Below are 57671 nucleotides of genomic sequence, written 5' to 3'. Positions count from 1 at the left end.
CGGCCATATTTAAATGAGCCTACGCCATCAAATGATAGACCTAAATAAGTATCGCGTGCACCAAACTGACCATTGTCAACATGAGTCCATGAAGTGTCTGGACTAAAGCCACCATTGTTAGCATTACCACCTTCAATTTGCCATACAAAATCAGGCCCGAAGTCTTCAAACTCAACCACTCCACGGAAGCCTACTCGTGATTCAATTACCGCATTAACTGAGCTATCACCTTTGTCTGGAGATGAAAATTGCATAAAGCCAGCTGCCTGACCATAAAGCTGTACCGCTTTACCATTTAGATCAATCGCTGCATTTGCGCTACCGGCAGCTGCAACCATTGCAACTGCTGAAGCAAGAAGAGTACGTTTAAACATTTTGTCCATGGATAACTCCTAAAAATGGATATAGCTGTTTTTGAATTTCCCCCTTAAGTTGGCCGCCGAAGGGAGAAGTCATTTCCTTTTCGAGTATCGAGTTCGATGCTCTTAGTGGTTGGCACACTGTTGTGTATCCATGTCTGTAGACTAACGCTCGGCTCAGAAACATCAATCAGAACTTAATTTTTATCTAAAAAAATATGAGCTACGGCAAACTTCTGGCCAGTAAGTGATCGAGATCGACTTATGAGTAGCTCCTACAATCACCAAAGCTAACCATATGAATTAAAATGAATTTTATTTTTTGGTTGTTATTTTTTTTGAATTAGATCGAAGAAAGGTAAAAAGCATCGTGACTTTTTCAAAGCATAAAAAAGTCATCAAATCGGGAAATTAGCCGAGTTGTTTTTGAGCAAAAATAAACCCCAGCACAGGCTGAGGTTTAGATAATTTTAAGCAAATAAGTTCCCATCATCGCGGCACTGACGTGCCAAAAGCGGGCAGAGATCTCAATTTGACGACTTTACGCTAGCAGATAACTCGATGAACCAACCCCATCAGCGATTTAAGTCATCGGCTACGGCCGGTTTATTTTAACCACGCCAGCAATGCGGCCTCATCTTGCACCTCAACCCCAAGCTCGATCGCCTTGCTAAGCTTTGAACCCGCGGCCGCTCCGGCAAACAGAATATCGGTTTTGGCCGAAACACTACCGGTCACTTTTGCGCCTAACGCTTGCAGTGCTGTTTTAGCTTCGCTGCGCGACAGCTCAGTGAACGTGCCAGTGATCACCACCACTTTACCGGCTAACGGTGAATCGTTCGCCTCCGTAGCGATCATATCTGGCCAAGTCACTCCCAGATTTTGCAGATCGACAATCACTTGCTGGTTGCGTGGCTCAGCAAAAAAGGCCAGCAAATGGTCGGCCACCACACTGCCGACATCGGCGACTGCCAGCAGTTGTTCGCGATCGGCGTTGGCAATCGCCTCTAAACTTAAGAAATGCTGCGCAAGGTTAAGCGCGGTGGCTTCCCCCACTTCACGAATGCCGAGCGCATACAAAAATTTGGCTAAGCTGGTGTGTTTGGCTTTATTGAGCGCATCGAGCACATTTTGCGCCGATTTAGGCCCCATACGCTCTAATAATGTAAGTGGGGCTAGGGTTAAGCGAAATAGGTCGGCGGGAGTGTGCACCAGTTCGCGATCCACCAACTGCTCAATCACTTTATCGCCTAAGCCTTCGACATCGAGCGCTTTGCGCGACACAAAATGTTTTAACGCTTGTTTGCGCTGAGCTTGGCAAATTAACCCGCCGCTGCAGCGTGCTACCGCTTCACCGGCCACTCGCTCAATCTCGGATTGACAAACCGGACAACACAGTGGAAAGACGATCGGCTTGGCATCGGCTGGACGGCGCTCAAGCACCACCGAGACAATTTGCGGGATCACATCACCCGCGCGGCGGATCACCACCGTATCGCCGACCATTACACCTAAACGGGCAATTTCATCACCATTGTGCAAGGTGGCATTACTGACGGTCACGCCGCCGACAAACACTGGTTCGAGTTTGGCAACCGGAGTGATGGCACCCGTGCGACCGACTTGAAATTCCACTTCGTTAAGCAGAGTTAACTCTTCTTGAGCGGGAAATTTGTAGGCAATCGCCCAGCGCGGCGCTTTGGCCACAAAACCAAGCCGCTCTTGCAGGGCAATATCATCGACCTTGATCACCACTCCATCAATTTCATAAGCCAGCTCGCTACGGCGCTGCAAAATATCTTGATAGAAGGCTTTCACCTCATCGAGCGAGTTCACCTGCTGAGTGGCGGGGCAAATCGGTAATCCCCACTTTTTCAGCTGTAGAAAACGCTGATAGTGACTGCCCGCTAACTCGCCACCTTCAATAATACCGACGCTGTAAGCATAAAATGCCAATGGACGCTGGGCGGTAATTTTAGAATCTAATTGACGTAAACTGCCAGCCGCCGCATTACGCGGGTTGACAAACTGCTTTTCACCTTTTTTAAGCGCACGTGCGTTAAGTGCTTCAAAACCCGCTTTAGGCATAAATACTTCACCGCGCACTTCAAGGCGAGCAGGAAAATCGCTGCCTTGTAAACGCAGTGGGATCGCTTTAATGGTGCGTACGTTGTCGGTGATATTCTCGCCCGTCGCGCCATCACCACGAGTCGCGGCGCGAGTCAGTACTCCCTCTTCATACAATAAACTGACCGCTAAACCATCGAGTTTAGGCTCGCAGCAAAATGGGCTATCGGCCACTACAGCAATTCGATCCAGCATACGGCGATAGAAGCTATCCAGCTCGCTATCATCAAACGCATTATCCAGCGATAACATCGGGATTTCATGCTCAACCGGCGTAAAGCCCTCTAATGGGCGGCCACCCACGCGCAAACTGGGTGAATCTGGGCTGATTAATTCAGGATGCTCAGCTTCTAAAGCGAGCAGTTCGCGCATTAAGCGATCATATTCGGCATCCGGAATGGTCGGTGCGTCTTCTACATAATAACGCACACCATGTTGATGCAGGGTTTGTCTTAGCTCGGTTAATCGTTGCACGATATTTGACATGGTCATTCTCTCGGATGATAAAAAAAGGCTCCGCAGAGCCTTATTCGTCATTTGGGTATCGGGTTATTTTATGCTCTTCCTACTTCAAATTGTTTGGGTAGAGCAGACTGAACGCGGCGCATCTTAATCAATACTAGGCATGGGTAGTGCGAGCTTTGGCTTTAAAATCTTGAATTTGCTTGCGATAAGCATCCAATCGATTCGGCGTCATTAAGTTGCGCGCATCGTCCAACACATGGCCACTGAGATCATCAGCAATTTGCTGCGCGGTTTTCAGCATCAATTTAAAGTTTTGCTCAGGATCGCCAAAACCCGGTAAGGTCATAAAAAACGAGATGCCTTGGGTAGTAAAATCGGCCGGATCATCATGCATCAAGGTTCCGGGCTGCATCATATTGGCGACGCTAAACAGCACTTTGCCGGTGCCTGAAAGATCCGCATGACGATGGAAAATATCCATCTCACCAAATAACAAGCCATTTTGTTGCATGCTATCGAATAGCTTAGTACCAACGAACTGCTGGTTACCTGCACAGTGCACGTTAAGCACAATCACATCGAGTGGATCTTCCTGAGGCGAAGGTTCAATCTGCGGCGATGGTTGTGTTGGACTCTCGGAGGCAATGACAGTATGCACCACCGGTTCAGGCTCGGAGAGCGTGGAAGTCGCAGATGATGCGGGTACTGATTGGCGATGATAATTCGCCTCAATAGCTGCAGATTCGGGCAACTCATCGCTAGAGGGAAAATCGGCGATCAGAGGATCGGCAGATCCTTTTGACAAGCCAAAATCAGGCTCTTTACGCGGTTTACGAATGATCTCAAACTCATCGGCAGCTGCAGATGACGGCGCAGTGGGTTGCTCACTAGCGGTATCAATTTTACGCAGAGGTTTATGCCCAAACTTGGATTTCCCCTCTTTTTTGCTGGTCCACAGACCGTGAAATAGCAACGCGGCAATTGCCAGCGCGCCAACCATTATCAATACGAATCGCAATTCCTGCATCTTAAACTCTCAATATCCCGTTTGATGTTCTGAGCTCTAGCGCCCGACAGGACGTGGTTCAGGGTGTGGGTTTGGCTTGTCGCGATACTTTACCAAAACTCTCGTTGAATTTAGAACAACTTAATGCGAGAAGTTGCCAACATCACGCGTTTTTTGCGGTTTAAGCATTTTACTTACCTCGCAATCCAGTACAATCTGAGCCTGGTTTATCAAGGAACATCGCATTTATGCACCCTACCCGCTCTGGATTTGGCTACTTCTACTATGGCCTGTGTTTGGCATTCACTCCCGGTATCCGCCGCTTTGTCGCGCTGCCGTTGTTGGCTAATATGGTGCTGGTGGGCAGCGCAATGTACTACTTATTTAGCCAGTTGGATATGTGGATTAGCCAGTGGCTCGGCCACCTACCCGTCTTTTTGGCTTGGCTGCGCTATGTGCTGTGGCCATTACTGGCGCTAACCATCATTGCAACCTTTTCTTATATTTTTAGCACCTTGGCCAATTTTATTGCAGCACCGTTTAATGGTTTATTAGCGGAAAAAATCGAGCAGCACTTATCCGGCCAAGTGCTCAGCGAACAGAGTGTATGGTCACTGATCAAAGATGTGCCACGCATATTGGCACGCGAATGGCGCAAGCTGCTGTATATGCTGCCCAGAGCACTGGGGCTACTGCTGTTACTGTTAATCCCCGCGATCGGCCAAACTGTTGGTCCACTGGCTTGGTTGCTGTTCAGCGCTTGGATGCTGGCGATCCAATATTGTGACTACCCGTTCGATAATCATAAAATTGCTTTTGATGATATGCGTAATACTTTGCAACAAAATCAAGCTCAGGCTTATAGCTTTGGATTGATGGTGGCGCTGCTCGCCAGTATTCCGATCATCAATCTATTTATCATGCCGGTGGCGGTGTGCGGCGCAACCGCCATGTGGGTTGAGAAATTTAAGCCACACTATACCCAAACAACTTGGAGTTACAGGTAGACGGCAAGTGAGTGAATCGCCATGAGCATAGACAAACTATGTGATTGGGGTGAACGAACCTAGCCAACACCGCTGCAGCTTCAAGTAGGAAGGGGATATAAGCTAACCCGTTAGGATGGCCACCAGCGTATTATCTGTGTACTAATATGAAGATTTCACCCGCGATGAGCACCACATAAGTTATAACTTTTTAATCTTTTTCCCTTAGTGAATATCCACTTATGCTCTCATCATACTCACTATTCACGCACATACCGCTTAACGGGCTGACGGCGTACTGAATGAAGGAACATCACCATGAGCAAAATCTATCAAGACAACTCCCTGACGATTGGTAACACACCGCTGGTGCGCTTAAACAAAGTGTCAACGGGTAACGTGCTGGTCAAAATCGAGGCGCGCAACCCGAGTTTCAGTGTTAAATGCCGGATCGGTGCCAACATGATTTGGGATGCCGAACAACAAGGCAAACTGAAAGCTGGGGTGGAATTGGTTGAGCCGACCAGTGGTAACACTGGGGTAGCGCTGGCTTTTGTCGCCGCGGCACGGGGTTATAAATTAACCCTGACCATGCCAGAATCAATGAGCTTAGAGCGGCGTAAACTGCTCAAAGCACTGGGTGCCAATTTAGTGCTCACCGAAGCAGCCAAAGGCATGAAAGGCGCGATTGCTAAAGCGGAAGAGATTGTCGCCAGCAATCCAGAAAAATACCTGTTATTGCAACAATTTAACAACCCAGCCAACCCACAAATCCACGAGCAAACCACTGGCCCAGAGATTTGGGATGCCACCGATGGTCAAGTGGATGTGTTTGTGGCTGGGGTCGGTACCGGCGGCACATTAACCGGCACCAGCCGTTATATTAAAGGCACCAAAGGCAAAGCAATTGTGTCGGTGGCGGTCGAGCCGGCCGAGTCACCGGTCATCACCCAAGCGTTAGCGGGCCAAGAAATCAAACCCGCTCCGCATAAAATTCAGGGCATTGGTGCCGGTTTTATCCCCGGCAACTTAGATTTAAGCCTGATTGACCGTGTTGAGCTGGTGACCTCAGAAGAGGCGATTTCAATGGCGCGTCGCCTAATGGAAGAAGAAGGTATTTTAGCCGGAATCTCTTCTGGCGCGGCGGTAGTTGCCGCGAACAGAATCGCACAATTACCTGAATTTAAAGGAAAAACCATTGTAACCGTACTACCAAGCTCTGGTGAGCGCTATTTGAGCACCGCGCTGTTTTCGGGCATTTTTACCGATAAAGAGAACCAACAATAATATGTAGCGAAATCAATTTTTCGTTTAAAAAAGCCCCAGTCAGGGGCTTTTTTGTTGATCCCTGCCTCACCTTTGGTAATATCGGGGCGTTTTATTTTTCGCTTCAAAATAAAGAAGCCATTGATTTACACTCTAACGCTCAAATTGCAAAAAATAGCAAAGGCGATAGGTAAAATTTTAACCAGTCTTAAGTTCTAACACGAAAAGCCTGTGACAGTGCTAGCACAAAGCGGGTTATGCAGTTAAGCTAATTCTGGTTAACAAACTTACAAAAAATAATCTTATTGGGGTATTAAACATGTACGAGAAGCAAGTAGAAATCACAGCAGAAAATGGCCTTCACACTCGCCCAGCTGCACAGTTTGTAAAAGAAGCGAAAGCTTTCGATGCAGACATCACTGTGACTTCTAACGGTAAAAGTGCAAGTGCAAAAAGTCTGTTCAAGCTGCAAACGCTAGGTCTGGTAAAAGGCACAGTTGTGACTATCTCTGCCGAAGGCCCTCAAGCGAAAGAAGCCGTTGACCACTTAGTGGCTCTGATGGACCAACTTCACTAATCCTGTCTTCCTGTTAAAGCCATTTTGTGCACACAAAATGGCTTTGTTGGAAATAACCCGAGAAATACGCTACATATTTATGGTTAGCGTTTGTCCCATCTCCCGTTTACAGTTGACCAGTTTAAGGTAAGGCTATGATTTCAGGCATTCTAGCATCTCCAGGTATTGCTATTGGTAAAGCACTACTTCTTCAAGAAGATGAAATTGTCCTAAACACAAACACCATTTCAGATGATCAAGTAGAAGCCGAAGTTGAGCGCTTTTACACTGCGCGTAACAAATCTTCTGCGCAGTTAGAAGTGATCAAACAAAAAGCACTTGAAACTTTTGGTGAAGAAAAAGAAGCCATCTTTGAAGGCCATATCATGTTGCTTGAAGATGAAGAGCTAGAAGAAGAGATTTTAGCCCTCATCAAGAATGATAAAATGGCGGCCGATAACGCGATCTACACCGTTATCGAAGAACAAGCTACCGCGCTTGAGTCATTAGACGATGAATATCTCAAAGAACGTGCCACCGACATCCGTGATATCGGTACCCGTTTTGTGAAAAATGCCCTAGGTATGCATATCGTTTCGCTCAGCGAAATCGATCAAGAAGTGATCCTAGTGGCCTACGATTTAACGCCTTCTGAAACCGCACAAATTAACCTGAACTATGTGTTAGGTTTTGTGTGTGATATCGGCGGCCGTACTTCTCACACTTCTATCATGGCACGTTCTCTAGAACTGCCAGCGATCGTCGGCACTAACGACATCACTAAGAAAGTGAAAAACGGCGACACCCTGATCCTGGACGCAATGAACAACAAGATCATTGTCAATCCAACCCAAGCTCAAATTGAAGAAGCGAAAGCAGTTAAAGCCGCTTTCCTGGCTGAAAAAGAAGAGCTGGCGAAACTGAAAGACCTACCAGCAGAAACGCTAGATGGTCACCGCGTTGAAGTGTGTGGCAACATCGGCACAGTCAAAGACTGTGACGGCATCATCCGTAACGGTGGTGAAGGTGTTGGCCTATACCGTACTGAATTCCTGTTTATGGATCGTGACGCACTACCGACTGAAGAAGAGCAATACCACGCTTATAAAGAAGTGGCAGAAGCGATGAACGGTCAAGCGGTGATAATCCGTACTATGGATATCGGCGGCGACAAAGATCTGCCTTACATGGATCTGCCAAAAGAGATGAACCCGTTCTTGGGTTGGCGTGCAGTTCGTATCAGTTTAGATCGTCGTGAAATCCTGCGTGATCAGCTACGTGGTATTCTGCGTGCATCTGCTCACGGTAAACTACGCGTAATGTTCCCAATGATCATTTCGGTAGAAGAGATCCGTGAACTGAAAAACGCGATTGAAGAGTACAAGGTTGAACTGCGTGCTGAAGGTCATGCGTTCGATGAAAACATCGAAATCGGTGTGATGGTGGAAACTCCTGCTGCGGCTGCAATTGCGCACCACTTAGCTAAAGAAGTTTCTTTCTTCTCTATCGGTACTAACGATTTAACTCAGTACACACTGGCGGTTGACCGTGGTAACGAGATGATTTCTCACCTGTATAACCCACTTTCGCCTGCGGTACTGACCGTAATTAAGCAAGTGATTGACGCTTCTCATGCGGAAGGTAAATGGACTGGTATGTGTGGTGAGCTAGCTGGCGACGAACGTGCTACTCTATTACTGCTGGGTATGGGGCTTGATGAGTTCTCAATGAGCGGTATCTCGATTCCAACTGTGAAGAAAGTGATCCGTAACGCTAATTTCGCTGAAATCAAAGCGATGGCTGAACACGCAATTTCACTGCCAACTGCGGCAGAAATTGAAGCTTGTGTCGATCAGTTCATCGCTGCAAAAGCGTAATTATTGGTTAATACCAACAAGATAGACGATGAAAATAGTCGTCTATCTTTGGCGATTGGTATACTATACTTCGACAGAATAAAACTAACACGTTAGGAGCATGACACAATGGGTCTGTTTGACAAACTTAAGAAGCTCGTCTCTGACGACAGCGCTAACGCAGGTGCAATCGAAATCATCGCACCTCTTTCTGGTGAAATCGTTAACATCGAAGATGTGCCAGATGTGGTTTTTGCTGAAAAAATCGTTGGTGACGGTATCGCGATCAAGCCAGCTGGTAACAAGATGGTAGCTCCTGTTAACGGTACTATCGGCAAAATCTTCGAAACCAACCATGCATTCTCTATCGAATCTGACGACGGCATCGAGCTGTTTGTTCACTTCGGTATTGATACTGTTGAACTGAAAGGCGAAGGCTTCACTCGCATCGCTGAAGAAGGTCAATCAGTAAAAATCGGCGATACTATTATCGAATTCGATTTGGCTCTACTAGAAGAGAAAGCAAAATCAACTCTGACTCCTGTGGTTATTTCTAACATGGATGAGATCAAAGAGCTGAACAAACTTGCTGGCTCAGTAGTGGTTGGCGAAACTGCTATCCTACGCGTTACCAAGTAATCCACTTGTGTGATGTCAAAAACGCTGCCTTGTGCAGCGTTTTTTGTTTTTATCACCTGTCTCTGATCTGGCATTAGCGATTACAACGCTCTTTTCTAACATTGCTGAGGAAAGAGATGGTTGGACTAAAATCGTAGGCTAAATATGTGCCCATCATTTTTTTTTCAACCTGTTTGAGATTTGATGACTAAAGGCCGAGCGCATAACGCAGCACTTGGTTTTTTAATGGCCCGGCACGTTCGGCCGCCGCTAGCGCAGCATTACGCAGCAACTTGAGTGGTAAATGCGAGTTACTGAACGTTTGATAAAACAGATCCATACCGGTTTGCATCAATAGATTATCGGCACGCCGAGCACGCTGATAAGCGGTAAAGTGCGCTAACGTCAGCGGTGTTTGATGCTCGGTTTGGGCCAATAATTCCGCCACGTCTTTAAAACCAAGGTTTACCCCCTGCCCGGCGAGTGGGTTAATGGTATGTGCTGCATCCCCCACTAACACACAGCGATTTTTCACATACTGCTGAGCATGACGACGAGTCAGTGGGAAGCTGGCCTGCTGCAATACGCGAATATCTCCGAGTTCGGCTGGGAAATGCTCAATAATCTCACTGCGTAATTGCGCTGGATTTAAACCTACCAGTGTGCGGATCCGCTGTGGGCTATCGTACCAAACCAACGATGCTTGATTGCCACCTAGCGGCAAATAAGAGCGCGGCCCAGTTGGAAAAAACTGCTGCCAAGTGGTCTCTTGCTGAATACGCTGAGTCTCAACATTAATCAGCAAACAGTGTTGGCGATAATCCCACGCAGTGATGCCAATCTGTGCCCATTGACGTACTTGGGAGTTGGCGCCATCGGCACCAATCACCCAATCGCACTCCAGTACGGTACCCGATTGCAAAATAGCCTGACATCCCTGTTCACTTATCTCCAGTTTTAGCAACTGCTCTGGGCACATCAAGGTCAGTTGCGGATAATCTGCCAACTGCTGCCACAAGCCGAGTTGAATAATGCGATTTTCCACCATGTAACCTAACTGTGGTAAATCCAAGGCGTGACAGGAAAAACGTGTGCGACACTCAGGATGTTCCCACGTTTCCAAATGGTGATAGGGGCAAGCACGCATCGCCACAATGTTTGGCCAAGCGCCAAGTGATTCTAAAAGCTGCACTGAGGTGTGTGATATAGCCGAGACACGCACATCCATCGCTTGAGCTGGCTCAAATGGCTGCGGTGCACAGCTATCGATCAAAGCGACCGTGCGTCCTTGCTGGGCAAATCCGAGCGCCGCCGCCGCGCCAACCATGCCACCACCTACTACTAAAATGTCAAACTTGTTGCTGCTCATCGGTTTCTCACTCGGCCTATCATCCCCAACGCATTGTACGGAGTGCTTCCAAGATTGCGACCTTTTTTACCGGAAAACCTAACGACGAATCAGAGCAAAACCCAATCGCCATAAGGGCAACAGAGAATGATGCCAATTACTAGTCAGTCGGTTTTTAAAGCAGTACAATACGCCGCTTACCGCCGAGAGGGCGGCTAGAATGTGAGCTAAAGCTCAAATGATTGAAGAACTATTGAACGAGCGAAAGTGTGATGAGTAAGAAACTGCTAATTAAAACTTGGGGCTGCCAGATGAACGAATACGATTCATCCAAAATGGCTGACCTGCTTAATGCTGCTAACGGCTATGAGCTGACCGAAATACCCGAGGAAGCAGACGTTTTACTCCTAAATACCTGTTCAATTCGTGAAAAAGCACAGGAAAAAGTCTTCCACCAACTTGGGCGTTGGAAAACGCTAAAAGATAAGAAACCCGGTGTAGTGATTGGGGTTGGTGGTTGCGTGGCGACTCAAGAAGGCGACTCGATTCGCCAGCGTGCACCGTATGTCGATGTAATTTTTGGCCCACAAACCCTGCATCGTCTGCCTGAAATGATTCAGCGTTCACAAACCAGTTCTGCACCGGTGATGGATATCTCTTTCCCTGAGATTGAAAAGTTTGACCGTCTACCTGAGCCGCGAGCTGAAGGCCCGACAGCCTTTGTCTCGATTATGGAAGGCTGCTCAAAATACTGTACTTACTGCGTAGTGCCTTACACTCGTGGTGAAGAAGTGAGCCGCCCAGTCGATGACGTGCTGTTTGAAATTGCGCAACTGGCTGAACAAGGCGTGCGTGAAGTTAACCTACTCGGCCAAAATGTTAATGCTTATCGTGGTGCAACGCATGATGGTGATCTCTGCTCTTTTGCTGAACTGCTGCGTTTAGTTGCCACCATTGACGGGCTTGATCGTATTCGCTTTACCACCAGCCATCCACTGGAATTTACCGACGATATTATTGCTGTGTATGAAGACACGCCTGAGTTAGTCAGCTTCCTGCACCTGCCGGTACAAAGTGGTAGCGATCGCATCTTAACCATGATGAAGCGACCACACACGGCGATTGAATACAAATCGATCATTCGCAAACTGCGTAAAGCACGCCCAGATATTCAGATCAGCTCAGATTTCATCGTCGGCTTCCCTGGTGAAACGGATAAAGATTTCCAAGACACCATGAAGCTGATCCGCGATGTGGATTTTGATATGAGCTTTAGCTTTGTGTTTTCGCCACGCCCAGGCACCCCAGCGGCAGATTATCCTTGCGATCTGTCGGAAGAGGTGAAAAAAGCACGCTTGTACGAGCTACAGCAACAGATCAACAGCCAAGCGATGCGTTATTCGCGCTTGATGCTCGGTACTGAGCAGCGAATTTTGGTCGAAGGTCCTTCGAAGAAAAACTTGATGGAGCTGTGTGGTCGTACTGAAAATAGCCGCTTTGTTAACTTTGAAGGCTCACCAGATCTGATTGGTCAATTTGTCGATGTCAAAATCGTGGATGTGTTTGCCAACTCACTGCGTGGTGAATTAGTGCGTACCGAATCGCAAATGAATCTGCGGATTGCCACCTCGCCTTCAGCAATGAAAGCCAAGACTCGCCGTGAAGATGAGCTTGGAGTGGCTACATTTACTCCTTAATCTCGTATACACTGTCGATAAATGTCCGGTCACAATCGGACATTTATTGGCATAGTGAGAGGCAAATTTGAGCAATAAAATTATAACCTTAGAAATCGATCTACACCCTTCTGATAACCAACGCTTAGCCAGCCTATGTGGCCCTTTCGATGATAACATCAAGCACCTCGAACGGCGCTTAGGGGTTGAAATCAATTACCGTGGCCATTTTTTTACCATCGTCGGCCAAACACATACTGCCGCTGCAGCACTGGATATTATTAAGACCTTATATGTGGCTACCGCGCCGCTGCGTGGTGAGATTGCCGATATTGAACCTGAGCAAATTCACTTAGCGATCAAAGAGTCTGGCGTGCTGGAACAGCAGCATGAGTCAAGTATTCACTACGGCAAAGAAGTGGTGGTAAAAACCAAAAAAGGCGTGATCAAACCGCGCACCCCGAATCAAGCTCAATACTTGATGAATATGGTGACCCACGATATTACCTTTGGCGTTGGCCCAGCCGGCACCGGCAAAACTTATCTTGCGGTCGCCGCCGCAGTGGATGCACTTGAGCGCCAAGAAATCCGTCGCATTCTGCTCACCCGCCCTGCGGTTGAAGCGGGGGAAAAACTCGGCTTTCTGCCTGGCGATCTCAGCCAAAAAGTCGATCCTTACTTGCGGCCACTGTACGATGCCCTGTTTGAAATGCTCGGTTTTGAGCGGGTTGAAAAACTGATTGAGCGCAATGTGATTGAAGTCGCTCCCCTCGCCTACATGCGCGGACGCACCTTAAATGATGCGTTTATCATTCTTGATGAAAGCCAAAATACCACCGTAGAGCAGATGAAAATGTTTCTCACCCGGATTGGTTTTAATTCGCGAGCGGTGATCACTGGTGATGTGACCCAAATCGACTTACCACGCGGTGCAAAATCGGGGCTGCGCCACGCAATTGAAGTACTCAGTCAAGTCGAAGAGATCAGCTTTAACTTTTTCCAAGCTGAGGATGTGGTACGCCACCCAGTGGTGGCACGCATCGTCAATGCTTATGAACAGTGGGAAGCGCAAGATCAAAAGCAGCGTCAGCTACATGAGCAGCGCCGCCGTGAGGAGCGAGCAGCGGGGCTACTCAGTAGCGTCGTGAGCGAGACTTCGCCAGCTCAGCCAACGTCATCTAACCCACATGAGTCGCACCTGTCATGAGTATCGAACTGGACTTACAATTTGCCGTCAGCGATCACCATGGGCTACCAAGCGCTGCTGATTTTGCCACTTGGCTAACCCACACCATTAGCCCATTTCAAGCCCAAGCTGAAGTAACGATTCGGATTGTCGATAGCGCGGAAAGTCATCAGCTCAATCTCAATTATCGCGGCAAAGATAAACCGACCAATGTGCTCTCTTTCCCATTTGAAGCTCCGCCGGGTATCGAACTTGATCTGCTCGGTGATTTGGTGATCTGTCGCCAAGTGGTTGAACATGAAGCGATTGAACAAAATAAACCTTTACAAGCTCATTGGGCGCATATGGTTGTACATGGTAGTCTGCATCTGCTAGGTTATGACCACATCGAAGATGATGAAGCCGAAGAGATGGAAGCACTGGAAACCGAAATTATGCAACAAATGGGCTTTAGTGATCCGTATCTGACCGAAAAAATGTAATCCTTATCGGCCAAGATAAGGCACATGTGAGCTATCACACTTCTGATAGCGTTAGTAAATTGAGACATAATGAACGACGACAATGCTCAAAATTCGGAAGGTCCGAGTAGAAAGTCCTTCTTTGAACGCCTAAGCCAACTTTTTCAGGGTGAGCCAAAAGATCGCCAAGAGCTGGTCGATGTGATCCGCGACTCTGAAATCAACGATTTGATTGACCATGACACCCGCGACATGCTGGAAGGGGTGATGGAAATCGCCGAAATGCGCGTACGCGACATCATGATCCCACGCTCACAAATGGTCACCATCGATCGTACCCACAATCTCGATAGCTTAGTCGCCATCATGACCGATGCGCAGCACTCACGTTATCCAGTGATCAGCGAAGATAAAGATCATGTGGAAGGCATTCTACTTGCGAAGGACTTACTCAAATATCTCGGCTCGAATAGTGCTCCATTCGATATCCAGCAAGTGATCCGCCCAGCGGTGGTCGTTCCGGAGAGTAAACGGGTTGACCGCTTGCTCAAAGAGTTCCGTGAAGAACGTTACCATATGGCGATTGTGGTGGATGAGTTTGGTGGTGTTTCCGGGCTAGTGACTATTGAAGACATTCTGGAAGAAATCGTCGGCGACATTGAAGATGAATTTGACGATGAAGAGCAAAAAGAGATCCGTCAACTGAGCAAGCACACTTTCTCGGTCAAAGCTCTTGCCACTATTGAAGAGTTTAACCACACCTTTGGCACCAAATTCAGTGATGAAGAGGTGGATACCGTCGGTGGTTTGGTGATGACCGCCTTTGGACACTTACCCGCCCGTGGCGAGGTGGTCGATATCGCAGGCTACAATTTCAAAGTGATGGCAGCGGACAATCGCCGCGTGGTCGCCTTGCAAGTGACCGTGCCAGATCTAGAAACGCTCTCGCATGCACAAGAATAACCCTCTCCGATGACTGAGCAACGGTAAATAACAACACGATGAACAGCCTATTATCTCATCGCCTAATGCGGCCGCTCGCGGCCGCTTTGGTTGGTGTGTTGACCCCGCTGGCTTTTGCCCCCTATCAAATTTGGCCACTCGCCTTAATCAGCCCCACTTTACTGCTGCTGCTGCTGCATCAACAAACTGCACGGCGAGCTGCGATAATTGGTTATGCGTGGGGAATTGGGCAATTTGCCTTCGGGATCAGTTGGGTACATGTCAGTATCGACACCTTTGGCGGAATGCCTAAAATCGCTAGCCTGTTTTTAATGACCTTACTGGTCGGTTATCTCGCCCTTTATCCGGCACTTTTCGGCTGGCTGCTCAATCGCTGGTTTGCCAATAACTCGCGCAGCAAATGGTTAGGCGCAGTACCGGCATTATGGTTAATCACTGATTGGTTACGCGGCTGGGTGATGACTGGCTTTCCTTGGCTATGGCTTGGCTACAGCCAAATTGATAGTCCATTGGCTAACTTCGCGCCGATCGGCGGAGTGGAGTTGATCACCTTACTACTGCTGATCTGTGCCGGCAGTTGTGCTTATGCTCTGCTCAATCGCCGCTGGCTCACTCTCTTAATCCCGCTAATCATCTATGCCACTGGCTATGGCTTACAAGCGATCCAATGGGTCACTCCGCAAACCGAACGCAACACAACGGTCGCGCTGCTCCAAGGCAACATTGAACAAGGCTTAAAATGGCTGCCCAACCAGCGCTGGCCAACCATCATGAAATACACCGATCTCACCCGAGAAAACTGGGATGCGGACATCATTATTTGGCCAGAAGCGGCAATCCCTGCACTGGAATCTGAAATTCCGTCATTCTTGCATAATTTAGATGCTGCGGCGCGAATCAATCAGAGTGCTGTGATCACCGGCATTATCAATCAAAATGATGATCAACAGTATTTCAATAGTGTACTGACCCTTGGCGTTACTCCTCACGAAGAGTATCGCTATGACCTAAGTCTGCGCTACCACAAATACCATTTGTTGCCATTTGGCGAATTTGTGCCATTTGAGGCGCTGTTAAGACCGCTCGCTCCCTTTTTTAATCTGCCGATGTCCTCGTTTAGCCAAGGCGAGTATGTACAGCCGAACCTGATTGCCAAAGGCTTCGCGTTTGCTGCCGCACTGTGTTATGAAATTATCTTTAATCAGCAAGTGCGTGACAATGTGACCGCTGAGACCGATTTTCTGCTCACGCTATCCAATGACGCTTGGTTTGGCCGCTCCATCGGTCCGATGCAACATATGGAAATTGCCCGTATGCGCGCATTAGAACTCGGTAAACCACTGATCCGTGCGACCAACAATGGCATTACCGCGATCACCGATCAACGTGGGCGGATTATCGCTCAACTGCCACAATTTGAAACTGGCGTATTAAGAGCCACAGTCACCCCAACTCGGGGCAGCACGCCTTATTATCAAGTCGGCACCACACCACTCTATCTCTGGGTCGGACTGGCTCTGATGTTGGCTGGCTGGCGACGTCGCCATATATAAGTACTGATATAAATACCAGTGCTGACACAAATAAACACTGACACAAACGGGAAGCAAAGCTTCCCGTGATTGGTTTGGATCAGGTTGGGTTTTTCAATAGATCTAAGATTGTGCTAAGGCTTAAGAGCTTGGCGGCTGAAAGCTTTACCGCCACATTGAGTACAAGGCTCTACCACAGTTGGGTGAGTAAACTCGGTTTTGTGACCGCAGTGATCGCACACCAAGATCCCCAAGCCAATCATGTCACCGACTTGATACAAGCCTTGATGCTCCAAATCGGCAAACAACTCTCGCCACTCGACGCTGGTGCGATCAGTAATATCCAGCAGCCCCTGCCAAATCGAGTTAGTGATCATCAGATAAAATGGGCCACTTTTGCTCTGCTCAACACGTTCCGAAAACTCTTTGAGATCGGCTTCGATATAAGCTGAGATTAAGGCGAGCTCATCTTTGGTTAAATCATTAGCCGCATTCACATACTTGGCGGAAGATTGCACAATCTCATGCACACCATCAGAACTGTGTTTAAGGGTTTCTACCACCTCAGCCAATAAGGCTTCATAACTTGCTTTCTGTTTTGGCATATCTTACCTCTCTCAAGCCTGATGACTAGCGGATCATCCCCTTCCAACTTCAAGTTGCAGCTTCAAGTTGGAAGGGGATAGCTATTGTTGTAAACCCCTGCTTTCTGTATTCTATGCCGAACCGAAAGAGTTCGTTCCTACTGAACTCACAAATTCCAAGATGGATGTCATCGATGCAAGAGCAATACAACCCACAAGAGATTGAACACAAGGTTCAACAGCACTGGGACAACCACCAAACCTTCGTGGTTAGTGAAGACCCAAACAAAGAAAAATTCTACTGTCTTTCTATGTTCCCGTACCCAAGCGGCCGACTGCATATGGGTCATGTGCGCAACTACACCATCGGTGATGTAGTCTCTCGTTTCCAACGTCTGCAAGGCAAAAACGTACTACAACCTATCGGTTGGGATGCATTTGGTCTGCCAGCAGAAAATGCGGCGGTCAAAAACAATACTGCGCCAGCGCCTTGGACTTACGAAAATATCGAATACATGAAAAACCAGCTCAAATTACTGGGCTTTGGTTATGACTGGAATCGTGAATTTGCCACTTGCCGCCCAGAGTACTACCGTTGGGAACAAGAGTTCTTCACTAAACTGTTTGAAAAAGGCTTAGTGTACAAAAAAACCTCATCGGTTAACTGGTGCCCTAATGACCAAACCGTGCTGGCCAACGAGCAAGTAGAAGATGGTTGCTGCTGGCGCTGTGATACTCCGGTTGAGCAAAAAGAGATCCCACAATGGTTTATTAAGATCACGGCCTATGCCCAAGAGCTGCTTGATGATCTGGATAACCTTGACGGTTGGCCTGAAATGGTTAAAACCATGCAGCGTAACTGGATTGGCCGCTCTGAAGGTGTAGAGCTGAAATTTGCCGTTAAAGGCGAAAGCACAGACCTTGAAGTGTATACCACACGCCCTGATACCTTGATGGGTGTGACCTACGTGGCTATCGCCGCGGGTCACCCTCTGGCCAGCAAAGCGGCAGCCAATAAACCTGCGCTCGCCACATTTATTGACGAATGTAAAAACACCAAGGTGGCCGAAGCTGAACTCGCGACCATGGAAAAGAAAGGCATGGCAACTGGCCTAACCGCTATCCATCCTTTAAACGGTCGTGAAGTACCGATCTACATCGCCAACTTCGTATTAATGGATTACGGTACTGGCGCAGTGATGGCGGTACCAGCTCATGACCAACGTGACTTTGAATTCGCGACCAAATACGGCCTAGATATCATCCCTGTGATTAAGCCTGCTGATGGCAGCGAGCTGGATGTGTCGGAAGCCGCTTACACTGACAAAGGCGTGTTGTTCGCTTCTGGCGAATTTGATGGTTTGGATTTCCAAGCCGCCTTTAACGCGATCGCGGCCAAATTGGCAGCAGAAGGCAAAGGCACCAAAACAGTTAACTTCCGTCTGCGTGACTGGGGCGTGTCCCGTCAACGTTATTGGGGTGCACCAATTCCGATGGTGACGACTGAAGATGGCCAAGTCCACCCAGTACCAGCTGACCAACTGCCTGTGATCTTGCCCGAAGATGTGGTGATGGATGGGGTAACCAGCCCAATCAAAGCTGATAAAGAGTGGGCAAAAACCACCTTTAACGGTGCGCCAGCCCTGCGCGAAACCGATACCTTTGACACCTTTATGGAGTCTTCATGGTATTACGCGCGTTACTGTTCACCACAAGCGGATGATATTCTTGATCCAGCCAAAGCCAATTACTGGCTGCCAGTCGATCAATACATCGGTGGTATTGAGCATGCGTGTATGCACCTGCTCTATTCACGTTTCTTCCACAAACTGCTGCGTGATGCAGGTTACGTGCAAAGCGATGAGCCATTTAAAAAGCTGCTATGCCAAGGCATGGTACTGGCTGATGCTTTCTACTACACCAATGACAAAGGTGGTAAAGAGTGGGTTGCGCCAACTGAAGTCAAAGTAGAACGTGATGGCAAAGGCCGTATCGTCTCGGCAGTGGATACCACAGGTCGTCAAGTTGAGCACTCAGGCATGATCAAAATGTCTAAGTCGAAAAACAACGGCATCGACCCACAAGAGATGGTCGACAAATACGGTGCTGACACGGTACGTCTGTTCATGATGTTTGCCTCACCTGCGGATATGACCCTGGAATGGCAAGAATCTGGTGTTGAGGGCGCTAACCGCTTCCTGCGTCGGGTTTGGAAACTGGTTCGTGAACATGCTGCGCTTGGCCAAGCTCCAGCACTGGATGCATCTGCTCTGAATGCAGACCAAAAAGCGCTGCGCCGCGATGTCCACAAAACCATCGCCAAAGTGACCGATGATGTCGCGCGTCGTCAGACTTTCAATACCGCTATCGCTGCGATCATGGAGCTGATGAACAAGCTGACTAAAGCACCAATGGCCGAAGCGCAAGATCGTGCGATTCTGGATGAAGCACTGAAAGCCATCACGCTGATGCTGTACCCGATCACTCCACATATCTGTTTCGAAATGTGGGTGGCACTCGGTCAAAGCAATATCGATACGGCAAGCTGGCCAACGTACGATGAAGCCGCACTGGTCGAAGATGAAAAGCTGATCGTGCTACAAGTCAACGGTAAACTGCGTGGCAAACTGACCGTTGCTGCTGATGCCACTCAACAACAAGTGGAAGCATTAGGCATGCAAGATGAGAACGTGCAGAAATTCACCGATGGTCTAACCGTACGTAAAGTGATTTATGTGCCGGGTAAACTGCTCAATATCGTAGCGAGCTAACTTAGCCTAGCGTAACCAATCAACCCGCCATTAGCGTAACCAATGAACTAATGGCGGGTTTTAAGGTCAGTAAACAGGAATCGTCCTGTGTATTTATCTCAGCTTATCGCATGATCAACGCTTGATAAGCTGAGATAAGTATTGTGCCTAATAATGAGACTGAAGCCTCCATGCCTACCCCTGTTGTTACTAGTTTGAAATGGTCACTTTTGGTATTGCTCACCAGCTTACTGACCGCGTGTGGTTTCCACTTACGTGGTGACTACAGTATTCCACAAGAGCTATCGAGCATGTCTTTAACCAGTTATGACCAATACAGCAGCTTTACACGCTTAGTTCATCGCCAATTACGTCTGAATAAGGTCAACTTACAAACCCCCGCCGCCGATGTGCCGAATTTACATCTGCTCAGTGAAAGTGTCGGCGAACGCACCTTATCGCTATACCAAAATACCCGCGCCGCAGAAAAAGAGCTGACCTTTCGAGCCTCTTATCGAGTAACCGTGCCTGAGCTAGGCAGCCGGACTTTTTCAACCAGCGTTACGCGTAGCTATCTAGATAACCCACTGACTGCACTGGCAAAATCTGTTGAACGCGACATGATTGAAGAAGAGATGCGCCGCTTGGCCGCTAGCCAAATTGTGCGCCAAATGGCACGTTTAAAAGCCGACTTCGCCCGTAAAACACTGGATGAGCAAGCCTTAGAACATGAAAACGCTCAGGCCGATTATCAGCTTGAGGCTCAAGAATTGACGGAGCCAACCGCCACAGAAGGCCAAAGTGAGTAGTTTCGATGCGCATTTACGCTGAAAAACTGGCTGAGTCACTGCACAAAACCCTGTATCCGATTTACCTCGTATTGGGTAATGAACCGCTGTTGATCCAAGAAGCCAAAACCGCGATTGAAACCGCGGCCAAAGCGCAAGGATTTATCGAAAAACATCGCTTCAGCGCGGATGCCAGCTTAGATTGGAGCTCTGTCTATGATTGTTGTCAGGCTCTCAGCCTGTTTTCCAATCGTCAGTTAATCGAGCTGGAAATCCCAGAATCGGGCATCAACGCCGCGACAGCAAAAGAGTTAAACACCTTAGTAGGTCAGCTCCACGCGGATATTCTGCTGTTGGTGATCGGTCCTAAACTGACTAAGGCCCAAGAAAGTGCCGCTTGGTTTAAAAGCCTGAGCCAAAACGCCTGTTGGGTCAATTGCCTCACTCCTGAATTAAACCGCCTACCACAGTTTGTGCAACAGCGCTGCTACACACTCGGCTTAAAACCGGACGCTGAGGCGGTACAAATGCTGGCACAGTGGCATGAAGGTAATTTGTTTGCACTTAGTCAAAGCCTAGAAAAATTAGCCCTACTCTACCCTGATGGCCGACTCACCTTAGTACGCTTAGAAGAGTCACTGAGTCGCCATAACCATTTCACGCCTTATCACTGGATGGATGCCTTGCTTGAGGGCAAGGCTAACCGTGCTCAGCGCATCTTACGCCAACTGATGCTGGAAGAGAGTGAGCCAATCATATTGATCCGTAGTGCGCAAAAAGAGCTGATCCAACTGTTAAAATGGCAGCAAGAGCGCCAAACGCTGGGCAATCTCGGTGCTCTATTTGATCGCCATCGGGTGTGGCAAAATCGTAGGCCACTTTATTCAGCAGCCTTGCAGCGATTACCCACTCGTACACTGCACTCACTACTGAGCTTACTGGCACAAGCTGAATTACTGGCCAAAACACAATATCAACAACCGGTATGGCCAATCTTGCAGCAATTGAGTTTGCAATGCTGTGATCCTCAGGTAAAGCTGCCTTTACCACACTAAAAGCGTGATATACTGCGCCGTTTATATACCCAAACAACTTGATGTTGTAGGTAGGCAGCAAGTGAGTAAGTCCCCATCAGCATAGACAAACTATGTGATTGGGATGAACGAACCTAGCCAACACCGCTACAGCTTTAAGTAGGAAGGGGATCAAAACAGTGGCTTTTATTAACTCCATTAAGAGGATATTCCCTTGCAAGCTGAAGCACTCAAAGACTTTCTTGCCGACAAAGCCGATGATATTAAAGCGGTGGATATCACCACGCTAGATGTTCAAGGTAAATCCAGCGTTACTGATTTTATGATTGTGTGCACCGGCACCTCAAAAACCCATGTTACCTCGATTGCTGAACATGTTGCCAACCAAGCCAAACTTGCTGGTCTAACCCCACTTGGCATCAATGGTGAAAATGAAGGTCAATGGGTGGTGTTAGATATGGGCAGCGTGATGCTGCATGTGATGCAAGCATCACAACGCGAACTGTATCAACTGGAAAAACTCTGGGGCTAAGTGTGAAAATTCAACTGATCGCGGTCGGTACCAAAATGCCGAAATGGGTTGAAGAGGGCTTTCAAGAATACCGCCGTCGCTTCCCGCATGATATGCCACTCGAATTGGTAGAGATTACCGCGGGTAAACGGGGTAAAAATGCCGATATTGCGCGCATTTTGCAAAAAGAAGGCGAAGCGATGCTCGCTGCGGTACCGAAAGGTAATCGCATCATCACCTTGGATATTCCCGGTAAACGCTGGGATACCGAGGAGCTTGCGCAACAACTGGAAAGCTGGAAACACGATGGCCGCGACGTTTCGATTTTGATTGGCGGGCCAGAAGGACTTGCTCCTGCTTGCAAAGCCGCGGCGGATCAAAGTTGGTCACTTTCACCGCTCACCTTGCCTCATCCGTTGGTGAGAGTCGTGATGGCAGAAAGCTTATATCGTGCTTGGAGCATCACCACTAACCACCCTTACCATCGAGAATAGCGTGCCATGCGACACCAGCATTCCCCAATCCGCGACCATCAAGCCGAAACGCAGCTGTTTCGTAATCGCGCTATCGTCTCTTTCTTGGCAATTTTGCTGTGTATGGGGCTGCTGGTCACTAACTTGTATCATATCCAGATCAACCAGTATCAAGATTATAAAACCCGCTCCAATGATAACCGAATCAAAGTGGTGCCGATTTCACCGAATCGCGGACTGATTTTTGATCGTAATGGGGTATTGCTGGCGGAAAACCGTCCAGTATTCAACTTAGAGCTGACCCCAGAAAAAGTGCCCAATATGACGGAAACGATTGAGCGCTTACAGCAGATCCTCGAAATTAGCCCAGAAGCACTGGCCGCTTTTGAAAAAGAACGCCGCCAAACACGGCGTTTTAACTCGGTACCATTACTGACTCAGCTCACCGACGAGCAAGTGGCTAAATTCTCGGTCAATCAGCACAAATTCCCCGGTGTTGCAGTTAGCGCTAACCTAAAACGTTATTATCCATATGGCGAAGTACTGACTCATGTGATTGGCTATGTATCACGCATTAACGATAAAGATCTGGAGCGCTTAGAGCGAGAAGATAAAAAAGCCAACTATCAAGCCACACGTGATATTGGCAAGCTGGGCATTGAACGTTACTACGAAGATTTGCTGCATGGCACTGCCGGTTATCAGGAAGTGGAAGTCAATAGCCGCGGGCGGGTGATCCGTACGCTAAAATATGTTCCGCCTATCCCCGGGCAAGATATTGTGCTCAACCTCGACATTGAACTACAACTCTACGCTTATCAATTATTAGATGGACGCCGTGGCTCTGTGGTTGCACTCGATCCACAGGATAATGGTGTACTGGCGATGGTATCGAGCCCAAGCTATAACCCCAACTCGTTCGTACATGGTATTTCCGCCAAGGCTTACAATGAATTACTCAATGATACACGCCGCCCATTGGTGAATCGTACCACGCTGGGGATTTACCCACCCGGTTCAACGGTTAAGCCCTTTATCGCCGTTTCAGCACTGCAAGACGGCGTCATCACCCCAAATACCACGCGTAACGATCCAGGCTATTGGCGCATTCCTAATACCGATACGCGCCCTTTCCGTGATTGGCTACGCTGGGGACATGGTCGAGTTGATATCATCAAATCCCTTGAAGAGTCGGTGGATACCTTCTTCTATCAAATAGCCTACGATATGGGGATCGATAAGCTCTCCAGTTGGATGATGCGTTTTGGTTTTGGTGAATTTACCGGCATTGATATTTACGAAGAGAGTAAGGCGAATATGCCTACTCGTGAATGGAAAATGGCCCGCCATAAAGTGCCATGGTACCAAGGTGATACGATTCCGGTTGGAATTGGTCAAGGCTATTGGACCGCAACCCCGATGCAAATTGCCAAAGCCACCTCGGTGTTAGTCAACCATGGTGCTGTCACTGCACCTCATCTATTGCGTGCCACCATTGAAAACGGTGCCCAATTTGCTAGTCAGCGGGATATGTCTTACACCACCTATCCGCCGATTGATGGGGTGCCAAAACGGTATTGGGAGATGGCGATCCAAGGCATGCACTTGGTTAACCATGGCGCGAAAGGTACCGCACGACGCGCTTTTCAAAATATGTCTTATCCTACAGCGGGCAAATCCGGTACTGCGCAAGTGTTTGGTTTAGCTGATGGCCAAAAATACAACGCCAGCGAATTAGCGGAACATCTACACGACCACGCTTTATTTACTGGTTTCGCTCCGGTGAATGATCCCAAAGTGATCGTCACATTGGTACTCGAACACGGCGGTGGCGGTTCAAGCAATGGTGGCCCTGTGGTCCGTCAGATCTTCGATCGGGTGATTTTAGGTAACAGTGTGACACAAGAGGCACAACAATAATGAAGATGGATCCCTCTACCGGACAAAATCGGGTGCTGTTTGAGCGTTTTCATCTCGATTTACCGTTGTTAATTGGTGTCTTAACCCTGATGGGATTTGGGCTAGTAGTGATGTATAGTGCCAGCGGGCAAAGCATCGCTATGATGGATCGCCAAGCGATGCGTATGGCGATGTCACTGGTGGTAATGGTGCTGCTCGCACAAATTTCACCTCGCACTTACGAAAGTGCTGCACCAATACTGTTTTTCTGTGGGGGGGTACTGCTAGTGTGTGTACTGCTGTTTGGAGAAACCTCCAAAGGTGCACAGCGTTGGCTTGACCTTGGTTTTGTCCGTTTCCAACCCTCAGAATTGCTCAAACTGGCGGTTCCGCTGATGGTGGCACGTTATATCGGCAAACGCGCTCTGCCGCCCTCGTTAAAAACCTTAGCAGTTTCACTACTGATGGTGTTTGTACCGACTATCTTGATTGCGAAACAACCCGATCTAGGTACCTCAATTCTGATTGCCGCATCCGGCATTTTTGTGATTTTTTTAGCCGGGATCAGTTGGAAGCTGATCACGGCTGCGGCCATTTCCGTGGGTGCTTTTGTGCCTGTACTGTGGTTCTTTTTGATGCACGAATACCAAAAAGTTCGGGTACGCACGCTGTTTGACCCAGAATCCGACCCACTCGGAGCGGGCTATCATATTATCCAAAGTAAGATTGCGATTGGATCGGGCGGGTTATCCGGCAAAGGCTGGCTACATGGCACGCAATCGCAACTGGAATTTCTTCCTGAACGACATACTGACTTTATCTTTGCAGTAATTGCTGAAGAATGGGGTATGATCGGCATCTTAGCGCTGTTGAGCCTATATTTATTTATTATTGGCCGCGGGCTGTACTTAGCTAGCCATGCCCAAAATGCCTTTGGGCGCATGATGGCGGGCAGTATCGTACTCAGCTTCTCTGTGTATGTGTTTGTGAACATAGGCATGGTAAGCGGAATTTTACCTGTGGTAGGCGTACCGCTACCGCTGATTAGTTATGGTGGGACTTCAATGGTGACTCTGATGGCCGGTTTCGGTATTTTGATGTCCATTCATACCCATCGTAAGGCGTTTTCGAAGACACTTTAATGAACCGATTTTATTTATACACCTTGCTTATTTTCATTTTGGCTGGATGCAGCTCTTCCAGTGGCCGCTACGAGATGTCGGATGATAAAGCACCGGATAAACCACTGTCGGTTGAGCATATTGAAGATGCTCATCCACAGTATGAGCCATATAGCTTAGGCGGCAATAAAAACTACAACCTGCGCGGTAAGAGCTATAGCATTATTAAAGATCCCAAAGGCTTTGCCGAAAGCGGTAAAGCCTCTTGGTATGGTAAAAAGTTTCATGGTCACCGCACCTCAAATGGTGAAATTTACGACATGTATTCGATGACGGCTGCGCATAAAACCCTGCCGATCCCGAGCTATGTAAAAGTGACCAACACCGATAATGGCAAAACCACCATTGTCCGAGTCAATGATCGCGGTCCGTTCCATGACGGACGAGTGATTGATCTTAGCTATGCGGCCGCCTACAAAATTGGCGTAGTACAAGCTGGCACGGCCAATGTCAAAATTGAAGTCATCAGTGTCGACAAGCCAACAGCCCCGCGCCCGAAAATTAATGCGCTTGAATATGTGATTCAGGTGGTTTCATCACAACATGTTGAACGGGTCCGAACTTTAGCGCAGAACTTAGGTCAGAACTTATCGGTGCCAAGCTTTGTGGAAAGCGCAGACAGCCATCATCGCTTGTACCTTGGCCCCTTTACTGACGATGATCTAACCCAGAATTTACTTGAACAAGTAAAATCTGCTGGTTACGACAGCGCATTTATTAAAACGCTTAATAAACGCACTCAATAATAACTCAAACCAGACTTGATCATCCGCGTCTGGTTTGAGAGGTTATTTTTGTTAAGATTACGGACACTTAAGTAGAACTAAGCATTCACCATGAAAAAATTAATCCTAAAATCTGGGTTAGCGTCTTCGATTACGCTCGCCATCTCATTAAGCAGCAGCGCATTAGCCTCTCCGATCGTGGTTCCTGATGCACCACAAATTGCCGCCAAAGGCTATGTGTTGATGGATTATCATTCAGGTAAAGTGTTAGCGGAAAAAGAGAGTAATACCAAACTTTCTCCGGCCAGCCTGACCAAAATGATGACCAGCTATGTGATTGGGCAAGAGCTCCAACGTGGCAATATTTCACTCAATGATGATGTAACGATCAGCAAAAATGCTTGGGCGAAAAACTTTCCTGACTCATCGAAAATGTTTATTGAAGTCGGAACCACAGTAAAAGTCAGCGATCTTAACCGTGGCATTATTATTCAGTCCGGTAACGATGCGTGTGTCGCCATGGCTGAACACATTGCCGGCACCGAAGATGCGTTTGTCGATCTGATGAATGCTTGGGCTAGCTCGTTGAATATGAAAAATTCCCACTTCACCAACTCACATGGTTTGGATGATGCGAATTTATACTCAACCCCTTATGACTTAGCGCTACTTGGCCAAGCACTGATCCGAGATGTACCGGATGAATATGCCATTTATGCGGAGCAAAAATACACCTACAACGGTATCACCCAATATAACCGCAACGGCTTACTGTGGGATAAAAGCATGAATGTGGATGGGATCAAAACCGGACACACCAGTGGCGCGGGTTATAACCTAGTGAGCTCAGCGACTGAAGGGAGCATGCGTTTAGTGGCTGTGGTGATGGGTACCGACAGTGAAAACGCCCGCAAAGCAGAAAGTAAAAAACTGCTCAGTTATGGCTTCCGCTTTTTTGAAACCGTAGCGCCACATAAAGCTGGCGAAACCTTTGTCAACGAAACCATCTGGATGGGTAGCCAAAATACCATCGCGCTCGGCGTGGCAGAAGATACTTATGTCACCCTACCTCGCGGCCAAGCCAAAGATCTCACCGCCAGCTTTGTGCTGGAAAAAGAGCTTAAAGCACCACTGAAAAAAGGTGATGTGGTCGGGACGCTTTACTATCAACTCTCTGGCAACGATCTAGTGCAATACCCACTGATGGCGCTGGAAGATGTAGAAGAAGGTAGCTTATTTAATCGTCTGTGGGACTACTTGGTACTGCTGTTTAAAAGCTGGTTTTAAGTGAACCCTATCCTAGCTTGAGTGCATATCGATTCAACACTAAACAAAGCCGCCCAGTGCGGCTTTTTTGTGCGCTTGAGATCACATCGGAATGGCTGTAGTATTTCGTCCCGTTTTTCCAATGCTCAAACTGGAGTGTCACTATGCTCAACATCAACTCTGATGCGAAATTAAAAGATTTGCTCGAATTTCCATGTTCCTTTACTTACAAGGTCATGGGATATGCTAAACCTGAGCTACCAGAACGGGTGTTAGAAGTGATTCAGCGCCACGCTCCTGGTGATTACAGCCCACGAGTCAAACCAAGCGCAAAAGGTAACTATCATTCCGTATCAGTGACCATTCACGCGACCTCGATCGAACAAGTGGAAATCCTCTATAAAGAGCTAGGTGAAATCGATATTGTGCGTATGGTGTTGTAAACCTCGTCATTATTTTATTTGTTAAAATATTATTGGAAGCAGCTTCGGCTGCTTTTCTTTATTTTTCATAAAGTTAATTAGCCACCCCCACCATAACATCAAAAAGATGCCGCAGATAGGTAGTTGATTATGCACAAGCAGTTTATAATCGAAATACTTTACATATCTCAGATGGATGTGCTTGATGGAAAATCAGTTGTTAGTGAGATACCTTGGTAAGCAGGATTACACGCCCGTTTGGCAGGCGATGCACCACTTCACCGATCAGCGTAGCTCAACAACGCGCGATGAAGTCTGGCTGGTCGAGCACCATCCAGTGTTTACTCAAGGACAAGCTGGCAAAACTGAACATCTATTAAATACTGGTGATATTCCAGTGCTGCAAAGTGATCGTGGTGGGCAAGTCACTTACCATGGCCCCGGGCAATTAATCGCCTACGTATTAATTGATCTGCGCCGTAAACACCTCGGGGTTCGTGAACTGGTCACTAAGATTGAACAGTTAGTCATTAACACCTTACAAGACTACCAGATTGATTCTGCTGCCCGCCCTGATGCGCCTGGGGTTTATGTACAAGATAAAAAAATCTGTTCATTAGGTTTGCGTATCCGCAAAGGCTGCTCATTCCATGGGTTGGCATTGAATATTCAGATGGATCTTAGCCCTTTTCAACGCATCAACCCTTGTGGCTATCCCGGCATGGAGATGGTGCAAATCAGCGATTTTGATCGCTCGGTTGACCTCGAAGCCGTAGCACAACTATTAATCCAAAACCTCGTTGCTCAACTAGACTACGAGCAAGTCGAATTCAGCACAGAAGCCTATAATTATGAGTAAACCAATTCAGATGGAAGCCGGCATTAAGTATCGTGATGCCGCCAAAATGGCCTTAATTCCAACCAAAAATATGCCGACAGAGCCGCAAGAAATTCTGCGCAAGCCGGAATGGATGAGAATAAAGCTGCCCAGCGACAGTCAACGCATCCAAGACATCAAAGCCGCGATGCGTAAAAATAGCCTGCACTCAGTGTGTGAAGAAGCTTCGTGTCCCAACTTGGCGGAATGTTTTAACCATGGTACCGCCACGTTTATGATCCTTGGTGCCATCTGTACTCGACGCTGCCCGTTCTGTGATGTGGCCCATGGCCGCCCAAATGCGCCGGAAGCGCAAGAGCCGCAAAAACTAGCACAAACCATTCGCGATATGCAGCTCAAGTATGTGGTGATCACCTCAGTAGATCGTGATGATTTACGTGATGGTGGCGCGCAACATTTCGCTGCGTGTAACCGTGAAATTCGCCAGTTAAATCCACACATCAAAATTGAAACCCTAGTGCCAGATTTCCGAGGCCGGATGGATGTTGCCTTAGCCGCGCTGCAAGATAATCCACCGGATGTGTTTAACCATAATTTAGAAACGGCGCCACGCTTGTATCGTAAAGTGCGCCCGGGGGCAAACTACAAGTGGTCGCTAGAATTACTGCGCCAATTTAAACAGCAGCACCCGCATATCCCGACTAAATCAGGGCTAATGATGGGCTTAGGTGAAACCAAGCAAGAGATCATTGAAGTACTGCAAGACTTACGTGCCCATGGGGTAACCATGTTAACACTCGGCCAATATTTAGCACCAAGCCGCCACCATTTACCGGTTGAGCGCTATGTTCCCCCTGCTGAGTTTGATGAACTAAAAGCCATCGCACTGCAACTCGGCTTTACTCATGCGGCATGTGGCCCGTTTGTGCGCTCTTCTTATCATGCGGATTTGCAAGCCAAAGGGTTAGAAGTTAAGTAGTAAAAGCCATTGCGCTTCTAAGTAAGATAAAAAGTAGAAAGCCTGCAAAAATGCAGGCTTTCACTTATCGCAGTATCTGTTCGACTGACCGCTTACGCATAAACGGGTAAACGTTGGCAGATCGCCAGCACTTTTTGCTTGGTCGCTTCAATTACCGCAGCATCATTGATGTTATCGAGCACATCACACATCCAGTTAGCCAGATCTTGTGCATCTTGCTCGGTAAAGCCACGACGGGTGATCGCCGGTGTACCTACGCGGATGCCAGATGTCACAAATGGACTGCGTGGATCATTTGGCACCGAGTTTTTGTTAACCGTGATGTTCGCTGCACCGAGTGCGGCATCCGCATCTTTGCCGGTAATGTCTTTATCGATCAGATCGACCAAAAACAGGTGATTCTCGGTGCTGTTCGAGACAATTTTATAGCCGCGAGCTTGGAACTGCGCCACCATCGCCTTAGCATTTTTGACTACGCGCGCTTGATAAGCTTTGAACTCAGGCTCCATCGCTTCTTTAAATGCCACTGCTTTAGCCGCAATCACATGCATCAGTGGACCACCTTGGCCGCCAGGGAAAACCGCAGAGTTCAGTTTCTTATACATCTCTTCGCCAGCATTTGACAAAATCAAACCGCCGCGTGGACCAGCCAAAGTTTTATGGGTTGTGGTACTCACCACATGAGCAAATGGTACGGGTGTTGGGTAAACTCCAGCCGCGACCAAACCAGCAACGTGCGCCATATCGACAAATAGATAAGCACCGACTTTATCGGCAATATCACGCATCCGCTTCCAATCAACGATTTGTGAGTAAGCCGAGAAACCACCGATGATCATCTTAGGTTTGTGCTCTAACGCTAACGCTTCCATTTCGTCGTAGTTGATTTGGCCAGCTTCATCAATGCCATAAGGAATGATGTTGTAATGCTTACCAGAGAAGTTCACTGGCGAACCGTGGGTTAAGTGGCCACCGTGCGCAAGGCTCATACCAAGCACAGTATCACCTGGGTTAAGTAGCGCCATATACACTGCGCTGTTCGCTTGAGAGCCAGAGTGTGGTTGCACGTTGGCATATTCACAGCCAAACAGTTGGCAAGCACGTTCAATCGCCAAAGCTTCCGCTTTATCAACAAACTCACAGCCACCGTAGTAACGCTTGCCAGGATAACCTTCCGCATACTTGTTGGTCAGTTGAGAACCTTGTGCTTGCATTACACGCGGGCTGGTGTAGTTTTCTGAAGCAATGAGTTCAATATGTTCTTCTTGGCGAAGTGTCTCTTCTTGGATAGCCGCGTAAAGCTCCGGATCGTAATCAGCGATGTTCATATCACGCTTAAGCATCTGTATCTCCTGACTCAGATTTGACTGAAATTGCAAAAAAACCACACAACGACTCAACGCAAACGTTTTCGTCATCACTTTATGCAACGCATTCTACATAATTTGATCTTTATCATAAAGCCTAATTAGCGGAATTTATTATGCAGTTTTTTCATAACGCCAGAGACTACCTGCATGTTTAACCACGTAAACATGGCTAAATATACCCAAACAACTTGGAGTTGCAGCTAGGCGGCAAGTGAGTGAGTCCCCATGAGCATAGGCAAACTATGTGATTGGGGTGAACGAACGTCGCCAACACCGCTGCAGCTTCAAGTAGGAAGGGGATGGCCTAGAAGCCTGATAGCTTAATGAACAGCAACCGGCTTACGTTGCCGCCATCCTACCCAAAAAGCGTTGCATAAACTTGCGCTCATCACCCCCATCAAGCTGGCCAAAATATCTAACAGGCTAAAAGTCCGTAACGGTGCAAAAGCTTGCAACGCTTCATCCACCATACAACCGATCGCGACAATCCCTCCCGCGAACAGTACACCTTGATAACTAGCGTAGGTCGCCGAAAGCACCCGATAAACAACCAAGGTTAAACTCAGGGCTAATAATGCATGCAGGTGTAAATCGCTGCCAACCATAAGCTCCAACTGTTTCACGTAATCAGCATGCCAACCGAATGATTTCAGCCCTGAAGCCAGCGCGGTCATTAGTGCTAATCCCCACAACAGCAGCATAGAAACTGGACGCTGCTCAATTAGCGCACGCAATACATGCCACATTCGCTTCCCCTGATTGAAAACCAACAAACTTTCTTTTTCACTTTGGCTTCTACTCGCGCGCACTCGCTTTACCGTAATCAGCATAATAAGCTTGAGGATGATAGTAACCGCTATAGCGTGAGGCTTGTTTAGCATTCAAGCGATTGAGTATCACCCCATCAATACGACTGGCTTGATGAGTCAATTTCCCCACTACATCACGCACCATCGGTGTGCGAGTATGATGAGCATCAATCACTAAAATCACCGAATCAACGTATTTGGCCAGCATAAAGCTGTCGCTTACCGCTAAACAGGGTGGAGTATCAATCACGATTTGTTGATATTGAGTACGTAATTGCGTTAACCAGTGGCTGAATTTCGAAGATGACAGCAACTCTAACGGATTCGAGGTATAAACCCCCGCCGTGAGGATATCTAGCCCAGATTGCTGATCATGATATATACAATCTGCAAGACTATGGGTCCCGGTTAACAAATTAGTGATACCCGGCTGTGCACCGGAGATCCCAAACCGATGAGCAACCGCTGGCTTGCGTAAATCGCAGTCAATCAGCAGCGTCTTCTCCATTTGAGCTAAAGATAAGGCTAAGTTAATACTGGATAGCGTTTTACCCTCGCCCGGTATACAGGAGGTCAACATCACCACATGCTGCCCCTGATTAACATGAGCCAGTAAATAACTGGTGCGGATAGTACGCACCGCTTCGGTGAGTTGATGTAAGCCCGCATCAAAATACGCTTTGGCATCTAATTTAGCACGCCGTTTACCAATCATTGGGATCACCCCTAATAAACTCAGCGCCAGCTGTTTCTCTACTTGCTTAATATCGGTGAAAGTGTCGGACATCGCATCAGAAATAAATGCCAACACACACCCAAAACCAAACGATGCCACCCACGTCAACAGCACAATCAGCTTTTTGTTCGGCTTACTCGGCGCTAACGGTGGGCTCGCTTGGTCAGTAAAGCGGGCAATAGTGGTATTAAAATCCCCTGAAGCACTGGTTTCTTTTTGGCGAGCTAAGAATAGATCAAACAGCTCACGGTTAGTTTGCACTTCACGTTTGAGTTCTGAAAATTTGGCATTTTTGACGGTTAGAGTTTGAAACTCTGATTTACGCTGCTTAAATTCCGCCTGCAGTGCCAGCTCCGCTTGTTTTGCGCCCTGTAACTCATTGTTGATACCATTAAGTAGTTGCCTAAGCTCAGCGCGCAGATTGCTACGCACCGCATCTAGCTGTGCCTGCGCCGATTTCAATCTCGGGTGTTTCGGACCATAACGCTTAGAAAATTCAGAGACTTTACGCTCAGCATCGACCTCTGCTACCTTCAAATCTCGAATGGTCGGATGGTTGGAAATTTCTGGAATGGATGAGAGTGCAGTGATATCGCGATCATTTTTGCTATAGCTGCTAGCGACCAAATACAGGGTTTCTGCGGCAACACGACGATCGCGCGCTCGGTTCATCTGTGAAGTCAGCTCTTCCAGCCCCTGGGTTGCTAAGCCTTCCACGCCTTGCACATCCACTAAACCTTCGGCTTGTAAAAATGCCTGCAGTTGAGTCTCGGAACTGCGCATTTTTTCACGCAGCTCTTCCATACGCGTATTGAGCCAAGTGTTGGCTTTTAATTCCACTTCCAACTTGGCTTCCAGATGACTATCCATGTAAACCCGAGCGATTTCATTAGCGATGTTAGCCGCTAATTGAGGATCTCCCGCGGTATAGTAAATATTGACCAACTGCGTTTTACGGATAGGAACAATCTCCATACCCAGCTTGAACTTATATAACACTAGGCGATTTTGACGATATGCCAACTGTTCTGGATCTTGCTCCACATTTTGTGACTTGAAGCGGTTAAGTATCGGTAGCCACTGCAAGATCTGCTCTTTTAACTCGGATAAACGATTATTTTGCGGAGTAAGGTCGAATTCAGAGTGGCTCTGTAAAGCCAAACGCTGAATGACCTGCTCTGCAATCGCATCCGATTTAAGAATTTCAATTTGAGTTAAATAGTATTCCTGACTTTTGGTATCGAGCCCATATACCTCTTCAATCGATACCGCTTTCGCTTGTGTCGATTCAATCAAAATCGTGGCACGGGCGGTGTACTCTGAACGCATTGAGAGCACGAGCAATAAGCTTATTGTGGTGACTAAAGTTGAAAACAGCAAAATTCGCCATTTGTAGCTAAGCAGCACATTGAAATACTGACGAATATCAATGACTTCTTCTTGAGTGAATTGTTTACCTGCCATCTTGTGTACCGTTACACCCTAAAATTAAAAGAAGCTTTCGGAGACAGTCAATATGTCACCCGGTTGAAGTTTACTCAGTAACGTGACTTTGAGTGGTTTTGCCTCAAGATCATCGTTATTAGCAATAAATAGATTGGTTTTTGAGGCGCGTTCAGTGAATCCCCCCGCGATAGTGATCGCTTGATTAACTGTCAAACCGGGATGGTATGGGTAGCTACCGGGCTTCATCACTTGGCCATTCACAAAGAAAGGGCGATATTCGAGGATAGATACCGACACATTCGGATTAAGCAGATATCCATCCTGCAAACCATCATGAATCTCAGTTTTGACCTGTTCTAAGGTTTGACCTTTCAAACTAATTTTGCCAAGAAATGGATAATCCAACGTACCATTGTCACTGACCCGAGTTTCAAAAGAGAGCTCGGGTTCGTCATAGACTTGGATCCGAATTTGATCGCCAACCCCCAAACGATAAAAACCATCATTGGCTATCGCCAGAACTGGCAGTAACAAGCAGAGCACAAAAGAGAATAGAGACTTCATAGTGGGTTACATCACACCGTAAATGGACAGTAAATAAACATTTTGACTATAGCTGAGTCGATCAAAACTAGCGTCTTTGCTTTCGCGGCCAACCCCAACGTTAAAGGTTAACCAGCGCCGAAAATCATAACTGAGATTTAAACTCGCCTTGGTGGTTTGGTCTTCACGCTCAGAAACGGTGTAGGCTTCATCAAGTTGAGTCCATTGCGCGACAGTCTGCCACTTGGCATTCCAATTGTGCGACCAACTGGCTTGATAGGTTTGCGCATCGATGGCATCGCCGTCACCATCGGCGTCTGTCGAGCGGCGATGCGTCAACAGTTGCAATGCTGAATAGGTGCGAATTTGGTAAGTCACATCGACATCCCACGATAGAGAATCAAAATCCTTGCGGCTGGTGGCAACAAACTCTCTTTGCTGATAACCCAGTTTGGCACTGCCTTGCAATTTACCGGTGGCATCCCAAAACGCACCAACGTAAGCAAAGTAATGATCATTATCTTTACTACTGGACTTCGGCTCCACTAGGTCATAGCGACGCGAGTTGGCGATCACCTGTGCAATCAATGAAGTGCGTGGCCAAGCCTGATAGTAAAAGGTCGAATTAAAACGCCACTCCTCCCAGTCCTGATATTGGGTAATCGTTCGGTTATTTTGATAACGAAAATCCTGCCAACCTAGATTGGTCTCAACACGACCTACCGCTTGGGTAGCACCAAAACTATAGCCAAAATTAAGTGTATGGCTATCATACTGGTTATACGCTAGGCCAAACGTAGTATCGTTATCACCACGTCCTTCATGGGCTAATGCTAAGTGATATTGCACAGCGAAACGGTGACGTGAATTCAACGGCCACTGGCTAGAAAGCTCGAGAAAATGGTCGGTAAAGTTATCTTGCTCGGAGCTAAAATAGCGCCCATTACGTAACCGATAGCTAACTTCAGTTTGATTGCCTTGCGGCTCAAACCTTAACCCGACTCCGGGTTCAATAATCGTAAAAGCGGAGCTATCTTGCTGGCGGTGAGATTTCGCTAAATTGTCGTTGTAACCACTGGTTAAATTAAGCTGCGGTACTATCGCCACCCCTGACGCGGTCACGATCGGGTTCGGAGTTGGCTTCGCCTCCGCCAACGGCACATAACATAGCGCCTGTATCACTAAACTGGCGGTCACCACAGATGTCAGTCTCATCACTTCCCTTTGCTTACCTTTATTGCATTCCATATTGATTCACCTGTCGTACATGAGCCATTCAAGTAAGTGAACACTAACTTAATAGACATTTTTGCCCACAAAGCCTTTAAAAATAGTCAGAAAAACAATTTTGAGATCGAACCACAGCGACCAACGGTGAATATAATCGAGATCAAAGCGAACTCGTTGCTCCATCTTGTCTAAGGTATCCGTCTCACCACGCCAACCATTGATCTGTGCCCATCCGGTAATGCCCGGTTTGACTTTATGGCGTAGCATGTAGCGGTTAACAATGGTGCGGTATTGCTCATTATGTGCCACAGCATGTGGTCTTGGCCCGACAATCGACATACTGCCTTGCAGCACATTAAAAAATTGCGGTAATTCATCTAATGAAGTACGGCGAATAAATGCTCCAAATCGAGTAACACGTGGATCGCCTTTGGTGGCTTGCAATACTTGGCTGCCATTATCCATCACTCGCATACTGCGAAATTTCCAAACTTGAATTGGCTTACCATCCAGACCATAACGATTTTGTTTAAAGATGATCGGCCCAGGCGAGCTGAGTTTGACGCCAAGCGCCACCACTAATAACACAGGGCTAATCAACAGCAAGATCAAGCTGCTCAGCACCAAGTCTTCAAAGCGTTTAACCCAGTTCAATAGTCCATTAAATGGGCTATCAAAAATACTAAAGGCATTAACATCGCCAATCGTGTACCAACGTGAGTGCAATAAATTGAATGTAAAGAAATCAGGCACGATGTAGGTGTTGACTGTACTATCAGAGAACGCTTCTAGAATTTGGCTAATCCGATGCTGAGCCTGCATCGGCAACGCAATGTACACATTTTGCACCTGACCGGTTTTAGCTAGACTTAACGCATCATTAATACTGCCTAATACTGGTGCTCCATCTTCAAGGCGCGCAGGTTCACGATCATCATAAAAACCTTGCATCACAATCCCTAATTCAGGGTTATGAATGAGATTCGCCGCTAGCTCTTTGCCCTGAACTGTCATACCAATAATGACTGAGTTTCTAGTGTGTAAGCCTTTTTTATGCATGTAATAAACAGTGGCAAATGCCAATATACGCCAGCCAATCAATACAATAAAAGTACCAATAAACCAATTACCAATCACTAGACGGGAAAAGTCGATACTCACTTTTAAGAAATAACCCAGCAAGGTGAGACAAGCAATTGTTGCAGCCCAACAGAATGCGGTATGTAATGATAAAGATCGCAACTTTGCCGTACGCCAATCACTGTAAATATCTAAACTTTCAGCAATATATGAATAAAAAAGCCCACCCAACAATGCCAATGAAATATAAGCCATGGTAACTACATGCTGATTAACCTTTACTGCAAGATACATAACCAACAAAATAAAGAAAATATCGATCAGTCGATAAAAGAACTTCCCTTGATAATGAGTAATCCGAATTCTACCTTTTTCCTTCATCACACCCTCTCCTTATCGAATCATGTTATCCAACCTGCCACATCAAATGTAGAAAATAGAAAAACAAACACCATCAATAAATAATCTTAACGTATGAGACATGTGGGATACAGGCTACATCTTTATTGATAGAAAAACATGCGTCATTTGTAAGACACAATGTATATCACCAACTAAGCAACACAGTAAAAATCATTAATATCAAATTAATCAAAAAGCACAAAATAAATAAAAACAAAACAAAAACAAATAGATAGAAAACAAAAACCATTAAATGACAAGCCAATCTTAGTATAAAAATCAAAACTAAGGTTTATGCTGAAAATAAACTTTAGTTTTAAATCAAAATATAATAAACAAATAAAAACAACCATATTGAAAAGTGCTTAGATGATAGAGACAATATCCTTCACATGAGTTATTTTTGAGAAACAAGGAAATTAATCACAATTAGGAAAAGTTTTGGTTGAAGCGTAAGCTAATATCAACCCTACCTACTGCCAATCCATCATGGCTGTGAACACAATATGAACACAAATGGCTAACTAATCAGAGGATCACACGGTGCATTATCAATTAAGCTCTCTCGCGCTATTATTAAGCTTTTCCAGCTTAGCTAGTGCTAATCCTTTTGATGTAACCGATTTTGGTGCAATCGCCAATGATGGGCTTGATGATTCATCGGCCTTTCAAGATGCCCTAGATCAGTTAAGCAATGGCGATATATTGACCATTCCATCAGGCGAATATCAAATTTGCAGAACGCTGCACCTGAAACAAAAAAATGACATCACTATCCGTGGTGTAGATGGTAGCCATTTAAAAAAATGCACTCCATTTGTTGGGGAATATTTACTGCATATTGCTTATACCCAAAACCTCACACTGCAATCGATTCATTTCGAAGGAATTAATAATGGTAATCAACAACCGATATGGGGAGAGCAAGGCATTTATTTAGGCAGTACTAAAGGTAGCCGGATCATACACAACCAATTTAACCAGTTTGGTGATGCCGGATTACGCATCACCACTGCCAGTAATGACCATTCCAATCAACCAGGCTCCACTTCCATCATCGTCAGAGGTAATAAGTTTAAAGATTGTGCGCAAGTCACAACCACCCAAGCAACCACAGGAACCGAAAAAGCAGGCACACAAAATATCCTGATTGATAATAATCAATTTATTGGTTGTAAGTTAAAGCTTTCTGCTCGCGCAGAAACTCGTGGAGCAAAAGTCACCAACAACACATTTACAGATATTAATGGAACTGCTAATGAAGTGAGCTACTATTCTGATGTCAGCTATATCAATAATAAATTTTATAATATCCTTGGATTTGCAATAAACATTTATCCAAATCCAAGAACAACAAAAGAAATTCAATGGGGTAACATCTCGATCATAGGTAATACTTTTGACACCATTCAGCAAGGAATAAGATTACAAAGCTTTGGTAAAAAAAACACAGCAAAGCAACCGATAAAAAAGATTAAAATAGAACAGAATACCTTTAATAATATCCATTTTGAAAAAGGAAAAAACAGAATAGAAGATCAATATAAGTCCATCATTAGAACAACAACTCAAGATAGTGTTTTATCTTTCGACCATGTTCAAATCAAAAACAACCAATATAACCTAACACCATCTAGCCAGTTTCTATCCATAGACAACAAAACCACCAATATAACTGTAGAAAATAACTCAGAAAAATGAATAAGCAGATAAAACAACTGAGGCATATCTTATATATGCCTCAGTTTCAGTAAGATCGCAGATCGGAAGATTAGTCTTTAATGACTAATAGTAGTGATTCTGTTTTTGCACCAGACTCTAAATCTACCATTTCAGTCTTAATAACATAATACCCTGCAGGATAACCTTCTTCGAACCAAAAACCTCTTACTTTAGAATAATCAGCACCGGAAGCGATGGTCCACTTTTCTCGAGCATGAACAGGAATAACCAACCCATGAGGACCAATGGCGCTCATCCAGAATTCCACTTTAGCTTGAGTATCGCGTCCATTTTCAACATTAATTGAAAATGGCACATAACCACCAGTACTCGCTACATTTTTAATATCTAGCTGATTGGTCACTTCAAGTGTGACACCATCAATTGTGGGCAAGCTATTAAAGTCAACCCCTTTGGCAAAATCTTCATCACTATTAAAGATATCACCGTCTTGGGTAACAACCTGTAAAGAGACTGTATATTTACCATCTCTCATATATTCAGGAACCCAAATACCACGAGTAACATTTAAGTTGTTTCCTTCACGTAGACCTTGCTCTGACTCGATAGGTGAGGTATCGGCACCAACGACCGCTTTAGCCGGAAAATAAAGACCATCAGGACCAGTCACTGAAAGCCAATATTTAAATTTTACGCTACCACAATTTTCATTAGCAATGGACAACTTAGTGGATATGTAGCCACCTTCGCTAGGCAGTTGATTTTGATTTAATGTTACTTCAGGAGTAATACTACAAGTTTCATCGGCAAAAGATGCTGATGAAAATAACAATGCAAAACATGCAGCTAGATAAGTTCGACGGATTTTCATATTGTTTACCTTTCCTTGTAAAAGTAAATGGTTAGGCCTGTACCCAGCATATTATGCTGCAATAAATGATCAACATAGTGCAACATCTTAATATGCATCAATGTGTCATTTTGGTATCAAGCTAGAGTAAATATTAAAGGTAAATCATAATAAAAACACGCCAGTTTGATAAAAGCATTTGTGCTTATCGAAAATAAGACAAACTTACACCAATAGACTTCATAACTGATTACTCAGATTTCATCCAAAATAATTACAAACAAAAAACATAAATAAACAAAAGAACTATTCACTTATTTTGAATCGCTGAACTTCTCAACAAGTAGCATCCAAATATATTGACTATTCGTCAATAAATAACGTTTCCACATTCTTCTAGGCTCTTGTAATACCCGATAAAACCATTCCAAGCCGAATTGTTGCATCCACAAAGGCGCACGGGATACATGTCCAGCCACCACATCAAACGTACCGCCAACGCCCATAACAAACGAGACGCCTAACTGATCTTTCCAACGGTTAATGAAGTTTTCTTTTTTCGGAGAGGTAATCGCGACAAACAGCAACTGAGCGCCTGATTGACGAATTTTCTCCACGATTGCTTGTTCATCATCCCAAAAATAGCCATGGTGGTATCCGGCGATGGTCAACTGGGGGTGCTTAGTCTGCATGACCGCAGCGGTTTTGGCTACAATGTCCGGTTGAGCGCCCAAATAAAAGACCGCAAGCTGTTCATTCTCTGCCATCGCATTGAGTTCTAAGAATAAATCAACACCAGCGACTCGTTCAGGTACCGCGTGACCGAGAAAACGAGCCCCCCAGACCACGCCCATACCATCAATATTGATCAGATCACACTCGGTGACTGATTGAGCCAATTGCGGATCTTTACGCATGTTGACTAATTTCGCCACATTGACTACGACATGCTGGGTAAACTCGTGGCGCAGAATACGTTCACGGATCAGCGCAACGGTTTCACTCATTGAAGCGACATCCATTGGGCTACCAAGAAAAGTTATGCGTTTCAATTTGCTACTCCTTGTTACTGTGGGTTAAAGACAGGCGTAATGCCAAATACATCCATGCTTGAGTCCAACGCGTGTAGTGAATGCGATTCACTGAATGTCGGTTACGCTGATAAACAAACTGACCTCGATCAGGTAGATACAATGTGGCTACCGCACGCTGGATAATGCGCTCAACCAAAACAATATCACTCTCACCATCACCGATGGTCAACAACGTGATAATCGCTTGTGCAACCGAATGCGGGTCGAGTGGATAAGGGTTGTTATGGTAATACTTAGCGGTACCATCTTCCGCCAACAGGTGTTGTCGATAAAACGCTAACCCCTGGGCAATCACGGCATCAAATTCTCTGGTCACTAATACACTACGCAAAAGATGCAACGCTTCGAGGTTATAGCCGGTATGAAAGCCATCAATAAATTGATGGTGATGACGCGTGCCATAAGCCCAGCTACCATCGCTAGCCTGAGCTTGCGCACTGTTACGTGCAATACGTAACGCAAGCTGGCGGTACTCCGCTCGCCCGGTTTCACTACCGACGACCGCTAGCCACGCAGCTGCCCATAAACTGGCATTGTGTACAAATGCGCTTTCTCCGGGGATATAGGCAAAAAATTCACCGCACTCATTTTGTGTCAATAAATGTTGAGTAATAAACTCACCACTGCTGAGCGCTAGTGCAACCCAGTCGCTACGACCAGTAATACTTCCTAACCGATGTAAGGCGCGGCAAACATAAACGGTGGTGATCACATTGGGCTTGCCTTTAGGCACAAAAAACGCGCGCGCTTTCCAGTCAAAATGATATCCCCAACAGGCACCATGCCAGGTATTTTGATCACAACGTTGGCTAATCAGCCATTCGGCAAGTCGCTCGGCCTCCGTTAATAACGCAGGATCTGAGGTCACTTGGTAGTGTTCAATCAAGCCAAGGATAAATAGAGCCACCCCTTTAGGATTACGAGCTTTAGGCACGCCAAACCATGGGCGAAGATTAAACGGCGAGCGCTTGAATAGCTGGATCCAAGCCAATCCAAAGAGCGAATCTTTACCTACCGGTAACCAACCAAACCAGCTTGAGTTCAGGCCATCAAATGGATCATAGCCGGCAAACTGTTCCGCTCGAGCTTGGTCAAGTAAAACTTGGCTAATGTGACTAATCGTGGATGATTTCATGATGTTAAAAGCTCATCGTAAAGAGTTTGTAGCTGCGGGATAACCGCCTGCAACGAGAAATTTTCGCTAAACTTTTGCTTACCTTCGGCTGCAACACGTTGATTTTCTATTCTATTCTCAATCAGATCACCCAGTGCCAGAGCCAGTCCTGCCACATCGCCAGCATTCACTAAGCGGCCTTGGTCACCATCGGTAATGGCATCGGGGATCCCGCCCGCTCGGCTGGCAACAACCGCAATCCCTGCTGACATCGCTTCGATCACTCCCATCGGAAAACCTTCGTTATAACTCGGTAAACAATAAATATCGGTTTTACTTAGTAAATTGAGCTTAGCTTGACCGGAGATCCAACCGAGACAATGCACCGCGTTGGCGACCCCTAATCGCTTCGCTAATGTTTGATAAGTGTTAAGATCGCCATCACCAGCTAAAAAAAGCTGTGCGTTCGGACAGCGCTGTTTTACTAGGGCAAACGCTTGAATCAAATCACCAACACCTTTACGCGCACCTAAACGACCAAGAAAAGCAATGCTACCGGGCTCGGCGAGTTGGCGATCTAAATCCAAACTGGGGACAGCGTTATACAGAACAGAAACCCCTTGGAAACGGCCGAAAGTTTGTTGTACCCAGCTCAACCACTGAGTTGATAGCACCAACACATGATCGGCTAACGCAAAAGTTTGTTGGATCTGCAGTTGAACGTGGCAAGACTCAGCACGATAAAAATCGTGAAACTCCGCGCCATGCAAATGCAAAATCACTTTGCCACCTAAGCGCTTCACCAAACGTACAATCACCGCTTTACGTCGATAACTGCCACGGGAAGACATATGGATATGCACGACCCCAACTCGGTAAACAATAAAACAGTAAAGCAATTGGCGGAGAGCAAACATAAAACGCAATAGCATGCGCCACTTGTTTGCTTGATCTAAGCTCGAATGGGAGGCAATCAATTTGATTTGATTGGCCTCTAAAAAACCGCAATCGGCATAAGTTGATACCACAGTCGCCACCCCACCTTGCCCCTTATGGTCGGTGGACACCATTAGATTGATCGCTTTTCTCACAACACATCCTTAATGGTACAAATGGCTTGGCGAATTTTACCGTTGGCACTGCGCTCAAGTTCAGTAACCATATCAACCGTTACCTTAATTGAACTACCTAACCGTGTTTGAGTATTACTGATTAATTTCTGTTGCTGTTCCAGATTAAATTGCTCAGCTTCAGCAACAACTTTCACCACAATATGTTGCCGTTCATGTTGTACAAATTGGCAAGCAATAACCCCTGCGACCCCTTTGGGAATATGATTAAGGATATGCACTTTTTGTCCATCTTCCCCCAACAGATAATCGCCAATTCGTCCATCAATACGTTGAATAACAGGAAACACGCGACCACAAGGGCAACTATCATGTTTATCTAAATAAACATGATCACCGGTTTTATAACGGATCAATGGAAAATAGTGGTTGTTAAAATTAGTCCCCACCAGTTCATAGCGACCTTCTCCCGCCGGCAGTAATTCAACATACGAATAATCAGATAACAGGTGATAGCGCCCGTGCTCACACTGGCCAATCGCCGCAACTCGCTCAAATTGCCCGTACCAATCAAACACTTTGCAGCCAAAACGTGTTTCAATAATTTGTCTATCTTCTGCTGATAAGGATTCTGAAGAGGTGATGATCGACTTGAGCTTGGCTGGGTAGTAACTTTGTTTCGCCTCTAAATAGCGAGCTAAAGCTGCAATCGAAGACGGGTAAGCTTGAATTATCTCTACCCCAAAATCGACCATGGCTTGCAGATAACTCGGAATAGTTTGTGCAGTGAGATGGAATGATGACAGAACGATCATCTGTTCAAACCACGAATAGCGCCAAAATGGGCCTTGCTTTTGGCTCAATGGCACCACCATATCTCCACGTAGCCAAGCACGTTTATCACCTTTACGATACCCAGCCCAAGCCATTTGTCTTTCAACAAAAGCTTGTTCACGGATCACCGACTGCATATCTTGCAAGATGGTCAACGGTGTACCAGTGGTACCACTGGTCGCCCCATGCACTACCACTGAAGGTTTAATCTTTGAAATAAACTGTTGATGATCAACAAGCAGAACGCTTTTATCGATGTAAGGAAAATTTTCTAACCGAGTAGTTACTTTCTGTTGGCACTGATAAAAAGGAATATTACAACAAGCATTATCTAAGGTCTGTTGCAATTTTTTTTGTTGATACTCAATTAAATGTGCTGTTGAATATTGATTAGCTTGAATCTCATTTAAAACAGCACGCATTTCGCTATTTTCTCGAGCCAATTTCCGTGATAGCGCACGCAGAGAAAGCAGCAAACTTTGTAACCAAATCGGCGCGTTAACATAAAATGAACTGGTAAACATCAGTTGTATTCCTTATGATTCATTTCAATTCTTACAGTTAAAATATCCATTTAATAACAAGATTCATGACAGAAAAAAACCAAAAATAAAATATCAGAACAACACCTAAGCTCTATTCATAAATGGCATGTAACCATCTAAATAGCTTTCATTCTTCAAAATGTCATAATCCAGTTCTGACACATTTCCAATAATCTTTGCCGGGATCCCAGCAACAATAGCGCCTTGAGGAACACTTTTTGTAACAACCGAATTTGGCGCTATAACAACATTATCCTCAATAATTACCGGACCAACAATTACACAACCAGGCCCCAAGAAAACGTCATTGCCGATAATAGGAACATTTTTATAAGGTCCTTTACCTACAATCCTACAACCAATACCTATTCGACAATTTTTACCTATTTTGGCATTATTAATAATGACTACAGAAATACCTTTTACAACTAAAAATGATCCATCACCAATATCTGCATCTGGTGGAATCTTTGAGTTATACAGTAAAAAAATAATAAATTGAAATATTTTAGGGATTATTGGCACGCCCTTCAAATATAACCACCGAGAAAATCTATAAAAGAAAATTGCATTAGGCATTACTTCCACCACCTTCATTTTTATTGGTTAAAGAGCTATCCGGAATACTATCTTGAATAGTATTTAAATATAGAACACAAAAAAGCAATAATAATACAGGTGTTTTTGTGGTTAATGAGTTATTCGTAATTCCAACAAGCAAAAAAAGCAAAACTGATAATTTTGATGAGTAATCACCATTCATCGCAAATTTATACAATGGAAAAAAAACACATATTGCCAATGGTACAGCTCCAACTAATCCAAATGTAAAAATCCAACCAATAAAATAATTCTCAATGACATTTATTCCAATATACAATTCAATAGTTTCTAACAATCGATGACTTGCTCCCAAAATCCACTCACGAACGGTAAGTTGCTCAAGAAGAAAAAACACATCTATACGAGCCGAAGCACTTCCATCAATGTAAAGATTTGACATAATCCTTTCAGTTATTCCAGAATTTAAAATCACCGCAAAAAAAATAAAAATAGACAAATACCCTGTCAGCGTAAATAATGCAACACGTTTTTTATTAGCCTTAACACCCGATGTTATAAACTTCCACAACTTGGGGCAACAATAAATAAAAAGCACAAACAAAAATATTACCAATGCCGAGCGACCACCAAATGAGAAAAGAGCAAGCAATGTTATTAATACATATACAACCCCTGGCAAAAATGTCCTATTAAATAAAACCAAACTCAAACTTACAGTTATCAATGCATTATTTAATGGATGTGTTAGTAAAGCGCTTGAACGAAAATATGAAAAATCCTTAAATTCAACATCAACAAATCGGTAATTTGTCAAAAATTCAAAAATTGCAATAATCGAATTAATCAAGATTAAATATGACACTAACCTTAGTATTCTTTCCGCCTGACAACTACTCAAAATAGATATTAATGGAATGATTATCAATGATACCAAAAATGTATTAACCATATATGCCATCCCAGACACACCATGTCTAAAATAACCATAAATAATAACAAATAATACACAAAACAAAGAGATCAACCATGCCTGAAAATATTTATCAAGTGTATTATAAAGCCATGCCCACCCCATTTTAATGGACACGATAAAATAAGATAACATTATAATATAAGAATATAAGTGTATTTTTAATAAAGGGGAACCACCATCAGATACATATGGAACCCCAAAATTTTCTAGAAGATAGCTCCCAAAAATAACTGATGAGGTGATAGCCATCAAAATGGAAAAGTAAACATTATTGGTCAACACGTCAACGCCTCCATATTTTAAAGTGGCTACGGATAAGAAAACCATTCAGAACTATATGCGTACTTAAATATGATAAAAACCCAACTGAAACAAGAATTAAAAGTTTAATTATCGCTATGAATAAATTTAATTTATCTAAAAAGTAATAAATAGTAATAGACATAACTATTGTAGATATTAACGTTTTATGTAAATCTTGAGGCCATGGATATCTATACCCTAGAAGTATTCCAATGATGAGACTACATAATGCACCCATAAAAAATGCAACAGCAAGACAACTTGCAGCCCCAAAAACACCATACTTAGGTACGAAAAAAATAAATAGTGTAACTTGCGTTAACAATATAAAGCCAGTAATTACAGGCATCCATTTAGTTTTAAAAATAAACTGAAACCCGTGATCCAAAAAATGCCATTTAATGTTAATAAGCCAAGCAGACAATGAAATTAGATACCATATTCTTAAATCAAGATCATGATATAACTCTCCGAGAAAAACCTCTATAAATACTGGTGCTATCAGACAAACGCCGACTAAAGCAGGTAATGTTAAAGCTATTAATAATCCACTGTAATTTTTATGACGATGATAGAGGCTATGTTGATCCCCAACAATTTTTGTTAATTCTGGATACAATGGCAATGCAATAATCATAAATACAATGCTCATTACCCCCATAATTAGGTTATTAACTACAGAATAAACTCCAGCTTGCTCTAAGTTAGTAATTGATGCAATTAAGAGTCTATCACTTCTGGTGGCTAATATTCCTATGAGTCCTGATAACATAAACGGCAAACCATAACTAATTACTTCCTGACGCTGTACTGAACTTAGCCTAACATAAGCACCTACTTTAAAACCAATAATAACAATTGAAGTGAAATAACTAAATGACAATGATAATATTGCAATTAAAATATCTGCATGCCAACTTAAAGCTATAAATGTCACACTCATAGAAAATACAGATTGAATAAATACAGATCTACGGTATAGCGAAGACTTCTCTTTTACCCTTGTGCACTCAATTAAAAAAAGATATACACTTTTAGTTATTAATAATAAATAAACAGCAATAAAGCTCGCAAAAGAAAAAATAGAAAATGCAAACATGAGGGCTGCAACTACAACGCTAGATATTCCTAAAAAAAATATTAACCATTGTGTTAACTGAGAAAGAAGTGCAGATTTATCATCAATATCCATCGCTGAATAAAATCTTAATAAACAACTATTTATCCACTGGATAAATACAGATCTTGCACCCTCAGCAAAAACAAGCAATATTGCTAGCAAGCCATACTCTTCAGGAGCTAAAAATCGAGAATGTATTGATATCAATGCAAATAAGCTCAGTGCAGAAAAAACCTGAGCAGGCGCATATTTGAATAAACTAGTAATCAATTCAACACCTCCCGATATAGGCTTTGGTAACGTTCGATTACATTCTCCACTCCAAAGTGTTCTCGAAGATACGATCGTACAGCCTTAGTATCAGTGATTTTTATTTTATCGATGCGCTCAGCAATTAGCGATTCGTCACCTTCTTTCATAAAAGTCACCCCAAACTTAATAAACTCATCTTGTCGTTCACTTAAAATACCAACAGGTGTAGAAATTAACGGCAAACCTGCTGCTAACATCTCCAACGGTGCTAAGCCAAAAGTTTCTTGGGCGGAAGTAAATACACCAACATCGGCCAACTGATATTGCTCGATAATTTCATTTTTATTAAGTCTACCAAGAAAAATCACTTCTTGTTCAACGTCATTATTTTGTACCATTTTCTTTAAATGTGCGTAATAACTAGGATCCTTGCTTGGTCCTATAATACGTAATATGGCAAGTCGACCACGCAGTTTTAGTTCACGAAGTAATATAATCGCTCGGTCGATCCTTTTGTTGCGGGTAATAAGTGCACACGTCACAAGATTTAGCTCTGCATTAATAATCTTCTGGGATGCTGAAATAGCCAAAAAATAGTCAGGATCTACAGGATTACCAATAACTTGAATTGGCTTATTAGTCTCAGGTGATAGTGCCTGATGCAACTCCTCACCAACACAAGTATAATAATCGACAGAAAAATTGCTCAGCCATGGAATGACTTGTTCGTAAACAAAATCATTCATTTTTGAAACTGGCTTACGCCCAATTTTGCGATAAGAATGCAAGGTTAAAACATTACGATTTTTCTGTCCCACCCCCACCATCCAGCTGTTTAGATGAGAATGAACCAAATCTGGCTTATATTCTTTTAGTTGCTCTTGGATACGGAGCCAATTAGACAATAAGCTAGGCAAAGACAGCCCGAATCGCTTTTCCCTAAACGGGCAAAACACCACTTCCACATGTTTTGATAGCTGAATAACCTTGCTTGAATAAGAGTGATTGTTGAGCGGGTCAAACGCTAACACTCGGTAATGATATGGGCGTTCTTGCTGAGCAAGCTCGCGCACTAACATCTGGCATACGGAATCAACACCACCTGCATTTTTCGTTCCCCACTCAAGGGTAGTAAGAGGGACAATCAGTAGTATTTTTTTCATAAATTTATTTCCAGCGTTACTGGATTGCGAATGTAGCTCGGATGGCAAGATGTGCGGATAACTCGAGCAGGATTACCCGCCACCACCGTATGTTTAGCAACATCATGAGTTACTACACTACCAGCGCCAATAATCGCCCCTTCACCCAAAGTAATATTTTCAACGAGGGCTACATGAGGACCAATATAGACATTATTTTCGATTATCGCAGCTTGCCCTTGGTTTGAACCAATCACGGTAAAAGGACTTAAATTACAATTGGCACCAATGATTGCGGTACTATTGACAATCACACCAGTGGCGTGGCCCAGGTATAACCCTGGACCAACTTGCGTCTCTTTTGGTAATTGGATTTGGTAGCGAATCGATAGCATTCGGTGCATGACACGAGCCAAGGTGCGTAGCAACAAATTTTGGCTGCGACATAGGCGAAACCAGAACATGTAACAAAAACCAGCATTGAGCAGCAGATGTTTTACCACTAGCCCAAAACTCACTCGCCCAGTATGCCGATAAAGATCGGCTTTAATCAGCATCCAAGGTGAACTCATGCCACCACTCCGCGTGTATCGATCACGACCTTCTTGGCAAATTCAGTTTTATCCGCCGCTTTAAACTCTTTATGATCAACCAACACCACAATAATATTCGCCAATTCCAGTGCTCGTTCTAAGGACACTAACTCAACACCTTGCTTGGCAAGTTTGCTCGGCAAGTCGGTGATATTAGGCTCAACGGCGAGTAATTGGCCGACCTGACTTTGTGCTAGGTGATAAGTAATATCTAAGGCTGGACTTTCCCGTAAATCGTCAATATCCGCTTTAAACGCCAAACCTAAACAAGCGATGATCGGGGTTTTGAATTGATCTGCCGCCAGCTGAACTTGCTCAACCACCCAATGTGGCTTGCCATCATTGACTTCACGCGCGGTACGGATCAATTGTGCTTGAGCTGGGCAACTATTCACAATAAACCACGGATCGACTGCGATACAGTGCCCACCGACGCCAGGGCCGGGGCTTAAAATGCTCACCCGAGGATGACGGTTGGCTAAACGGATCAACTCCCACACGTTAATTTTTAACTTGTCACACACCAATGACAGTTCATTAGCAAAGGCAATATTGACGTCACGAAATGAGTTTTCGGTCAATTTGGCCATTTCGGCCGTACGTGCGTTAGTTACGATGCACTCACCTTTAACAAAGGTTTTGTATAGTGCGACAGCTTTTTCACTACACGCTTTGCTAATGCCACCAATCACGCGGTCATTACTGACCAGTTCTTGTAGAACATGTCCCGGCAACACTCGCTCTGGACAATAGGCAATTTTAATATCTGCTGAGCTGCCCTTCTGGGCCGGAAAGGTCAGATCAGGCCGCGCTTGCGCCAACCATTGGGTCAATTGTTCCGTGGCTCCCACTGGGGAGGTACTTTCCAACACCACTAAGTTGCCTTTAGCCAGTACAGGAGCAATGGTTTTTGCCGCCGCTTCGATGTAACTGAGATCAGGTTCGTGATTGTCACCTTTAAATGGGGTAGGAACGGCCACCAAGAAGGCATCCGCAGGTTCGGCAGTTAAGGTCGCTTTAAGCTTGCCGGTCATCACCGCACTGCGCACCACAATATCGAGATCCGGCTCAACAATATGAATTTCTCCCTTGTTGATGGTTTCCACCGCATGAGGATTGACATCCACCCCTACCACATCGAGGCCACGAGAAGCCAATACTGCGGCGGTTGGCAGCCCAATGTAGCCCAGACCAATCACTGAAACTTTACTAAACATCTTCTATCCCCTAATTCATCGATTTCGCTAAAATGTCGGCAATACGTTGACAGGCTTGACCGTCCCCGTATGGGTTGTGAGCTTGACTCATCGCTTGATACGCTTGTTGATTGGTCAGCAGTGAGCTCAATGCAGCACAAATTTGTTGTGGATCGGTTCCGACTAATTTCACTGTACCTGCGGCTAACGCTTCCGGGCGCTCGGTTGTTTCACGCATCACCAATACCGGTTTGCCCAGTGATGGCGCTTCTTCTTGAATACCGCCGGAGTCGGTCAAAATGATGTGCGAGCGATCCATTAAATAGACAAAAGGCAGATACTGCTGTGGCTCAATCAGCATGATATTGCTGACCCCGCGCAGTAACTGATTCACAGGCTCACGCACATTAGGATTGAGATGTACGGGATAGAGAATTTGGCATTCAGGATGGCGAGCGGCAGTATTGCGCAAGGCGTAACAGATACGTTCAAAACCACCACCGAAGCTCTCACGGCGATGCCCGGTAACCAAAATCAGTTTCTTACTGGCATCCAACTGCGGAAACTGACTCTCTAAGGTGGCTTGCAGATCGGCATCGGCGCGGATTTTGTTGCGGATCTTGAGCAGAGCATCAATCACGGTATTGCCAGTGACAAAAATGTTTTTCGCGGAGTAATTCTCTTGCAATAAATTGTCACGCGAGGTGTCGGTGGGAGCAAAATGGTACTCGGTCAGCGCAGCGGTTAGCTTGCGGTTTCCCTCTTCAGGCCAAGGCGAATAAAGATTGCCCGTTCTTAAACCAGCTTCGACGTGCCCAACCGGAATTTGTTGATAATAAGCGGCTAATGAAGCGGCAAAAGTGGTCGCAGTGTCGCCATGAACTAAAACCACATCAGGCTGCTCACTGCTCAATATCGGCTGCATCCCGAGCAAAATTTTGCTCGTGACCCCATTCAGAGTTTGCCCCGGCTGCATGATATTGAGATCAAAATCTGGCGTGATAGCAAATAGCTGCAATACTTGATCAAGCATTTCGCGATGCTGCCCAGTGACACACACTTTGACTTCAAAACGACTATCTTGGCTGAGTTGCAAAACCAATGGTGCCATTTTGATCGCTTCAGGGCGGGTACCAAATACGATGAGAACTTTCTTCACGTCCCTATATCCTCTTCCGTAAATATTCCTTAAAGGGAATTCTATTAAATCCGAGCAACAGTCATTCATGCCCATTAATAATGAGTAGCAACATAAACAACAGCTTTAACAAAACTAATTATTTAGCATTAGTTTTTACTAGCCAATTAGATATATTCGAATAAAACAAGGCTCACTATCACCACAAATAAAGTTCACAACCTAAGTTGCCTGCTATTAATACGTCTATAGATTATTAACTCAATTTAAAATAATCTCGTATTTAACCAAGCTATCAGACAGAAGGGCTACGCTATTTAACGGTGGCGATCGCTTTCATTCTTTAGTTAAATAAATCACTAAACTTTCGATTTACCTTGCTTTGTTTGATTCATCATATCCATATGTGATATTCCGTTATTTATTCTCGTCTAATGGGTTAACCTCATGGGCGCCTAATCCCATCTGTTGCCAATAATCAATTAATGCGATTGCCCCAGACTCAATCAATAGTGCAGTGCGCAGAAACACGTCACACGCCCCTTGGTAAGGGTCTGGGACCTCTCGTTCCAGCCGAGATGCTTGGCTCAGGAACAGAGCGAGTTTATGTTTATGATGCACTGGGCATCGATCGAGCAAATCTGCCAAATGGGTTCGGTCCATCGCATAGATAAAATCATGTTCAATAAAATCTTGTTGATTGATTTGCCGCACAGGATTAAATCCTGTTTGATAGCCACAATACTGTATCGCTTGCAGTGCTTTTTGATCAGGCTGTTTTCGCTGTGTATTTAACATCCCTGCACTGCTGACTTTAATATTCAAATTCTGCTGGCGAATTTTTTCACGTAAAATAATTTCAGCCATCGGTGAACGACATAAATTACCCGTACAAACGATCAGTATCGATAAAGGTTTCGTCTTCATATTTCAATACAAGCTTTATTATGATTTCAGCATAGCTTCTAACTTATTGGTAAAAACTGATGGTTAGCTTATCCCAACCTTACCAATGATGTGTGTCTCAAAATTGAGCTGGATATTAATTAGAACGAAAGCAGTATAATAAAAGTCGTTTGATTTATTTTATTAGAATTGAGCGTCACCAATTTGAATCAAAAATACGACAGGTGACATTTACTTAACGATGAGGATTGACATTGGTGAAATGAAAAGCCCACCACCACATAACGTGGTAGTGGGCGGCACGGCTCGCTAGTGCTGAGCGCGTCCTTTTACATCAAGCTGTAGCTCATGATTAAGTTCAGCTTCGACATGCCCAGGCGCTTGAGTAGAACCTGAGATTAAACGATACATCGCTGGGATCACCAGCAAAGTGACGATGGTGGCAAATCCCATTCCAAAGAAAATCACTGTACCAACCGCAATCCGGCTCTCATAGCCAGCACCAGTAGAGATAATCAATGGGATAGATCCGGCCAAGGTAGTAAACGCAGTCATCAAAATTGGGCGCAAGCGACGTGCCGAAGCATCGACAATCGCCTTTTCAAACTCAATGCCACGATCACGTAGCTGGTTGGCAAATTCGACAATCAAAATACCGTTCTTAGTCACCATACCAATCAACATGATCATACCGATCTGGCTATAGATGTTCATGCCTTGATCCATCACAAACAGGCCAAGGAAACCACCAAATAGCCCCATAGGCACCGTTAGCATCACCACCAATGGGTTAATAAAGCTTTCGAACTGAGCTGCCAATACCAAATACGCTACCAGCAGCGCTAAGCCAAACACAATCGCAACACTCGATTGATTCTCGCGGAAATCTTTCGACTCTCCTGAGTAACTGACCGAAATATCACTTGGTAATAGCTCCAATGCCTGTTGATCAAGAAAATCAAGCGCTTGACCTAAGGTGTAACCCGTTTCCAAGTTGGCGGTCACCGTCACCGATTTTTGCTTGTTGTAGTGGGCAAGACGAATTGCAGATGCCACTTCATCGATGCGTGTCACCGTATCCAGCGTCACCAGATCACCCGCACTAGTACGCAGATAAATTTGGCTTAAGTCAGCCGCATTGTTAAAGCGGTTTTCATCACCACGCAGATAAACGTCATACTCTTCACCACGCTCAACAAAGGTGGTAACGCTTTTACCACCGAGCATCACCTCTAGGGTCTCGGAGATCGATTTAACACTGATCCCAAGTTCTGCCGCTCGCTGTTTATCGATCGTCACCACTAATTCTGGGGTTTGTTCCGAATAATCAATATCGGCACCGGTCATAAATGGTGACTGCTCGGCCGCTTGTTCTAACTTTTCCGCCCACGTTTTTAGCTCTGAATAATCCGAGCCGCCGAGCACAAACTGTACTGGCTCATTTGAGCCACCGCGAAAACCGGGCATAAATGGGAAAACTCGCACATCAGGAATACCCGCCAAAGCTTTACGCACTTGGCCTAGCGCTTGTTGTGCGGTAACGCTACGTTCATTCCAGTCATCGAGGATCATGATCACGAAACCAGTTTGATCGCCGGCATTACCACCAAACGCAGGCGATTGAATACTGAATGATTTCAAAAAGCCTTGTCCCACCAGCGGCATCAAACGCTGTTCAACCAATTCCATATTGGCGGCCATCCGGTTATAACTGGTCGCATCGGCACCACGCACAAAGGCGAAAATAACCCCGCGGTCTTCTGATGGAGTGAGCTGAGCAGGCACCAATTGCATCAAACCATAACTGCCACCCAGACAGAACATAATCACCACGGGCGCAGCCCAACGCCAACGGATCGCACGGCTCACCACCAGACGATAAGCGTGCTCCAATTTGGCAAAAAAGCGGTCAATCCACAAATTGAATCGGCTCGGTTTAACATTCGCCTTCAACAAATGGCTACCAAGCACAGGGGTTAAAGTCAGCGCGATCAAGGAAGAGAAAATGACCGCCATCGCCAACAGCACCGAAAACTCGGTAAACAGTAGCCCAACCATCCCATCCATAAAGGAGATCGGCAGAAATACCATCACCAACACTAAAGTGGTGGCAATGACCGCAAACCCCACTTCTCGCGTGCCCTTATAAGCCGCCAGCAGTGGTTTTTCACCCCGCTCAATATGATGGAAAATATTCTCCACCACCACGATCGCATCATCCACCACCAGACCGATCGATAAGATCAACGCCATTAAGGTGATCAAGTTGATCGAAAAGCCAAAATAATACGCTGCCATAAAGGCGGATATCAGTGAAACAGGTACCGTCACCGCTGGGATTAACGTCGCACGTAATTGCCCAATAAAGATGTACAGCACCAGCACCACTAAACCACCCGTGATAAACAGCGTGCTATAAACTTCACTGATCGAACGCTCAATAAATACGGTCGAGTCATAGTCAATCGCTAAACGGGTGCCTTTCGGTAAGAATTGCTGCGCCTTATCGACCTCTTGGTGTACTCGTTTCGCCACTTCCAGTGGGTTGGCATCCGACTGCGGCACAATCCCCATGCTGACGTTGACAATACCGTCACTTTTAAAGGTCGAATTTTCGTTTTCGGCACCGATAAAGACATCCGCGACATCTTTCAGATACACCGATGAGCCATCACTCGCCCGCTTCACCGCCAAATATTGAAAATCTTCCGGCGATTGATAACCACGCGCGGTACGCACTGACATTACCGTTGAATCATTGCGCACTTCGCCACCTGGGCTTTCAATATTCTCTTTATTCAGCGCATCAGTAATATCACTGGTGGTCACACCACGCCCAGCCATTAATTCTGGCTTCAAGCGCACGTACATGACTTTGTATAAGCCACCGGAAACATCGACCGAGCTCACCCCAGAGATCAAACTGAAACGGTCAAGCAGCACCCGCTCAATGTAATCGGTCAGTTGGGTGCGATCCATATCCGATGAACTGAGATTGATATACACCGAAGCTTGGCCAGAACCGTTGTTTTTGAACACTTGAGGATCATCGGCCTCGTCAGGCAAGGAGCGCTGTGCCCGCGCCACTGCATCACGAATATCACTCACCCCAGTATTGAGATCGTAACCCAGCTCAAAGGTCACGGTAATGCGTGACATACCGTTACGGCTGATTGAGGTGATTTCATCAATACCGCTGATGCCGGCCAATTGATCTTCCAGCACGCTGGTGATCTGGCTTTCAATAATCGTAGCAGAAGCACCTTGATAGCGGGTTGAAACCGAAACGACTGGGTTTTCAATATCCGGCATTTCACGCACTGCGAGTTGGCTAAACGACACCAAGCCAAACACACACAGCAACATACTCAGAACTAGCGCCGCGACTGGGCGCTTAACTGAAACGTCTGACAACCACATTATTTGTCATCCTTTTTCAGCGGACGCCCTTCGACGGTCACTTCGGTAACCCGTGCGTTATCGCGCATGTTGACGATACCTTGCACGACAATTTTTTCACCTATCGCCAAACCTTGTTCAATCACCACCTGATTTTCAACCCGCGCGCCTAGTATCACTTCGCGGCGTTTGGCCAGATTATCGTCGCCAATCACGTAGACAAAACGTTTAGTGCCCGAGTATTCCAATGCTTGCACCGGGATAATCGGCGCGCTAATTTCAGGAAAATTGATCCGTGCCGACATCAGCATGCCGGGCTTTAATCGCTGATCGGGATTAGGAAAATGCACTCGCACCCGCAAATTGAGCGTCTCTTGGTTGATGCGAGAATCCACAGCCACCACCGAACCAACAAACTGATGAGCAGGCCAAGCATCGCTGATCCCTTGTACTGTCATACCATCGCTGATCTGTGGCAGATAACGTTCAGGGATCTGTAGATCGAGCTGCATTAGCGATAAATCATCCAAGGTCACTAGCTCTGCACCAGCACTCACCCATTTGCCACGGCTAAAATCGATAAAGCCGACCGTGCCTTCAAACGGAGCCGTGATATGTAAATCGGCCAAATTAGCGCGCGCCGCATCCAATCTCGCTTGCGCGATCTGCACACTGGCACGCTGCGCATCAATTTCGGTTGGCGTAATCGCATTACGTTTCAGTAAGCGTTCATATTCGGTTAATTTACGCTGCTCATCTTGCAGATAAGCTTTCGCCTCCACCACCGCAGCTTGGGCTTTGTCATCCTCTAACTGGATCAATAACTGACCTTTTTTCACCTGCTGATTGGCTTGCACGGCAATCAAATTGACCTTGCCCGCCACTTCTGCGGCCATTTCTACCGATTGTTGGGCTTTGAGCTTGCTGACTAAAGAAAGCGATTGAGAAATCTGCTGCGATTGAACTTGCTCAGTGACCACAGAAATCGCAGGAGATTGCGCTGGCTCTTGAGCGGATAACCCTGCGCTATGGATAAGCAGCGTCAGTAATGTCAATGAAAATACAGTGTTTTTATTCATGATCTGGCTTAGTGTTTAGAAAATCTAGCTATATTGTAGCGAGTGATACGCAACTTGAACGTCAAGGAACGTAAAGATTGCCAGTAAAAGTGTAAGGCACACTGTGACTTAAGCGACTAAAACGCTCAATAAGTTGCGAGTTTGCCGAAAAAGACAGCATTCAATTCAATTTACTAAAAAAACAGTTTACAGAGGGAGCGAGTTTGATAAGATGCGCTCCGCACTTGAGTGATGTGTTGGGAAAACATCAGTTAAGTCTTATCAGTAGTGATAAGAAAAACACCCTGGAGGGGTTCCCGAGTGGCCAAAGGGAGCAGACTGTAAATCTGCCGGCTCCGCCTTCGA

The 57671-nt window shown here is 45.6% G+C and carries 49 protein-coding genes (1 of these 49 running past the window's edge); 23 read left to right on the top strand and 26 right to left on the bottom strand.

Annotated features, from left to right (window positions below; translation table 11 throughout):
* The 3 genes from PUN32_RS00245 to zipA form a co-directional block, all read right to left on the bottom strand.
* Positions 1-383: the 5' end (the start) of a porin gene (locus PUN32_RS00245; protein WP_274721225.1), read on the bottom strand. The gene continues 649 nt to the left of window position 1, outside the view; only the first 383 of its 1032 coding nucleotides appear in the window; its start codon is at positions 381-383; its stop codon lies off the left edge, out of view.
* A gap of 582 nt (positions 384-965) precedes the next feature.
* Complete coding sequence (ligA, locus tag PUN32_RS00240) at positions 966-2972, bottom strand: NAD-dependent DNA ligase LigA (protein ID WP_274721224.1); 2007 nt, start codon at positions 2970-2972, stop codon at positions 966-968.
* Positions 2973-3105: 133 nt separating this feature from the next.
* Positions 3106-3951: a cell division protein ZipA gene (zipA, locus tag PUN32_RS00235; protein ID WP_406707934.1), complete on the bottom strand. Its 846-nt coding sequence runs from the start codon at positions 3949-3951 to the stop codon at positions 3106-3108.
* A gap of 254 nt (positions 3952-4205) precedes the next feature.
* On the opposite strand from zipA, the gene cysZ reads away from it, so the two are divergent.
* The 5 genes from cysZ to crr all read left to right on the top strand — a co-directional run bounded on the left by cysZ (position 4206) and on the right by crr (position 9260).
* A complete protein-coding gene (gene cysZ / locus PUN32_RS00230) occupies positions 4206-4964 on the top strand; it encodes a sulfate transporter CysZ (RefSeq protein WP_274721222.1) in 759 nt (252 codons plus the stop codon).
* Positions 4965-5261: 297 nt separating this feature from the next.
* A complete protein-coding gene (gene cysK, locus PUN32_RS00225; protein ID WP_274721221.1) occupies positions 5262-6230 on the top strand; it encodes a cysteine synthase A in 969 nt (322 codons plus the stop codon).
* Between the two features lie 298 nt (positions 6231-6528).
* Positions 6529-6786 (top strand): HPr family phosphocarrier protein, encoded by a 258-nt coding sequence (locus PUN32_RS00220; protein WP_166014609.1) that lies wholly within the window; start codon positions 6529-6531, stop codon positions 6784-6786.
* A gap of 134 nt (positions 6787-6920) precedes the next feature.
* Positions 6921-8642, top strand: coding sequence for a phosphoenolpyruvate-protein phosphotransferase PtsI (gene ptsI, locus PUN32_RS00215; RefSeq protein ID WP_274721220.1), 1722 nt, complete (start codon positions 6921-6923; stop codon positions 8640-8642).
* Between the two features lie 108 nt (positions 8643-8750).
* Entirely contained in the window at positions 8751-9260 is a 510-nt protein-coding gene (gene crr / locus PUN32_RS00210) for a PTS glucose transporter subunit IIA (protein ID WP_166014607.1), read from the top strand.
* A gap of 187 nt (positions 9261-9447) precedes the next feature.
* Here crr and PUN32_RS00205 read toward each other — a convergent pair whose 3' ends face one another.
* Positions 9448-10608, bottom strand: a complete 1161-nt coding sequence (locus PUN32_RS00205; RefSeq protein WP_274721219.1) for a 2-octaprenyl-3-methyl-6-methoxy-1,4-benzoquinol hydroxylase — start codon at positions 10606-10608, stop codon at positions 9448-9450.
* Positions 10609-10859: 251 nt separating this feature from the next.
* On the opposite strand from PUN32_RS00205, the gene miaB reads away from it, so the two are divergent.
* The 5 genes from miaB (at position 10860) to lnt (ending at position 16426) form a co-directional block, all read left to right on the top strand.
* Complete coding sequence (gene miaB, locus PUN32_RS00200) at positions 10860-12284, top strand: tRNA (N6-isopentenyl adenosine(37)-C2)-methylthiotransferase MiaB (protein WP_166014605.1); 1425 nt, start codon at positions 10860-10862, stop codon at positions 12282-12284.
* Between the two features lie 67 nt (positions 12285-12351).
* Positions 12352-13470 carry a PhoH family protein gene (locus tag PUN32_RS00195; protein ID WP_274721218.1) on the top strand — a complete coding sequence of 373 codons (1119 nt, stop codon included), beginning with the start codon at positions 12352-12354 and terminating at the stop codon, positions 13468-13470.
* Positions 13467-13931, top strand: coding sequence for an rRNA maturation RNase YbeY (gene ybeY, locus PUN32_RS00190; RefSeq protein ID WP_274721217.1), 465 nt, complete (start codon positions 13467-13469; stop codon positions 13929-13931). The genes PUN32_RS00195 and ybeY overlap by 4 nt, the downstream gene beginning before the upstream one ends.
* A 69-nt stretch (positions 13932-14000) precedes the next feature.
* On the top strand, positions 14001-14873 hold the full coding sequence (corC, locus tag PUN32_RS00185; protein ID WP_166014602.1) for a CNNM family magnesium/cobalt transport protein CorC: 873 nt from the start codon (positions 14001-14003) through the stop codon (positions 14871-14873).
* A 38-nt stretch (positions 14874-14911) separates the two neighbouring features.
* On the top strand, positions 14912-16426 hold the full coding sequence (lnt, locus tag PUN32_RS00180; RefSeq protein WP_274721216.1) for an apolipoprotein N-acyltransferase: 1515 nt from the start codon (positions 14912-14914) through the stop codon (positions 16424-16426).
* Positions 16427-16539: 113 nt separating this feature from the next.
* Here lnt and PUN32_RS00175 read toward each other — a convergent pair whose 3' ends face one another.
* Entirely contained in the window at positions 16540-17010 is a 471-nt protein-coding gene (locus PUN32_RS00175) for a zinc ribbon-containing protein (protein WP_274721215.1), read from the bottom strand.
* Between the two features lie 173 nt (positions 17011-17183).
* Here PUN32_RS00175 and leuS point away from each other — a divergent pair, with 173 nt between their 5' ends.
* The 12 genes from leuS to lipA all read left to right on the top strand — a co-directional run bounded on the left by leuS (position 17184) and on the right by lipA (position 29855).
* Positions 17184-19760 carry a leucine--tRNA ligase gene (leuS, locus tag PUN32_RS00170; protein WP_274721214.1) on the top strand — a complete coding sequence of 859 codons (2577 nt, stop codon included), beginning with the start codon at positions 17184-17186 and terminating at the stop codon, positions 19758-19760.
* 170 nt (positions 19761-19930) lie between these two features.
* Positions 19931-20548: an LPS-assembly lipoprotein LptE gene (locus PUN32_RS00165; protein WP_274721213.1), complete on the top strand. Its 618-nt coding sequence runs from the start codon at positions 19931-19933 to the stop codon at positions 20546-20548.
* A gap of 5 nt (positions 20549-20553) precedes the next feature.
* Complete coding sequence (holA, locus tag PUN32_RS00160; RefSeq protein WP_274721212.1) at positions 20554-21582, top strand: DNA polymerase III subunit delta; 1029 nt, start codon at positions 20554-20556, stop codon at positions 21580-21582.
* Between the two features lie 193 nt (positions 21583-21775).
* The gene (gene rsfS / locus PUN32_RS00155) at positions 21776-22093 is read left to right on the top strand and encodes a ribosome silencing factor (RefSeq protein ID WP_166014596.1); all 318 of its coding nucleotides are present in this window, start codon (positions 21776-21778) and stop codon (positions 22091-22093) included.
* 2 nt (positions 22094-22095) lie between these two features.
* On the top strand, positions 22096-22566 hold the full coding sequence (rlmH, locus tag PUN32_RS00150; protein ID WP_166014595.1) for a 23S rRNA (pseudouridine(1915)-N(3))-methyltransferase RlmH: 471 nt from the start codon (positions 22096-22098) through the stop codon (positions 22564-22566).
* A 6-nt stretch (positions 22567-22572) separates the two neighbouring features.
* Positions 22573-24465 carry a penicillin-binding protein 2 gene (mrdA, locus tag PUN32_RS00145; protein WP_166014594.1) on the top strand — a complete coding sequence of 631 codons (1893 nt, stop codon included), beginning with the start codon at positions 22573-22575 and terminating at the stop codon, positions 24463-24465.
* The gene (gene rodA / locus PUN32_RS00140; protein WP_274721211.1) at positions 24465-25586 is read left to right on the top strand and encodes a rod shape-determining protein RodA; all 1122 of its coding nucleotides are present in this window, start codon (positions 24465-24467) and stop codon (positions 25584-25586) included. The genes mrdA and rodA overlap by 1 nt, the downstream gene beginning before the upstream one ends.
* Positions 25586-26371 carry a septal ring lytic transglycosylase RlpA family protein gene (locus PUN32_RS00135; RefSeq protein ID WP_274721210.1) on the top strand — a complete coding sequence of 262 codons (786 nt, stop codon included), beginning with the start codon at positions 25586-25588 and terminating at the stop codon, positions 26369-26371. Before rodA ends, PUN32_RS00135 begins: the two co-directional genes overlap by 1 nt.
* Positions 26372-26461: 90 nt before the next feature.
* Entirely contained in the window at positions 26462-27637 is a 1176-nt protein-coding gene (locus tag PUN32_RS00130; protein WP_166014591.1) for a serine hydrolase, read from the top strand.
* A gap of 143 nt (positions 27638-27780) precedes the next feature.
* On the top strand, positions 27781-28059 hold the full coding sequence (ybeD, locus tag PUN32_RS00125; protein WP_166014590.1) for a DUF493 family protein YbeD: 279 nt from the start codon (positions 27781-27783) through the stop codon (positions 28057-28059).
* Positions 28060-28243: 184 nt separating this feature from the next.
* Positions 28244-28897: a lipoyl(octanoyl) transferase LipB gene (gene lipB, locus PUN32_RS00120; RefSeq protein WP_274721209.1), complete on the top strand. Its 654-nt coding sequence runs from the start codon at positions 28244-28246 to the stop codon at positions 28895-28897.
* Positions 28890-29855: a lipoyl synthase gene (gene lipA, locus PUN32_RS00115; protein ID WP_166014588.1), complete on the top strand. Its 966-nt coding sequence runs from the start codon at positions 28890-28892 to the stop codon at positions 29853-29855. The genes lipB and lipA overlap by 8 nt, the downstream gene beginning before the upstream one ends.
* A 92-nt stretch (positions 29856-29947) precedes the next feature.
* On the opposite strand, the gene glyA is transcribed toward lipA, so the two are convergent.
* The 6 genes from glyA to vpsL all read right to left on the bottom strand — a co-directional run bounded on the left by glyA (position 29948) and on the right by vpsL (position 37453).
* A complete protein-coding gene (gene glyA / locus PUN32_RS00110; RefSeq protein WP_166014587.1) occupies positions 29948-31198 on the bottom strand; it encodes a serine hydroxymethyltransferase in 1251 nt (416 codons plus the stop codon).
* A gap of 347 nt (positions 31199-31545) precedes the next feature.
* The gene (locus PUN32_RS00105; RefSeq protein ID WP_166014586.1) at positions 31546-31971 is read right to left on the bottom strand and encodes a VanZ family protein; all 426 of its coding nucleotides are present in this window, start codon (positions 31969-31971) and stop codon (positions 31546-31548) included.
* 49 nt (positions 31972-32020) lie between these two features.
* Positions 32021-34234, bottom strand: coding sequence for an exopolysaccharide regulatory tyrosine autokinase VpsO (vpsO, locus tag PUN32_RS00100; RefSeq protein ID WP_274721208.1), 2214 nt, complete (start codon positions 34232-34234; stop codon positions 32021-32023).
* A gap of 24 nt (positions 34235-34258) precedes the next feature.
* Complete coding sequence (gene vpsN, locus PUN32_RS00095; protein ID WP_274721207.1) at positions 34259-34780, bottom strand: exopolysaccharide export protein VpsN; 522 nt, start codon at positions 34778-34780, stop codon at positions 34259-34261.
* 6 nt (positions 34781-34786) lie between these two features.
* Complete coding sequence (locus tag PUN32_RS00090; protein WP_274721206.1) at positions 34787-35974, bottom strand: outer membrane beta-barrel protein; 1188 nt, start codon at positions 35972-35974, stop codon at positions 34787-34789.
* Positions 35975-36055: 81 nt separating this feature from the next.
* The gene (gene vpsL, locus PUN32_RS00085; RefSeq protein ID WP_274721205.1) at positions 36056-37453 is read right to left on the bottom strand and encodes an exopolysaccharide biosynthesis glycosyltransferase VpsL; all 1398 of its coding nucleotides are present in this window, start codon (positions 37451-37453) and stop codon (positions 36056-36058) included.
* Positions 37454-38014: 561 nt separating this feature from the next.
* On the opposite strand from vpsL, the gene PUN32_RS00080 reads away from it, so the two are divergent.
* Positions 38015-39172, top strand: a complete 1158-nt coding sequence (locus tag PUN32_RS00080) for a pectate lyase family protein (protein WP_274721204.1) — start codon at positions 38015-38017, stop codon at positions 39170-39172.
* Between the two features lie 70 nt (positions 39173-39242).
* Here the strand turns inward: PUN32_RS00080 and PUN32_RS00075 are convergent, their stop codons facing one another.
* The 15 genes from PUN32_RS00075 to PUN32_RS00005 form a co-directional block, all read right to left on the bottom strand.
* A complete protein-coding gene (locus tag PUN32_RS00075; protein WP_274721203.1) occupies positions 39243-40025 on the bottom strand; it encodes an RbmA family biofilm matrix protein in 783 nt (260 codons plus the stop codon).
* A 293-nt stretch (positions 40026-40318) separates the two neighbouring features.
* The gene (gene vpsK, locus PUN32_RS00070) at positions 40319-41026 is read right to left on the bottom strand and encodes an exopolysaccharide biosynthesis glycosyltransferase VpsK (RefSeq protein ID WP_274721546.1); all 708 of its coding nucleotides are present in this window, start codon (positions 41024-41026) and stop codon (positions 40319-40321) included.
* Positions 41027-41060: 34 nt separating this feature from the next.
* On the bottom strand, positions 41061-42233 hold the full coding sequence (gene vpsj / locus PUN32_RS00065) for an exopolysaccharide biosynthesis protein VpsJ (RefSeq protein WP_274721202.1): 1173 nt from the start codon (positions 42231-42233) through the stop codon (positions 41061-41063).
* On the bottom strand, positions 42230-43303 hold the full coding sequence (vpsI, locus tag PUN32_RS00060; RefSeq protein WP_274721201.1) for an exopolysaccharide biosynthesis glycosyltransferase VpsI: 1074 nt from the start codon (positions 43301-43303) through the stop codon (positions 42230-42232). The genes vpsj and vpsI overlap by 4 nt, the downstream gene beginning before the upstream one ends.
* A complete protein-coding gene (gene vpsH, locus PUN32_RS00055) occupies positions 43300-44640 on the bottom strand; it encodes an exopolysaccharide biosynthesis protein VpsH (protein WP_274721200.1) in 1341 nt (446 codons plus the stop codon). Before vpsH ends, vpsI begins: the two co-directional genes overlap by 4 nt.
* 105 nt (positions 44641-44745) lie before the next feature.
* Positions 44746-45240 carry a serine O-acetyltransferase gene (locus PUN32_RS00050; RefSeq protein WP_274721199.1) on the bottom strand — a complete coding sequence of 165 codons (495 nt, stop codon included), beginning with the start codon at positions 45238-45240 and terminating at the stop codon, positions 44746-44748.
* Positions 45233-46480: a VpsF family polysaccharide biosynthesis protein gene (locus tag PUN32_RS00045; protein WP_274721198.1), complete on the bottom strand. Its 1248-nt coding sequence runs from the start codon at positions 46478-46480 to the stop codon at positions 45233-45235. Before PUN32_RS00045 ends, PUN32_RS00050 begins: the two co-directional genes overlap by 8 nt.
* A gap of 1 nt (position 46481) precedes the next feature.
* On the bottom strand, positions 46482-47891 hold the full coding sequence (locus tag PUN32_RS00040) for a lipopolysaccharide biosynthesis protein (RefSeq protein WP_274721197.1): 1410 nt from the start codon (positions 47889-47891) through the stop codon (positions 46482-46484).
* Positions 47888-49036, bottom strand: a complete 1149-nt coding sequence (locus PUN32_RS00035) for a VpsD family glycosyltransferase (protein WP_274721196.1) — start codon at positions 49034-49036, stop codon at positions 47888-47890. Before PUN32_RS00035 ends, PUN32_RS00040 begins: the two co-directional genes overlap by 4 nt.
* Positions 49033-49587: an exopolysaccharide biosynthesis acetyltransferase VpsC gene (gene vpsC, locus PUN32_RS00030; protein WP_274721195.1), complete on the bottom strand. Its 555-nt coding sequence runs from the start codon at positions 49585-49587 to the stop codon at positions 49033-49035. The genes PUN32_RS00035 and vpsC overlap by 4 nt, the downstream gene beginning before the upstream one ends.
* Positions 49584-50825 (bottom strand): UDP-N-acetyl-D-mannosamine dehydrogenase VpsB, encoded by a 1242-nt coding sequence (vpsB, locus tag PUN32_RS00025; RefSeq protein WP_274721194.1) that lies wholly within the window; start codon positions 50823-50825, stop codon positions 49584-49586. The genes vpsC and vpsB overlap by 4 nt, the downstream gene beginning before the upstream one ends.
* 10 nt (positions 50826-50835) lie before the next feature.
* Positions 50836-51963 (bottom strand): UDP-N-acetylglucosamine 2-epimerase (non-hydrolyzing) VpsA, encoded by a 1128-nt coding sequence (gene vpsA, locus PUN32_RS00020; protein WP_274721193.1) that lies wholly within the window; start codon positions 51961-51963, stop codon positions 50836-50838.
* Between the two features lie 396 nt (positions 51964-52359).
* Positions 52360-52869 carry a low molecular weight protein-tyrosine-phosphatase gene (locus PUN32_RS00015; RefSeq protein ID WP_274721192.1) on the bottom strand — a complete coding sequence of 170 codons (510 nt, stop codon included), beginning with the start codon at positions 52867-52869 and terminating at the stop codon, positions 52360-52362.
* A 288-nt stretch (positions 52870-53157) separates the two neighbouring features.
* On the bottom strand, positions 53158-56268 hold the full coding sequence (vexH, locus tag PUN32_RS00010; protein WP_274721191.1) for a vibriobactin export RND transporter permease subunit VexH: 3111 nt from the start codon (positions 56266-56268) through the stop codon (positions 53158-53160).
* Complete coding sequence (locus PUN32_RS00005; protein ID WP_274721190.1) at positions 56268-57326, bottom strand: efflux RND transporter periplasmic adaptor subunit; 1059 nt, start codon at positions 57324-57326, stop codon at positions 56268-56270. The genes vexH and PUN32_RS00005 overlap by 1 nt, the downstream gene beginning before the upstream one ends.
* Positions 57327-57671: the final 345 nt, after the last annotated feature.

The organism is Vibrio chanodichtyis, from assembly GCF_028863985.1.
GTDB lineage: Bacteria > Pseudomonadota > Gammaproteobacteria > Enterobacterales > Vibrionaceae > Vibrio > Vibrio chanodichtyis.
This window is presented reverse-complemented; position numbering and strand designations above follow the sequence as displayed.

Coding starts and splice junctions, on each gene's coding strand:
- ligA (WP_274721224.1), bottom strand. CDS start 2,972: ATGTCAAATATCGTGCAACGATTAACCGAGCTAAGACAAACCCTGCAT.
- zipA (WP_406707934.1), bottom strand. CDS start 3,951: ATGGTTGGCGCGCTGGCAATTGCCGCGTTGCTATTTCACGGTCTGTGG.
- cysZ (WP_274721222.1), top strand. CDS start 4,206: ATGCACCCTACCCGCTCTGGATTTGGCTACTTCTACTATGGCCTGTGT.
- cysK (WP_274721221.1), top strand. CDS start 5,262: ATGAGCAAAATCTATCAAGACAACTCCCTGACGATTGGTAACACACCG.
- PUN32_RS00220 (WP_166014609.1), top strand. CDS start 6,529: ATGTACGAGAAGCAAGTAGAAATCACAGCAGAAAATGGCCTTCACACT.
- ptsI (WP_274721220.1), top strand. CDS start 6,921: ATGATTTCAGGCATTCTAGCATCTCCAGGTATTGCTATTGGTAAAGCA.
- crr (WP_166014607.1), top strand. CDS start 8,751: ATGGGTCTGTTTGACAAACTTAAGAAGCTCGTCTCTGACGACAGCGCT.
- PUN32_RS00205 (WP_274721219.1), bottom strand. CDS start 10,608: ATGAGCAGCAACAAGTTTGACATTTTAGTAGTAGGTGGTGGCATGGTT.
- miaB (WP_166014605.1), top strand. CDS start 10,860: ATGAGTAAGAAACTGCTAATTAAAACTTGGGGCTGCCAGATGAACGAA.
- ybeY (WP_274721217.1), top strand. CDS start 13,467: ATGAGTATCGAACTGGACTTACAATTTGCCGTCAGCGATCACCATGGG.
- corC (WP_166014602.1), top strand. CDS start 14,001: ATGAACGACGACAATGCTCAAAATTCGGAAGGTCCGAGTAGAAAGTCC.
- lnt (WP_274721216.1), top strand. CDS start 14,912: ATGAACAGCCTATTATCTCATCGCCTAATGCGGCCGCTCGCGGCCGCT.
- PUN32_RS00175 (WP_274721215.1), bottom strand. CDS start 17,010: ATGCCAAAACAGAAAGCAAGTTATGAAGCCTTATTGGCTGAGGTGGTA.
- leuS (WP_274721214.1), top strand. CDS start 17,184: ATGCAAGAGCAATACAACCCACAAGAGATTGAACACAAGGTTCAACAG.
- PUN32_RS00165 (WP_274721213.1), top strand. CDS start 19,931: ATGCCTACCCCTGTTGTTACTAGTTTGAAATGGTCACTTTTGGTATTG.
- holA (WP_274721212.1), top strand. CDS start 20,554: ATGCGCATTTACGCTGAAAAACTGGCTGAGTCACTGCACAAAACCCTG.
- mrdA (WP_166014594.1), top strand. CDS start 22,573: ATGCGACACCAGCATTCCCCAATCCGCGACCATCAAGCCGAAACGCAG.
- rodA (WP_274721211.1), top strand. CDS start 24,465: ATGAAGATGGATCCCTCTACCGGACAAAATCGGGTGCTGTTTGAGCGT.
- PUN32_RS00135 (WP_274721210.1), top strand. CDS start 25,586: ATGAACCGATTTTATTTATACACCTTGCTTATTTTCATTTTGGCTGGA.
- PUN32_RS00130 (WP_166014591.1), top strand. CDS start 26,462: ATGAAAAAATTAATCCTAAAATCTGGGTTAGCGTCTTCGATTACGCTC.
- ybeD (WP_166014590.1), top strand. CDS start 27,781: ATGCTCAACATCAACTCTGATGCGAAATTAAAAGATTTGCTCGAATTT.
- lipB (WP_274721209.1), top strand. CDS start 28,244: ATGGAAAATCAGTTGTTAGTGAGATACCTTGGTAAGCAGGATTACACG.
- lipA (WP_166014588.1), top strand. CDS start 28,890: ATGAGTAAACCAATTCAGATGGAAGCCGGCATTAAGTATCGTGATGCC.
- glyA (WP_166014587.1), bottom strand. CDS start 31,198: ATGCTTAAGCGTGATATGAACATCGCTGATTACGATCCGGAGCTTTAC.
- PUN32_RS00105 (WP_166014586.1), bottom strand. CDS start 31,971: ATGTGGCATGTATTGCGTGCGCTAATTGAGCAGCGTCCAGTTTCTATG.
- vpsO (WP_274721208.1), bottom strand. CDS start 34,234: ATGGCAGGTAAACAATTCACTCAAGAAGAAGTCATTGATATTCGTCAG.
- vpsN (WP_274721207.1), bottom strand. CDS start 34,780: ATGAAGTCTCTATTCTCTTTTGTGCTCTGCTTGTTACTGCCAGTTCTG.
- PUN32_RS00090 (WP_274721206.1), bottom strand. CDS start 35,974: ATGAGACTGACATCTGTGGTGACCGCCAGTTTAGTGATACAGGCGCTA.
- PUN32_RS00075 (WP_274721203.1), bottom strand. CDS start 40,025: ATGAAAATCCGTCGAACTTATCTAGCTGCATGTTTTGCATTGTTATTT.
- vpsK (WP_274721546.1), bottom strand. CDS start 41,026: ATGGATGTCGCTTCAATGAGTGAAACCGTTGCGCTGATCCGTGAACGT.
- vpsj (WP_274721202.1), bottom strand. CDS start 42,233: ATGAAATCATCCACGATTAGTCACATTAGCCAAGTTTTACTTGACCAA.
- vpsH (WP_274721200.1), bottom strand. CDS start 44,640: ATGTTTACCAGTTCATTTTATGTTAACGCGCCGATTTGGTTACAAAGT.
- PUN32_RS00050 (WP_274721199.1), bottom strand. CDS start 45,240: ATGCCTAATGCAATTTTCTTTTATAGATTTTCTCGGTGGTTATATTTG.
- PUN32_RS00035 (WP_274721196.1), bottom strand. CDS start 49,036: ATGAAAAAAATACTACTGATTGTCCCTCTTACTACCCTTGAGTGGGGA.
- vpsC (WP_274721195.1), bottom strand. CDS start 49,587: ATGAGTTCACCTTGGATGCTGATTAAAGCCGATCTTTATCGGCATACT.
- vpsB (WP_274721194.1), bottom strand. CDS start 50,825: ATGTTTAGTAAAGTTTCAGTGATTGGTCTGGGCTACATTGGGCTGCCA.
- PUN32_RS00015 (WP_274721192.1), bottom strand. CDS start 52,869: ATGAAGACGAAACCTTTATCGATACTGATCGTTTGTACGGGTAATTTA.
- vexH (WP_274721191.1), bottom strand. CDS start 56,268: ATGTGGTTGTCAGACGTTTCAGTTAAGCGCCCAGTCGCGGCGCTAGTT.
- PUN32_RS00005 (WP_274721190.1), bottom strand. CDS start 57,326: ATGAATAAAAACACTGTATTTTCATTGACATTACTGACGCTGCTTATC.